Source organism: Sphingomonas sp. Leaf208 (assembly GCF_001421415.1).
Classification (GTDB): domain Bacteria; phylum Pseudomonadota; class Alphaproteobacteria; order Sphingomonadales; family Sphingomonadaceae; genus Sphingomonas.
This window is the reverse complement of the sequence record NZ_LMKH01000012.1, coordinates 401526-458187: the sequence shown is the minus strand read 5'-3', so window position 1 is coordinate 458187 and position 56662 is coordinate 401526. Positions and strand designations below refer to the sequence as shown.

Genomic DNA, 56662 nt, shown 5'->3' with positions numbered 1-56662 from the left:
AGCGGTACGCGTGATGACGTCACGATGGACGTCGCGCTGCAGTGGAACGACTCCTATTACGAGAACGTCCTCGCCTTCACGAACAACATTCCGCAGCGCGACGGCGGCACGCACATGGCCGCATTCCGCGCCGCGCTGACCCGCACGCTCAACAACTACGCCGAGAAGAGCGGCATGTTGAAGAAGGAAAAGGTCCAGCTCACCGGCGAGGACATGCGTGAAGGCCTGACCGCGATCGTCTCGGTCAAGCTGCCCGATCCCAAGTTCAGCAGCCAGACCAAGGACAAGCTCGTCTCGTCCGAAGTCCGCCAGCCCTTGGAAAGCCTGATGGCCGACAAGATGGCCGAATGGCTCGAAGAGAATCCCGCGCACGGCAAGGCGATCGTCGCCAAAATCATCGACGCCGCCGCCGCCCGCGAAGCTGCCAAGCGTGCCCGCGAACTCACGCGGCGCAAGGGCGTGATGGACATCGCCTCGCTGCCCGGCAAGCTAGCCGACTGCCAGGAGCGCGATCCCGCCAAGTCCGAACTGTTCCTGGTCGAGGGTGACTCGGCAGGCGGCTCGGCAAAGCAGGGCCGGGACCGTCATTTCCAGGCGATCCTGCCGTTGCGCGGCAAGATCCTCAACACCGAGCGCGCGCGCGAGGACCGAATGCTGTCGAGCCGCGAGATCGGTACGCTCATCACCGCGATGGGCACCGGCATCCGCGACGACTTCAACGCGGACAAGCTGCGCTACCACAAGATCGTCATCATGACCGACGCAGACGTCGACGGCGCGCACATCCGCACGCTGTTGTTGACGCTGTTCTATCGCCACATGCCCAAGATCATCGAGGGCGGCTATCTCTACATCGCCCAGCCGCCGCTCTACAAAGCGACCAAGGGCCGGTCCGAGGTCTACCTCAAGGACGATGCGGCGCTCGACGAATATCTGGTCGATGCAGGCGTCAATACAATGGTGCTCGACGGTCCAGGCGGCGGTCGTTCGGGTCGCGACCTGAAGGATCTGGTCGATCACGCGCGCCGGATGCGGACGCTGATGCGCTACGTCCCCAAGCGCTACGATGCCGGGATGATCGAAGCTCTCGCGCTCGGTGGCGTGTTCGATCCCGAGGCGTCGGTGGAGGACCGGACGTCGCGTCTGGAGATCGTCACGCGGCGTCTCGAACTCGACGATGGCGATGCCCGCTGGACTGCGGTGCTGACCGAAGACGGCGGCATTCATTTCCAGCGCGCATGGCGCGGCGTGACCGACCACCACATCATCGAGGCCAGCTTCCTGGTGTCGGCCGAAGCGCGCAAACTGCACGCGCTGTCGGGCGAGCATGCCGAAAGCTATGCCCACACCTCGAACCTCGTTCCCGCCAGCAAGGCAGCGGCGACCGAAGAGCCCGAGGCTGAAGAGGGTGCGGAACCTGGCGCCGGTGTGATCGGCTCGGTCACCGCCGTCGCCGCACGCGGTTCGACGCAGGTCTCGCGTCCGAGCCACCTGCTCGATGCGATCCTGACCGCTGGGCGCAAGGGGCTCGCGATCCAGCGCTACAAGGGGCTTGGTGAGATGAACGCCGAACAGCTCTGGGAAACCACGCTCGACCCCTCGGTCCGCTCGATGCTCCGCGTCACCGCGGTCAACGCCGAGAGCGCGAACGAGATCTTCACGCAGCTGATGGGCGAAGTCGTCGAACCCCGCCGCGAGTTCATCCAGGACAACGCGCTCAACGTCGCCAACCTCGACGTCTGAGCCGCACTTCATTACAACGTATCCTGCAGTTTTCGCAGGATGCGTTGCAATAAAGGTCCATCGTTTTTCAGTTCGAATCGTGTGCTCGCAGTCCTAGTCCACCGCCGGATGTCGCTGACGAGGTCCGAGCACTCGACGCGCGTGTCGTGAGCTAGTTCGATACGAGCCGGTCAGACCGCCATGTCATTCGCTTCGACATGGGCGGCGATATCGCCGGCGGTCGTCCACCAGATACGTGGGTCGTCCGCTTCCCGAAGCTCCGTCAGGACGCGGGCGAGTGCTGGAACGCGGTGTGCCTGCCCCATGATGAAGGGGTGAAGCGCGATACCAAGGACGAGCGGCCGTCGGTCGCATTCGGACAACAGCTGTTCCACGCCTGCGCGTATCATGGCCGCGAACGTTTCTGCCTCCTGGTGGCGCTCGATGATCGCGGGGAGGTCGTTGATCTCCTGGGAGTAAGGAACGGAGAGAAGCCCGCCATATTTGGTCGACAGTCGGGTGGGCTGATCATCGTGCGCCCAATCGAGCACGTAGCGATAGCCGTTCTTGGCCAGCAAATCCGGCGTGTTTTGGCTTTCCGAAATCCAAGGCCCCAACCAGCCGGACGGTCGTATGCCGAGTGTCGCCAGTCTCTCGGTAACGTCTGCGATCAAGCTATCCTCGCGCAGGCCGACCATGTTCCCCTGCGCCTTCGCATTGCTGCTGCCGTGAGCCGCAATCTCGTCACCACGATCACGGCATGCTTCTGCCAGGCCGGGGCAACGCTCGAGCACGTCAGCATTCAGGAGTGCAGTGGTCCGCAGCTGCAATCGATCAAAGAGATCAAAAAGCCGCCATGCCCCAACGCGATTGCCATAGTCGCGCCATGCATAGTTCATCACGTCAGGTTCGGTCTGGGACGGCGCTAACTTTGGCCCCAAACCGCCACCGAAGTCGAAGACCTCATAATTTACGCCGAGATAGATTGCGAGGCGACGTCCGTCCGGCCAGTGGTAGTCCGGTCGCTCGGTGATGGGGCGGTAGTCATAGCGGTCATGGTTCGAGTTGCTCATGGCGATGCAACGCACAAACTAGCGAATGGCATCGCTGCTATCTCACGCTGGCGTTGATTTCCGGCAAATGCTCTGTCACTGGCACGCTATGTCGATTGGTCGGTGACGACGCCGATATTGTTGGCGGGGTTGGTGCTGCTGGTATTTCATGAGCACGGGAAGGCGGGTGAAGTTGGCGGGTATCTGACATCGGTCATCGTCCTCGATGTCCTGATGATCGTCACCGGCCTGATATTGTCGCTTGCCGCCCAGCCGATGGCGAAGTGGATCTGGTACGGATGGTCCTGCGTCGAGTTTCTGGGCGTCCTGTATCTGCTCTGGAGTCCATTGCAGTCACAGGCTCTCAGCCGCGGTGCGGCGTTGGGCACGGTTTATGGCAAGAACCTTATTTTCTCGGTCGGGCCGGAAGGTCTGAAGTTGATCACCGATCCGGCATCGGTCTGGGCGTTCCATCGGCACGGCGCGTCATGATCGACGTCTCCTGATCGGCACGACAGGACTTCTTATCCTGCCCCCGCTCGTGGGGTTTTCAGTCGGGTTCCTGATGCTGCACGCGGTGCCACAGACAAAAGAGCGTCGTGATCGCCTGCAGTGCGTCACTACCACGCGTACCTCCGTGCCACCGCGCCAGTCCTCGTCGCGGCCGTGATGATGGTGGGGATCGTGGGCGGACTGCTGCTGCGGTGGGACCCCTCAGGCGTTCGCTCGGTATTTGCCGGTATCGCGGCACTGGCAATGCCGCATCTGCTTGTGACGCCGTATTTCGAACAGGTTGCCCGGCAATCGGGGATTATGCCCCAGCCTCAAGCACGCCAGAGCTTTCTATAGGCCGTGTCGAATGCCGTCAGGTCATCAGGATCCGCCATCGTCGTCGCCACCCGCTTTGCGTGGCGGTGCGCCCAGCTTTCGATCGTGGCATGTGAGTCGGGCAGGTTCGCGTGCAGCGCCGCTAGCGTCGCTGTCAGCCGCAGCGATACCTCGACCTCTTGAACACCTTCGCGCAGGATCGGCCCGAACGCGTCGGTCATCATATCGTCCATCGTCGGTTTGCCGATGTGAACCGGATGGGTTTTGACCGTGTCCTCGACATTCGCTGCGCCCGGCCGGAGAGTCAGGAATACACGAAGCAAGGCGTTGAGGACCTCGATACCCGTACCCGGATCGTTGGTCGCCGGGGCCAGCGCACGGCTCGCGATCTCCGACAACGCGATCAACCCCAACCGCGGGTCCTGATCGAACGAGCGATGTCGCTCGATCGTGAAGGTCTTCACCAGCGCGGTACGAACAGCGTCGTTCGCCTCCCCCTTGACCTGCAGGAGCGTACGCGCAGGGTGCATCATCGTGCCGGGCAGGACGTCGACATACACTGTCAGATCGTGGCGGTCGGCGATGGTGCCGAGCGCGGCGACGTCGATATGCGTGATGTAGCCGGTCTGCGACGCACTCAGCGCCACGGCGTCGGCGGGGATGGCGACAGGAGCCCGCCCACCGAGATAAGGATGCGCGGCGAAATCCAGCATGGCCTCGGTCGCAGCCTCCTCGACGCGGTCGATCACGTCGGCCATCCGTCCGAAGGCCGTGATATGCCCGATCCAGCGCAACAACGTGCCGACCACCAGCAGGATGATCACCACCGTCGCCGCGAACAGGATGATCCGGCCGTCATGGCCGTAGGCGCTGGTGTTCAGCCCGACGATACCCACCATCGAGAAGACGAAGGCGCCAAGGAACGTCGATAGCGCGTTCTGCGAAGTCGGATCGCTCACCATCAGCTGGGTTGCGCGCGGTGTCGCGAGTTGCGTCGCCGAGGAATAGGCGCTGACCATCGCGGTCAGGGAAAAGGTCGTGACCGCCAGCATGCTGGAGGCCATGATCTGGAGGATCGTACCGACCGATCGCTGCCCGATATCCGCGTCGAACGTGTAGGGCAGATACGGCGTGACGAGCCCGGCGACGATCGCCAGCGCGACGCTGAGCAGGCTGATGATCGCCGCGCGGAACCAGATTTGCCGGATGATCCGCTTCAGGATCCACGACCATTGCCTCATGCTGCGTCCCTCAAACGGTCGTTATCCACGATCATTATGACGACAACGGCTTGGCAATCCAGCGGCTACGATCGAACTGGCCGCAGATCATCACGATTGCCGTGGCCAGCGGCACCGCGATCAGTGCTCCGGCGATACCCCAGACCCAGCTCGAGCCTCATCATCCACGACCATAGTGACGATGCGACGCGGGTGAGGATGCCGGTCGCGAGCATGGGGCGGAGATTGCGGCGGAGCTGGCCGGAAATCTCCTCGCCGACCTTGAGCATGTCGCGTCTCGCGCTCTCGGTCCTCGTGCCGCAGGCGACAAAGGAGCATGGGGCGGAGCATAGAGCGCGGACCTAGCGACTGACTTCGAAGAGGAACCATGCACGGCGTTCCGCCTCGTCGGTCCAAGTATCGATCAGGCCGGACGTCGCATTGTCTCTGGCGACGTCCGCGACGTCCTTGGCACGGCGAAGCGACTCGACCAGAAGAAGATTGTCGGCACGGAGTTCGCTCAGCATGTCCTGCGGCGTCACGAACTCGGCATCATTGTCCATTATGGTCTGATGCCGCGCGATATCGCCGATCGACCGGATGGTCGTGTTGCCGGTCTTTCGGGCGCGCTCGGCAATCGCGTCGGTGACAGCGAGAATCTGTGAGGCCTGCTCATCGAGAAGCAGGTGATAGTCTCTGAAATAAGGTCCGGAGACGTGCCAGTGGAAGTTCTTCGTCTTCAGGTAAATTGCATAGCTGTCAGCCAATATGATCTTCAGGGCGTCGGCGACAGTCATGGTCGCACATTCGTCGAGATCGGACTGTGTCGGACTGGCGGCAACATCGGCGTTCGTCATCGGTCGGTTTCCTCAATCGTGACTCGCGCGGTAGCCGGCATCGGTTTCCCACGAGTGGCGCTGAAGGAGGATGAGTTGATCGCCGGACGATGTCCAATGACCACAGGCTATAGTTCTGATGACTACGAGCAAAGCGGATTCAGCGGCCGACAAACCAAGTCTGGGCTGCACGTCCGCAATCACTAGCCGCCGTAGCGCTCGGTCTTGATAATGGAGGGGGACAGGCCGGCCAGCAGCGCGCCCCCGGTCGCGATGTTGACGAAACCGTTGGATCCGCAGACGAAGACTTGGCTGGGCTTTCGGTGAAGTCGCGCCACGACCTCCTGGACCATCGCGCCGTCGATCCGTCGTCCGAAGTCCGATGGGCGGACCGGGGCTTCTCGGGTGATCGCCAGCGCCAGGACGAATGCCGCATCGCCCATTTCGGTCGCATGCAGCTCTTCCGAGAAGAGAACGTCCGCCTCGGTGCGTGCGGACAACAGGAGCGCCGTCGGCACGGCCGGAGACAGCGTTCGTCGGTGCCGGATCATCGCCATCAACGGCACGAGGCCGGAGCCCGCTCCGATCAACAACACCGCATCCACGGCGGGATCCGGCCACAGGAAATGACCCCCGAGCGGACCACGAAGCTCGATATCGTCGCCAACCGCCGCGACTTCGTGAAAGTACGACGAGACTTCGCCATCCGGCAGGTGCTCGATCGCGAGTTCGATAACCGGGGACGAAATTGCCGCCGATGCGATCGAGTAGCTGCGCATCGCGCTGTAGCCATCAGGCGCGGTCAGCCGGACATCGACATGCTGCCCTGCAATGTGCGCGAACGGTTTGCTCAATCGCAGGAAGAAGCTCTTGATGCTCGGTGTCTGCTGGACGATGTCCTCAATCACGCATGACTGCCACGGCACGGCTTTCGCGCCACCCTCAGTCATTGGTGTATCGCTGTTCGCGCCAGGGATCGCCGTAGATATGGTAGCCGTGACCTTCCCAGAATCCGGGTTCGTCGCGCGTCGTGAACTGCAGTGCGTTCACCCATTTGGCGGACTTCCAGAAGTAGAGGTGCGGGACCAGGAGGCGCGCGGGCCCGCCGTGATCGCGCGGAAGCGGCTTGCCCGCATAGGTGAGGGCGACCATCGCCTTGCCCGACAGAAGGTCCGCCAACGGCACGTTCGTCGAATATTTATCGTAGCAATGTGCAAGGACGAAATCGGTGGGCGGGTCGAGCCCGGCATCGGCAAGTATGTCTTCGACGAGTACCCCCTCCCAGGCGGTATCCAACTTGGACCAGGAGGTGACGCAGTGAATGTCCTTGGTCACCTTCGTCTTCGGCAGGGCGTTGAACTCGCTCCAGTTCCAGACTTTGACGGGCTTTGGACCGATCTTGACCGTGAATTTCCAATCGGAAGGCTCGACGTGCGGCGTAGGTCCAGCGGAAAGGACGGGAAAATCTTCCACGAGATGCTGACCTGGCGGAACTCGACCGGAGTCATCGCCGCTTGAACCGCGGCCGGAGAATCCTCTGGTGACCATGATGAATCCCTTGGGTTGGCTGATGGAACGGATCGGGCTCGAGTTCTGAAGCTGATGCTACATCCTTGTGGCTGCAACTGTCGAACGAGTTGTTTGACTCGATAATAAGCAGGGCGGCCTGATGGAATGGCCATGATCTTGACCTTCTATGACTCCCGATGATTGCAAATGGGTTTAGCGCCTACCCAGTCTGACTATCCAATACCCTGTCACTATAGTTTTCATACGTTTCGGTAGTTCTGTAATATGCGTGGCTAGGGGCGGGTCTTACGATCGATCGGTCGGTTCTGAATTATTCGGCCGATACGCATCGAAGTTGATCTGGTACGTGCCAAGTCGTTCCCTATGGAAACTATACGCAGCAGCTATTTGAATTGCGCTGGCCACGCAGCCATAGTCGTAGACTAACGATCGTTGCCGAGAAACTCATTTCCAACCTCACAAATGCCGACGGATCGCGCCTCGGCGAAGGAAATCCCATGACCAAATCCATCGCCACCGCTTCGATCAACCGCGAAACCGCGGTCGCCCTCATCGACGCGGCGATCGCTGCGGCCCGTGCAATCGGCATCCCGGCTGCCGTCGCCGTCGTCGACGCCACCGGCTATCTACGCGCGTTCGAGCGGACCGACGACGCTCCGTTTCTCACGGTCGACGTTGCCATCGACAAGGCCTGGAGCTCCGCCTCGTTCGGGTTCCCGACGCATGTCTGGAACGAGTATGTGACCAACGATCCAAAGGTGGCACCGCTGGCCTATCGACCGCGGATGGTTGCGGTCGGCGGCGGCTATCCGATCCTGGAGGACGGCAAGTTGATCGGCGGGATCGGCATCTCCGGGGGTAATTATCAGCAGGATCAGGATGCCTGCGTCGCGGCACTCGAGAAAATCGGATTCGAGCTACCGGCCTGACGACCGCCAAGCCGACGATCCGCATCGTAATTGGAGCAGCAAATGAGCATCGACCAACGCCAAGCCCCCGAGCTGCGGGTGCAGAAATGGATCGACCACGACGGAGGAGCGATCGCGCCGCTTACGCTGTCGGACCTCGGGCCCGGCCCGAAGGTCCTGTTCGCCTTCCAGCATTGGTGCCCCGGCTGCCATCTTCACGGGTTTCCGACGCTACAAAAATTACATCGCGCATTGAGCCCCAAGGGCGTGGGGTTCGCGGTGATCCAGACCGTCTTCGAAGGCGCGGACGAGAACACATTCCAGACGTTGCGCGTGAACCAGCGCAAATATGACCTTCCCCTCGCTTTCGGTCACGATGAGCCACCGACCGGGCAGACGCTTCCGACGTTCATGGAAGACTACCGCACGCGAGGAACACCCTGGTTCACCGTCATCGATGCAAACGGCCGCATCATCTTCTCGGATTCCATCTCGATGCGGACACGCTCATCGCGGACCTGGGGCAGGCATAGCTTATGCAGCGAGGGCTCATCCTGACTGCTAGATTTGGGCGGTTCAATCGTCCCGCATGCGATCAGGAAATCTCATGCCAGACGCAGCGCACGCCGGTATCGTGTTCAGCCACGCGATCCACATGCTTGGCCACGGCCTCCTTTGCGGCGTCGAAGCGTCCATGGTCCGTACCCACAAGCCGGAGCGACAAGCTATCGCCATCGGCTGTCATGATAAGCTGGCCGCCGGGAAGCTCGATCTCCGCGGTCAGCGCATCGTAGCGAACCGGATAGGTGTGCACCCAGGCCTTGGCGATCTCGGTCAGATAGCGGCTGCCATCGATTGTGGCGATGCGTGCTTCGGCTTCGAACATGAAGTGCTCCCGTAGACTGTGTGCTTCGATGAAAATTGTGAAATTTTTCGAGATACGCGTCGCGCCACAGATCAAAGGCGGATCACGCTATGATCGCCGTCACGCGAATTTCGATACGCATGGTGGGAAGTCCCAGCGCCTCTACCCCCAATTGCGTCCAGATTGGCGCACGGTCGGGCATGTAGTGGCGGTATAGCCTGGCCATCGTCTCGTTGATGATGGGAGGGAAGCCGCCGACGTGATAGGAATTGACGTGGACGACGTGGCGCCAGTTCGCCCCGGCCGTCGCGAGCGTCCGTTCGACGTTCTCGAACGCCTGCGCGATCTCGTCCTCGATCGACTCCGGAATGACGAGATCGTCGTTCCAGCCGCCTTGTCCAGAAATCTCCACGCGGTCGCCGATGCGCATCGCCTGGGAGTAATGCAGCGCGTCGTGCAGGCGCGTCCCGTAACCGGGGGTTATGAAGAACGACGGTGTCGTCATGAGCTTGCCTTCGATGAGATAAACAATGTTCGGGACTGGCGCGTCGGTCGGTGGCTGGCCCCTATCCCACGTCTTCCACGATGAGGTCGCGGCCGTTGAACTGCACGGTCTCGCCTGCTCGGGCACCTTCGATCGCTTCGAAGATCGGCGCCATCGTCGAAATGCCCATCACCTCACGCCCCTGACAGGTGAACCGGCTGGTCGACACGGCGATCGCGAAGTAGCGGCCGGACAGCTTGACGACGGCACCTTCCTCGACGGTCGACTTGGGGCCGAAATCGATCATCCTGAGCTTGTCGATCTTGTCGGCGTAATCGTGCAGCGTATCGTCGAGCGCTTCGGCGAGGTCGCTGGCGATCTCGGCCTGGGCCAGTTCGTCGTTCTCGACCGGTTCGCTTTGATCGACCTTGGCGGTGAAGACATAGTCGAGGTAATTTTCCCGAGCGCTCTGCAGCGCTGCGGTTTCCAGCGAGAGCATCGTCTCTCGGATGTGCGCCTTGTTCCAGTCCATGATGACGTCCTTGCGTTACGGTGCTTCGATAGTTCGGCGGACTCGTACTCCTGCGACGTCGCTATTCGTCGCTGTTGACGTCTTCGCCCTGGTAGGGGACGCGGATCAGCCGGGGATCCCGGATGATGCTCGTGACGAGCCAGACATAGTCCTGCTCGGCGGTGTCGAAACCGAGGATGCTGAAACCTCCGCCGAACGGGCATGACGGAAAGTCGGGAAAGCCTTCCCGCAGAACGTAGCGCTCGGGATCGCGGTGGAACTCGTCCTTGAACACCTTGCGCAGTCCGTGCTTGGTCGGTGCATCGCGGTCGCTTGCCGCCACGGTTTCCCGATCCGCAACGAGCCGCTCGGACAGGTCGCGGGGACAGATTTCGTGGAACACGTCGAACGCGTCGATCAACAGGCCGCGGTGCCCGGTCGCCGGGTCGGTGATCGCGTAGATGTTGGAGGCATCCTCGCCATCATCGCCGCTTTCGAGGCGCAATGCCGCGTCGACGCGAATGGTGCAGGCTTCGATGGTCGATCCGAGTTCGAGATCGACGAGGTTGCTGTCCTTGACGCGGTACTCGTGGTCATAGCCCTTGGCGACGAACGCCTGCACCGCTTCGAGGACGTCGGTCAGTTGGGATGTCATAGCCACTTGGCCTTCTTGAAGCGCACGAACAGCAGCAGGCAGAACACTGCGATCACGCCGAGCACGATGAAGTATCCGTAGGTCGCGTCCAGCTCCGGCATGTTCTTGAAGTTCATGCCGTATATGCCGGCGATCGCCGTCGGGACCGCCAGTATCGCCGCCCACGCTGCCAGCTGGCGGGTGATCACGCCCATGCGTTGCGCCTCCAGCAGGCTGCTCGCCTCGAAAACCGTGGACAGGACATGGAGGAGGCCGTCGACCATCGACTGGACGCGGTGGAGATGGTCCGCGACGTCGCTGAAATAGGGTGTCACGTCGGCACTGATGCAGGGGAAATGGCCGCGAACCAGCTTTCCCACCAACTCCCCCATGGCGCCGAGCGTACGCTGGAACCGCGTGAGTTCGGATCTCAGTTCGAAGATTCGGACGACATCCTCTCGCTCGAGGAAGTCGTCGAGCGACCGTCTCTCCATCGCCAGGACGTCGTCCTCGATCATCTCGAAGATCGGCAGATACTGGTCGACGATGCGGTGCAGGATGGCGTGCAGGACGTAGTCGACACCCTTTCGGGACAAGGTCGTCGATCCCTCGAGTTGCGCGCGAAGATTGCCCAGCGCGCCCGCGGTTCCGTGCCGTACGGTGATGAGATGATTGTGACCGGTGAAGATCGCCATCTTGCCGTAGATGATCCGGTCGCCCACCAGCGCCGCGGTCTGCGCGACGATGTAGAGCTCATCATTATAGACTTCGAGCTTGGGCGGGCACAGTGGGTGCATCGCGTTGTCGATCGCCAACGGATGAAGATTGTACGTTGCCTGGAGCTTGCTGAGTTCGTCGTCGGTAGGCTCGCCGAGCGCGATCCAGCAGAAGCCCGTGCGATCCTCGCCCAGTTCGATGCTTTCATCGAGCGCGATCGCCCGGACCCGCTTGCCTTCGTGGTAATAATAGGCGGCGATTACGCTCATGCCGGCTTCGCGGGGATCTGCAGGCCGCGCTGCACCGCGGGTCGCGCGAGCGCGCGTGCAAGCCACGCCTGGACGTTCGCATAGTCGTCGAGACCAAGTATGTCGCCAGCAGCGTAGAACGCGTCCAGCGCATTCACCCAGCCGATCGTCGCGATATCCGCGATCGAATAGTCGTCGACGATCCAGTCGCGACCTTCCAACTGGCGATCCAGGACCTCGAGCAGACGCTTGGTCTCGTCGACGAAGCGCTGCCGAGGCCGCTTGTCCTCGATATCCTTACCGCCAAATCGCAGGAAGAAGCCGAGCTGACCGAACATCGGGCCGATCGCCGACATCTGGAAGAACACCCAGGCAAGCGTCTCGTACCGTCGGGCAGGGTCGACGGGCATGAACTGGCCCGTCTTCTCGGCGAGGTAGAGAAGGATCGCCCCGGATTCCCATAGCGCCAGGGGCTTCCCGTCGGGCCCCGCCGGATCGATGATCGCCGGGATGCGGCCGTTCGGATTGAGCGCCACGAACGCCGGGTCCTTCGACTCGTTGTTCGAGATGTCGATGAAATGCGGCTCGTACGCCAGGCCGGTTTCCTCCAGCATGATCGAGACCTTGACGCCGTTGGGGGTGGGCGTGGCGTAGAGCTGGATGCGATCGGGATGCGATGCCGGCCAGCGTTGCGTGATCGGGAAGGACGAAAGGTCGGTCATAATCTGCGATCCTGGTGCTGCGGTCATGGAGGATTGCGGACCAGACCGCGCTGCGCGGTCGTTGCGTCTATTCCGCTGCGATCCCAGCCACAGGCTGCGCATCGGCAGCCGACTGGCGCTTCGGAAGCACCCAGCCCGGACGCACGAAGTGGCAGGTGTAGCCGTTCGGCCGCGTCTCCAGATAATCCTGGTGATCCGGCTCGGCTTCCCAAAACTCTCCGACCGGCACGACCTCGGTGACCACCTTGCCGTTCCACAGCCCGGAGGCATCCACATCGGCGATCGTGTCCTCGGCAACGCGCTTCTGCGCGTCGTCGACGTAATAGATGCCCGACCGGTAGGAGAGCCCCATGTCGTTGCCCTGGCGGTTCTTGGTGGTCGGATCGTGGATCTGGAAGAAGAATTCGAGGATGGCCCGGTAGCTCGTTATCGCCGGATCGAAGACGATCTCGATCCCCTCGGCGTGCGTGCCGTGGTTGCGATAGGTGGCGTTCGGAATGTCGCCGCCGGTGTAACCGACGCGAGTCGAGACGATGCCGGGCCGCTTGCGAATCAGATCCTGCATGCCCCAGAAGCACCCGCCCGCGAGAATGGCGCGCTCGTGCATGTTAAGCCTCCTCTGCCTGATCGAGATATTCGCCGTAGCCTCCGCTCTCCATCTCATCGCGCGGGATGAAGCGAAGCGACGCCGAGTTGATGCAGTAGCGCAGGCCACCGCGGTCGGCGGGACCGTCCGGGAACACGTGGCCGAGATGGCTGTCGGCGTGCACCGACCTGACTTCGGTCCGGACCGTCCCGTGCGTGGTGTCACGGACCTCGTTCACGTTTGCGGGCACGATCGGCTTGGTGAAGCTGGGCCAGCCGGAGCCCGACTCGTATTTGTCGGTCGAGGCGAACAACGGCTCGCCCGATACGACGTCGACGTAAATTCCGGGCTCCTTGTTGCCGTCATACTCTCCGGTGAACGGCCGTTCGGTACCCGAGTGCTGCGTAACCCGGCGTTGCTCCGGGGTCAGTCGATCGACTGCGTCCTGCGATCTTTCAAACTTCATGATATCACTCAATACTTTTCAAGAGGAACGAAGGATCTACGTTCAGAAAATAGTATTCGTCATCATGCAGTGTATCGCAGTACCTCCTGGAATTATCCAATACGCCGGACGTATAGTTTCCATACCACCGATACTGTTCGTGCCGTGACTCAATTCCACGCGTACCGGGCTGCCATTTGAGCGATCTTGCGTATTTCGACTGGTGCGGTGGAACCGGAGACCGTCGCGATCACGACTTCACGCTCCAGGACGAACCCGTCGATCGGGCGCGTGACGAGGCCGTGCGCCGTGGCCGATCGCTCCGGAAGAATGCATATCGCGTCGCTGTCGGCGACGACCCGCTGCACCCAGTCTTCGCGGTCGGATCGAAAGCGGGGCTGCACGAGCACGTCCCGTCGCGCGAAGTGATCGCGGATCTCGTCGCGAAACTCGCATTTGAGGCGGTCGACGAACGGAAACCTGACCAGGTCTTCGCCGCGCACGATATCGCCGGCTGCCAGGGGATGGGTCGCGGAACAGCCGAGGACGAAGCGTTCGCGAAATAACGGGTGCACGCTCAACTTGAGGTCGGGCCGCGTTTCACGCGGCAGGATGCAGGCGTGGTATTTTCCCGACAGCACCTCCGATGCGTCCTCGTTCGACTGCAGCGAATGCAGCTTGATCTCGACCGACGGAACTTCCGCCAGCGCGCTCTCGAAAAACGCCGAGAACTCCTTTGGTCCGACGGTTGGCGCGACGCCGACGTCCAATACGCGGTGCCGTCCCATCGCCCAGTTCTCGGAATGATCGCGGACGCTCCTGACCGCCGCCGCCATGCGCCTGAATTCCGCCTCGACGTCCTGACCGAGGCCGGTAAGGCGGCTGTTCTTCCCGTCGCGGTGGATCAGTTTCCCACCGAGTTCCTCCTCCAGGCGATGGATCGCGCGGGTCAGACTGGGTTGTGACACGCTGCTCAGCCGTGCTGCCGCCGTGAAATTGAGCGTCTCGGCCAGGTTGATGAAGTAGCGGACCTGATTGAGTTCCATTGCCTCGACCCCTCAGCTGACTGCTTCTTCGTCCTCGGAGCGCGCCGTCGGTAAGAAGCCGGTATAAGTATGCTTGAGGCATATAGTTACGGTTCACTGTCATTGCTATATGCATGGCGCATATATTCATTTGGCGCAGCGACATGCGCTGGTTCCTCGCTGTTTTTCGATAGCTGGCATCAAGCGGGTACGACCGCGAACTTCCTGCGCTTCGTCCTACGCCTCGCGGTCTACGCCTCGCTCGAGCAATTCGGCATCGATAGGGCAGTTCGTGCACCCTTCGTGGCAACACAGGCGACAGATGCGGTAGGAGTGATTGAGGTTTTCGAGGCGGTCGCGCAGGACGCGTTCGGCGATGTCGGACAGGTTCTTCAGATCGTCCGGCGTGAGGATCGTCAGCCCTTCGGCAATGACCTGATCGCGGGAGGCCAAGACCTTGTCGCTGGAGATCTTGCCAGCGGGCGTAAGGTAGAGCGAACGCGTACGGCCGTCCGTCGAATGCTCCCGACGCTCGATCAAAGCTTCGCTCGCCAGCCGATCGACCAGGCGAACGGCCCCTGCATGTGAAAGGCCGACTCCGATTGCCAGCATGCGGATCGAGAGCCCGGGCTGGTGCGCGAGCAACGCGAGCGCCGATGCCGCAGGGCCAGCTTCCGGCGCTTGCGATGACGTCGCACGCATGATGTCGTCGCTGATCATGAGCGCGAATGCGCCGAAGACATTGCGATCTCGAGGACTATCCATCGCGAGATCCATATGTGCGCGAAGCATATAGGGCAAGCGATACCCCGATCGGACGGTGTTCGATAAAACGGAGCGATGCCGCCAGCCTCGTACGCCGTGAACTTCACCGCGCCGAACCGCAGAAACGTCAGCGCCGGTCTTGCCGTGCGGGGTCGGTAAAGCTGCGGAAGGTGATCGACCAGCGCGTCACCTCCATCTCGGCGATGCTGTGCTCCCAGTCGTAGCGCGCCTCGCCGCTGAGATGATACACCGACCGCGGCGCTAGCGGTACGGCGGCGCGGTCCAAGCCGCCGGCCTTGCGCCGCCGGAACCGCATCGTCGCTGGCACACCGAGCGAAATTCCGACGACATGCTCGAACACCGGCCGGTCGCGGTGCCAGCCGATCCCCGCCCCCGGATCGTACCGGATCAACAACGCCTGGACGAGCGCCTCCTCCGGCAGTTCCGCGAACGCGGCGGCGCGCTGGCGGATCGGCAGCAGCCAGTCGGGCAACGGATCGGTCGCACCGAACTGGCTCGTGTCGAAATCATAATGCCAGCCGAACGACTTGGTCCGCCGCTTGCCTAGCCAACCCTGGAACTGGAACGGCGCCAGGTCCTGTTCGTCGATCCGGGCGATCAGTGCCACCTCCTCGTCACGGCTGAGCAGCGCGTCGCGATACTCGAGCCCAGGCAGGACGGGCGTGCCGAAAAGGTCTGCGGTCGGATTTGCCATCGAGCGGATGTAGGGATGTGGGTGGCCATCGCCAGCCGAAAGCCCCGCGGTTGCTCATCCGACCGCCGCCATCTACCGCGGAGCGCGCTTGCCGGAGACTGACATGACCGCCCATCTCAAGATCGACTTCGTATCGGACATTGCCTGTCCGTGGTGCATCATCGGCCTGCGCGCGCTGGAAGAGGCGTTGGCCCGCGCGGCGGATGCGCTCGACGCGGAGATCGTCTTCCAGCCGTTCGAACTCAATCCGGCGATGCCCGCTGGCGGTCAGAATATCGGCGAGCATATCGCGGAGAAATACGGGTCCACGCCCGAACAGTCGGCGGCGAACCGCGCAATGATCGTCGATCGCGCGCGCGACCTCGGTTTCACGATGGCGATGACCGAGACGAGCCGGATCTACAACACGTTCGACGCGCACCGGCTGTTGCACTGGGCGCAGATCGAAGGGGGCCAAGCGGCGCTGAAGCACGCGCTCTTCACCGCGAATTTGACTGATAATGTCGATCCAGGCGATCACCGCGTCCTGGTCGATGCCGCCGCAAAGGCCGGACTTGATCCCGTTGCCGCCGAAGAGGTGCTTCGGTCGTGACGCTATGCGGACGAAGTTCGCGCGGCGGAGGAACTGTGGCGCGCTCGCGGGATCAATGCGGTGCCGGCGATCGTGATCAACGACCGGCATCTGATCTCGGGCGGCCAACCGGTCGAAGTCTTCGAACAGGCACTACGGCAGATCGCCGCAGCGGGCTGATCTGGATCGGGTGGTCAGGCAGCGGGGTTGAGTTGCCTGACGCGTAATTGTCTCGGGCACACTGCACTGCGCCCGATCGACCGGAACAACGGAGGGCGCCCCGTCATCGCCCGGTCGAAGATCTTGCCGGGGCGGTACCCGCCCCGGCGCGCCTCAGTTCAGCGTCGTCATCTCGACGGGCTTGCCCTTGGTGGTCGGGTTGGACGCGTTCGCCTTGGGTGCCTTTTCGGCCTTGGGCTTGCGGACTTCCTTGCTCGATTTCTTCTGGCTCTTCGCCATCACGGCACCTCATGGGGCGGAAGGCCCCGCTGGGATGCTACACCTTTCGCAGGCGATACACCCGTCTTATCGCGGACCCGACGCAAGCAGGTCCAATGTTGCCTGGTCGTCTTCGTCACCGAAGAACCGGTCGAGCGCCGCGCGGAACGGCGAAGGATCGTCGGCAACCACGGCGAACAGCGTCATCGATGACCGCAACTTCACCGCGTCGATCCCGCCCAGGATCGCTTCGGCGGATCCAGACGCAGCCGCTACCGTCTGCGTGACCTCGATCAGTCGCGGTCCGAGTACCGGATGCGCGAGATACGCCCTAGCCTCGTCCGCCCCGGCAATTGCGTAGGTTCGCGCCATCGCGCTCTGCCCCAGTCCGGCGATCTGCGGGAAGATGAACCACATCCAGTGGCTGCGCTTGGCCCCGCGCTGCAACTCCGCCAGCGCCTGCGGATAGACGCCGTCCTGTGCCGTGACGAAACGATCGAGATCATGCTCCATGCACCCGAGATGGTCGCATTAGCCCCCCTCCGCAACCACGATGCCGGTCGATGCGTTGCAGGGAGGGTTCAGGAGATCAGGTGATGACGACGGTGCGATCATGAGGACGGCAATTGCAGTCGCGCTGCTCGCGGCGCCGCTTCTCGTCGGTGGATGCGGACGCAACGACGATCCCACCAAGACTGCAGCGCCCAGCGGCTTCACCCCGCCCGAGACCCGCGCGCCCGCGCCGATCGCAGGCCAAGCGCAGACCACGCCGATCACCGCCTATGTCGGCAAATACCCGCATGATGCGGTCGACGGCGTCGATTTCTACGATCGCACCGACGTTGCGACCGGCCTCGTCAATGCGGTCGGCGATGCGAAGCTGCGCGAGATGATCCGCGGTCGATCGGGGCCGGCAACGCCCGTGTTCAAGATGGGCGACCGCGTCGCCTCCTGGGGCTGCGAGGAGCATAATTGCGGCGACCACAACTGGACGGTGATCGTCGACCCGAAGCGCGGCAAGACCCAGGTCTGCTACCACGACGCAGCCAAGATGGGCCCGCAGAGCGACTGGTATGATGGCGCGGCCCCCGCCCGTCGTGCCGAAACCTGCCCGTCGGAAGGATAAGCCATGCTCGAACACATCCCCGCCTGGCTTGGCCACGCGATGAGCGGCTTGCGTGCCGGTATCGACAAGCTTGCGATCGTCCAGCTCGGCGAGAACTTCGAGACGTTGACCCTGACTAGCCCGGCGTTCGCGCACGAAGCACGGATGCCGCCGCGCTTCACCGCGGACGGGGAAGGCGTGTCGCCACCGCTTGTGTGGAGCGAACCGCCGGCAGGGACCGAGCGCATGGTATTGATCGTCGAGGATGCCGATGCTCCGGCGCCGCAACCCCTGGTGCACGCAATCATCTGGGGACTCGAGGCGGATGCGGGACAACTAGCCGAAGGCGCGATTGCTGCAGACGGTGAGGGCGACGCGAAAGGTCGCGACGTCGGTCGCAATTCCTATATGCGCGAGGGCTGGTTGCCGCCCGATCCGCCCAGCGGTCACGGCGAGCATCGCTATGCGTTCCAGGTCTTCGCGATTGGCGCAGGCGCAGGGGATGTCGGCGCGACACCCGGGCGCTCGGCGGTAGTCGAGGCCATCAACGGGCATGTGCTGGCGGCAGGGCTGTTGATCGGAACCTATTCGCGTGAAGAAGAGGCCCCCGTAGGGCCGGTGGGATTGGCCTCGCCCGCCTGACTGTGACGCTCGGCAGGCGCCTCGTCGTTCAGGCGAGCGCGCCGCCGGTCTGTGTCGCGATCAGCAGGATGGTGGTGGAAAAGGCGATGAGCCCGATGAGGATGCTGCGATTCATGATGATGGGTGTCCTGCTCAGGCGATGGGGATGATCGGGACAGCAGTGCCGACTGCAATGGCTGCGAAGAACAGTGCGCCGACGAGCGAGAAGGCGATGCGCTGAGCGGTTTCGAAACGGATCGGCATGAGATTTTCCTTCGATGGTCGGGCGCCGGACCATCCGGCTGCCGATATCGAATGATTTGCATGGCGCGTGCCAGTTTCTTACCTCGTTGATTTACCAAGATTTCTTGTTTTTGCGAGAGCCGGGTTGGTGAAAATTACCACTTGCTGGTCGCACATTGCGCCAACTCCCGGGATTAACCCGCGCAGACCCGATCTCGGCCATTCTTCTTTGCCGTGTAGAGCAGCTGGTCGGCACGCTGGAACGCGGTTTCGGCGGCTTCGTCGGCATGGATCGCGGTCACGCCCGCCGATACGGTGATGACGCCGAGCGCGGTGTCTGTCTCGCGGTTGCGGAAGCGTTTGCCAGCGACCGTCGAGCGTACGGCATTGAGCATGTCGGCAGCTTCGGCCAAGGCGATCCCGCCGATCAAAACCGCGAACTCCTCGCCTCCATGGCGGACGACGAGGTGCGGGGCGCATTCGGCCGTCATCGCCTGGCCGATCGCGGTGAGCACGCGGTCGCCGACCCCGTGGCCGTGCAGGTCGTTGATCCGCTTGAACCGGTCGATGTCGCACAAGGCCAGGCAATAGGGCCCCGCGTTCCGGTCGCGCGTCGCGAATGCTTCCTCGAACGCGCGTCGATTGGGCAGGCCGGTCAGTACGTCGCGACGTGCCGTATCGCGCGCTTCGATCAGCTTCGACCGCAGCGAATCCGTCTCTGCGGTCGCCGCCGCCAGCCGCACTTCGCTGTCGTGAATACGGGCGATCATCGCACTGGTGATTTCGGCGATCTCGTCGATCTCCGCCAATTGCGCGATCGATGCCGCGCTCCTGGCCAATTCGCGGCCAAAGCCATGCGTCTCGGCCTGCATCGTCCGCACGATCTGCACGAAGCCATCGACCTGCTGCTGCGTCTCGATCACGAGCGCGATCGCGGTATCGGGTGTCTGATCGGGGTTGGTGTCTGCAGCGCCGTTGGTCCGCCGCGATCGGCCCGACGGGGGCTCGTCGATGACCGTTCCCCCGAGTCGCTCGATATCCGATCGGGTGAGACGAACGCCGTCCTGCGTCAGCGCAGCAACTTGCGCGGCCAAATCGCTCCCGGGTGCCGACATCACGGCATAGGCAAACGCGTAATGCGCGGGATCGGGGCTCAGCTTCTGCTCGTCGAGAAACGCGCCGATCCGCTCGAACAGCGTCGTGTCAGGTCTTGCGCCCCGTATCGATCCGGCCACTCGTACGTCGCGCATGTCATCCCCCGCGTCCCCGCCAAAGCGATAGACCCGAAAGCGTTATCATAATGTCACCGGACCGGCAGGTATTTGCCGGTCCGGTATCGATCATTACTTGCCCGTCAGCTTCTGGACCGCAGCCAGCGTCGTCGAGACATGCGCCTCGGGGTTCATCTCGTCATGCACGAACGCGATGCGGCCGTCCTTGGCGATGACGTAGCTGGTGCGCTTGGTGATGTCGCGCCCGGCCATCTGCTTGCCGAGCGCGACGTCGTAGCCCTTGACCACGTTCGGCCCGGCGCTGGCGACCGCGAACTTGCCCGCGCACTTCTCAGCGGAGAACTTGCTGAGCGTCTCGACATTGTCGGCCGACATGCCGATCACGGTCGCGCCTGCCTTGGTGAACGCCGGGATCGCTTCCGCAAAAGCATGCGCCTCGGCGTTGCAGCCGCCGGTGTAGGCCGCCGGGAAGAAGTAGAGCACGACCGGGCCCTTCTTCAGCTGTTCGGCGAGGTGGACGGTAAAAACCTTGCCGGCGATCGCGCCGCGCGTGGTGAAATCCGGAGCCTTGGCGCCGGGTGCGAGTGCCGCCAGCGCAGGCGCCGCGACGAGGAGGGCAGCGGCAGTGGCAAGTGTCGAGACGAGGCGCATGGATGATACTCCGGTTGGATTGCAATGACCTACGCTGGCACGAACGATCCGTCCATTGCCCGTGGCGCTTGCGCTCGATAGGCTGGAAATATGCCAGTAACCCAAGCCGATATCGATCTCGCGCACCGCCTCGCGGATGCTGCGGGCCACGTCATCCGACCCTATTTCCGCCATGAGCACGGCGTCGAGATCAAGGACGACCAATCTCCCGTCACCCGCGCCGACCGCGAGGCCGAATCGGTGATGCGCCGGTTGCTCGACGCCGAGCGCTCGGGCGACGGCATCATCGGCGAGGAGTTTGGCGAGAAGACGGGCGTCACCAACCGCAAATGGGTGCTCGACCCGATCGACGGCACGCGCAGCTTCACCGTCGGGCGCGCGATCTTCGGGACGTTGATCGCGCTTGTCGAGGATGGCTGGCCGGTACTCGGGATCATCGACCAGCCGATCCAGCGCGAGCGTTGGGTCGGTGTCGCGGGGCGTCCGACCACTTTGAACGGCGTACCGGTCCGTACCCGCACCTGCCGCGAACTGGCAGGATCGACGATCGCCACCACCAGCCCGCATCTGTTCGACGAGGTCGACGTGCCGCATTACTTGGCGCTGGTCGCGGCGATCTCGGGCGGCAACCCGCGGCAAGGTCCCGTATATGGCGGCGACTGCTACAATTACGGCCTGCTCGCTAGCGGCCATCTCGACGTGGTTTGCGAGTCAGGCCTGAAGCTCTACGACTTCGCCGCCCTTGTGCCGGTAGTTGAAGGCGCCGGCGGCCGCATGTGCGACTGGAACGGCGACCCGCTGACCGCAGACAGCGAAGGTCATGTGCTCGCGATCGGCGACCCCGCGCGAATGGACGACGTGCTCGAGGCGATGCACCGGTTGCAGGATGACGGGCACGATCACGATGCCCATGACGGCCACGACCACGGCTAAAGCTTCCCCTCCCGCCCGCGGGAGGGGTCAGGGGAGGGCACGACGTACGTACTGGCGTCCGGCACGCGATCAGCCCTCCCCACTTCCGCAAGCGGGAGGGGCAAAAGACGTCACCGCAAACCGCAACGCCCCCACATCATCACCCCTCGCCGTCATCCCGGCGGACGCCGGGACCCATGGACACGGAGCGCTATCCGTCTGGGCGGACCCAACCATGGGCCCCGGCGTCCGCCGGGGTGACGGGGTTGGTGTGGTGAGGAGTAAGTGCTTAGCGACGGCAGCGTCGTAGCCAAGCCGCTATCCAGCTCGAACGCCGCGATCCGGCTTGAACAGCGCATGTACTTCATATCTACGTGGGACACCGGACACCGGACACCGGACACCGGACACCGGCAGCAACCGGCCCGTATGTTCACCACCAAGCCCCGCTCTCACACACTCATCCGTCATCCCGGCGGACGCCGGGACCCATGGACACGCAACGCTAACCGCCTGCGCAAGCCCAACCATCAGAACCGACGCCCGCCTGACGCCAGGATAAGTGAGCTAGGGAAGGGGGGGGCGTACCATCCTCCCCATCCCCTCAGAAGATCCCCAGAAACTTCTTCCGCTGCCCCTTCCGCTCCGCGTCAGACGTCTTCCCGTCCTCGGCCTTGGCGGTCGTCCCATGCCCCACGTCGTCACGCGGCTGGCCCTTGGTAGTCCGCTGCGCCGCCGCCGTAGCCCCGGAGAGCACCGGCCCGCACGCGGTAGACTTCGCATCGCCGACATCGACGAACGCCAGGATCCCCGCGACCGGCGTCGCCACCAACGCCAGCCCCAGTCCGCTCCCGACCCGCGCAAGCAGATCCTTCGAGATCACGCTGAGCTTAGGCGCCGCAAACAAACCGCCGACCCCGACCGGCGACTGCCCCGCGAACAGGCTGAACTTCTTCGAATCCGCCCGAAACGCCAGATCCACCGCCTCGTTGCGGAAGCTGAAACCGCCACGGCCAACGATCACGTTCTTGCGCGTGTCGATCAGGATCGGGTCCGCCGCCGCGACACCGCCGCGCACGGTAAAGCCGATCAGTCCGCAATTGATGTGTACCGGCTCGTCGAGCTTCCCCTGGAACATCCGCTGCGCGAACGTGCCGATGTCGAGTTCAGCCAACTGAACGTTGCGCACCGAAAGCGCCCCTGACGGCAACACGAACGCGATCCGCCCGCGCGACGACGCCAGCGAATCGTGGATCGAGTCGCCCCGGCCATCAAGTTTGATGCGACCCTTGACCGTACCCGTCGTCCCGGCCTCGGTCAGCCCATAGCCCTTGAGCAACCGCCCCAGCGGCGTCGGCGCAAGGCGGATATCGTACGAGACCGCGCTCGGCCGGGCGCGCGTATCGAAGATGACGTCCGAGGCCACGTTCCCGCGCGCCATCGAGAAGGTCAGCGGCGACAGCGCCAACCGCCCCCGCTCCAGGTCGAGCGTCAAGTCGATGTTCGAGATCGGCAGGTTGCGCGATCTCACCACGCCGATCGTCCATTTCAGGTCGGCATCGAAGATCTGCATCGTCGCGACTGGCAGATTCCCGTCGGGCAACAGGCGCTGTGGCGCGGCGCCCGTCGCGGCAGCGGCAGCCACTGCGCCGCGCGACTCGACGATGTCGGGATTGAAGCCGATGAACGGGGCCGCATCGATGATGTCGAGGCTTTTGGTCGTGAGCACCGAATCGAGATGGATGCGCGCGCCGTTGGTAATCGTCAGCTTGCCCGCAAGATCGGTCCGGCCCGCAAAGCCACGCAGGTGCGTGAAGGCGTATTCGTCGCCCTGCTTGATGAGTTGCGCGCGCAGTTTGTAGGTCCGCGTGTTCGGGATCGCGACGTCGATCACGCCCAGCAGCGTCGACAGGTTTGCGCCACGTGCGGTGACGGCGAGCGGCACGTTCTCGACATCGGCGATGCTCGGCAGCGTGCCCGCGACGTCGATGATGTTCCCCGCCGCCCGCGCCCGCGCGACCAGCTTGTTCTGCCCGCGATTGGCGGTCGCATCCGGCGACAGGAGTTGCGCCGTCACGGTGAACGGCGTCTCGCGCAACCGCCCCTTGCCCGTCAGTCCGACCGCGCGGCCGATCGTTGCATCGACCGAGCGGATGTCGGCGACCTTCAGGTCCGCCAGCACGCGCATCCGCGGATCGAGATAGCGGACCGTCGTGCCGGTCACCGTCGCCACGTCGATCCGCGGGAATTCGAGTGGCTTGCCACCCTTCTTGTTCGAGAACGTCCAGGTGTTCGCCGAATGCGCCGCGTTCCACTCCAGGTCGACCGCGCCGTTGACGAGATCGAGCCAGTAGAGCCGCCGCTTGCCGAAGAGCAGCGACAGCGGCGCGATCCGCGTGTCGAGCTTGTCCGCCTGGAACAAATTGGGCTTGCTCGCCCAGTCGGGATTCGAGAGCGTGAAATTCTCCGCGTACAGCTTGATGCGGAACGGCGCGAAATAGAGCTGGAAATCGCCGCGCACGGTCAGCGTCCGGTGCGTCAGCGACCCGACGACGCGCTCGAACGGATGCTTCAGGAAGCGCCCCTTGGTGATGTACAGCACCAGCCAGATCGCGACGACGACCGCGATGATCCCGAGCAGGATGTTGCGCAGTATCCGCCGCTTGCGACGTTTTTGCGCGGAGGCTGCTTCCGGGGCCGTGGAAGGGGTCTCGATCGGCTGCGTCGGGTTGTCGTCCATGCTTGGCCTATCGCACGACAGCCGCGTCAGTTCCACAACGGTTGATATGGCGGATCATTGCGTCTATGCGGCCCGCTTCCTCGAAGGGAACGCGTTCTACGAATCGCCCGGCCAGTGTGGGCTGCCGCGGCGATTTCAGCGTCCTCCTTCGTAACCGAAAGGATAAAAATGCCCAAGCTGAAGACCAAGAGCGGCGTCAAGAAACGCTTCAAGCTCACCGCCACCGGCCTGCTCAAGCACGGCGTCGCCGGCAAGCGTCACCGTCTGGCGCATCACAACGGCAAGTACATCCGTCAGAACCGCGGCACCAAGCTGCTGTCGAAGGCCGATACCGCAGCAGTGAAGGCCTGGGCGCCTTACGGCCTGCGTTGAGCTGAGAAGGAATTAGACAATGGCACGCGTAAAACGGGGTGTTACCACCCGCGCCAAGCACAAGCGTATTTTGGTTCAGGCGAAGGGCTATTACGGCCGTCGCAAGAACACCATCCGCATCGCCCGTCAGGCCGTCGAGAAGGCCGGACAGTACGCTTACCGCGACCGCAAGGTTAAGAAGCGCACGTTCCGTGGCCTCTGGATCCAGCGCATCAACGCTGGCGTCCGCGCCGAAGGTCTGACGTATTCGCAGTTCATGCACGGCGTGAAGCTCGCAGGGATCGAACTCGACCGGAAGGTCCTGGCCGACATCGCCATGCACGAGGGCGCTGCGTTCAGCGCGATCGTCGCCCAGGTGAAGGCGGCTCTCCCCCAGGCCGCGTAATTTCGCGACTAAGGTTAGGTTTGGGAGGGCGTCGGTGGGAGACCACCGGCGCCCTTTCTGCGTTCTGGCGGGGTGTTTGAGCGCTGGTGGAAGGCGATGTTTCACCATGCAAACCGCAACCGCAAACTCAATCCTCGATCCCTAGCCTCCGTTCCGCCTAAACCCCCATCCGTCATCCCGGCGAACGCCGGGACCCACGGTTAACGCGGACCCGGCGATAACGTGCTACCACCACCCGGCCCGCTACCGTGGGTCCCGGCGTCCGCCGGGATGACGGGGTTATAATCACGGATTTAAAAGATCCGGGACGCGGTGATCAGGGGAGCACGAAAATGCGCGAAACCTTTCAGCCGTGCGTCTACATCCTCCACTCCCGCCGCCATGGCACGCTCTACATCGGCGTCACCTCAAATCTCCTCGCACGCCTCGTTCAGCACCGAGAGGGGTTGATCCCCGGCTTCACTCGCCGGTACGGCATCAAGCGTCTCGCCTATTACGAGATGTTCGACACGATGGAGGCCGCGATCGTTCGCGAGAAGCGGCTGAAGGAATGGCGAAGAGCGTGGAAGATCGAGCTGATCGAAGCGCACAACGAAAATTGGGACGATCTGGGTATCGGCCTCGGGCTGCCCCGCCTGACCGAACCCGCCCTGGGAGTATGACGTGACGCAAGACCTGAACCAGATGCGCGACCACATGTTGACGGCGATCGCCGCCGCATCCGGCCTCGACGCGCTCGATGCGTGCCGGGTCGAGGCGCTCGGCAAGCAGGGCACGATCACCGCGCTGCTAAAGACGCTCGGCAAGATGACGTCGGACGAACGCCTCGTGCAGGGCCCGCTGATCCAGGGGCTCCGCGAAGCCGTCGCCAACGGCATCGCCGAGCGCAAAGCCACGCTCGAACGCGCCGCGCTCGACGCGCGCCTCGCCAGCGAAACGCTCGACATGACGCTCCCCGCCGACGCGACGCCCGCCGGCACGATCCACCCGGTCAGCCAGGTCATGGACGAACTCGCCGAGATCTTCGCCGACCTCGGCTTCGCGGTCGCGACCGGTCCCGAGATCGAGGACGACTGGCACAACTTCACTGCGCTAAATATTCCTGAGTCCCACCCGGCGCGTGCGATGCACGATACGTTCTATATGGCGTCGTCAGATGGTAAGTTAGACGACGCTGATGCGGGCGACGGTGAGCCCGCGAGGCGGATGCTCCTCCGCACGCATACCTCGCCGGTACAGATCCGCACGATGTTGAACCAGAAACCCCCGATCCGCATCATCGCGCCGGGCCGCACCTACCGCTCGGACTCGGACGCGACGCATACGCCGATGTTCCACCAGGTCGAGGGCCTCGTGATCGACAAGGGCATCACGCTTGGCCACCTGAAGTGGACGCTCGAGACGTTCGTGAAGGCGTTCTTCGAGCGCGACGACATCGTCCTCCGCCTGCGCCCGAGCTACTTCCCCTTCACCGAGCCGTCGGTCGAGATCGACGTCGGCTACACGCTGGTGAAGGGCAAGCGCGTCGTCGGCGGCGCCGAACCCGATGGCTGGCTCGAGATTCTCGGCTCGGGCATGGTCCACCGCAAGGTGATCGAAGCCTGCGGGCTCGACCCCGACGAATGGCAGGGCTTCGCGTTCGGCTGCGGGATCGACCGGCTCGCGATGCTCAAATACGGCATGGACGACCTCCGCCCGTTCTTCGACGGCGATATCCGCTGGCTCAAGCATTACGGCTTTTCGAGCCTCGACGTCCCCACCTTGTCCGGCGGAGTCGGCGCATGAAGTTCACCCTCAGCTGGCTCAAGCAGCACCTCGAAACCACCGCCACCCTCGACCAGATCGTCGAGGCGCTGACCCGCATCGGCCTCGAAGTCGAAGGCGTCGAGAACCCCGGCGAGAAGCTCGCCGCGTTCAAGATTGCCAAGGTCCTCAGCGCCGAACGCCACCCGCAGGCCGACAAGCTGCAGATCCTGTCGGTCGACGCCGGTAACGGTCCGCTCCAAGTCGTCTGCGGTGCCCCCAACGCACGCGCCGGCCTGGTCGGCGTGTTCGGCGCGCCCGGCACGTACGTCCCCGGCCTCGACGTGACGCTCAAGCTCGCCAGCATCCGCGGCGTCGAATCGAACGGCATGATGTGCTCGACGCGTGAGCTGGAACTCGGCGAGGATCACGACGGCATCATCGAACTGCCCGAAGACGCCCCGATCGGCACCGCGTACCCGGACTATGCCGGCCTCACCGACCCGGTCATCGACGTCGCGATCACGCCCAACCGCCAGGACTGCATGGGCGTCCGCGGCATCGCCCGAGACCTTGCCGCCGCCGGCCTCGGCACGCTCACACCCCTGACCATTCCCACCCCCTCCGTCATCCCGGCGGACGCCGGGACCCAAGGCGCGGCAGTGGCAGACGGCGAACTCGATCCCAGCCGTCGCGGCAATGACGGAGCAAGGACCGGATCCGGACCCGATGTCGCGACGCTAGACCCAGAAGGCTGCCCCGCCTTCTTCGCGCAGACCGTCACCGGCGTGACCAACGGCGAATCCCCCGAGTGGATGCGTCGCAGCCTCATCGCGATCGGCCAGAAGCCCATCTCCGCGCTCGTCGACATTACCAACTATCTGATGATCGACCTCGGCCGCCCGTTGCACGTCTACGACCGCGCCAAACTCTCCGGCGGCCTCGTCGCGCGCAAGGCAAAGGACGGCGAGCAGGTCGTCGCGCTCGACGGCAAGACCTACACGCTCGACGCGACCATGACCGTCATCGCCGACGACGCGGCCGTGCACGACATCGGCGGCGTCATGGGCGGCGAGCATTCGGGCGTCTCGGCGGACACCACCGACGTGCTGATCGAATGCGCGTATTTCGATCCCGACCACATCGCCCGCACCGGCCAGAAGCTGACGCTCACCTCCGACGCGCGCAGCCGTTTCGAACGCGGCGTCGATCCGGCGTTCCTCGAAGACGGCCTGGCGATCGCCACCGCGCTCGTCCTCCACATCTGCGGCGGCACGGCCAGCGACGTCACCCGCTCGGGCGAACCCCCGCTCGAACCCCGCGTGATCCACTACGATCCGCGCTTGAGCGCGGACCTCGGTGGCCTCCACGTCGCCCCCGAACGCCAGGCGCGGACCTTGTTGTCGCTCGGCTTCACGATCGGCGCGATCAAGAGCGCCGACGCGTTCAGCGACGCGCTGTTCTCGACGATCGAGGGCAAATGGCCGGTCACGATCCCGACCTGGCGCCGCGACGTCGACGGTCCCGCCGACCTCGTCGAAGAGGTCGTCCGCATCGAGGGCATCGACAATATCCCCTCGACGCCGCTCCCGCGGATGCCCGGCGTCGCCAAGCCGACCGCCACGCCCGAGCAGAAGCTCGAACGTCGCGCACGCAGGGCGGCCGCTGCCCGCGGCCTCGACGAGGCGGTAACGTGGAGCTTCCTTTCGGAGGCCGAAGCTGCGCCGTTCGGTGGGGGCGCATGGACGCTCGCCAACCCGATCAGCGAAGACCTGAAAGTCATGCGCCCGTCGCTGCTCCCCGGCCTGCTTGCAGCGACCGGCCGCAACCTCAAGCGCGGCCAGCAGAGCGTCCGCCTGTTCGAGATCGGCCGCCGCTACCTGGCCGAAGCCGAGCGCGCGACGCTAGGCGTAGTCCTCGCCGGCGACCGCCGCCCCCGCGGCTGGCGCGATGGGAAAGCAGCGACCTTCGACGCGTATGACGCGAAGGCCGAAGCGCTGGCGCTTCTCGCCGCGTCGGGCGCGCCGGTCGATAACCTGCAAGTCATGCCTGTCCTGAGCGCAGCCGAAGGGGGTGAGGCCGGCGATGCATGGCACCCCGGCCAGTCCGGCACGCTACGCCTCGGGCCGAAGACGGTTCTGGCAAGCTTCGGCATGCTCCATCCGTCGGTGCTGAAGGCATTCGACCTCGACGGCGCGGTCGCTGCGGTAGAAGTCTACCTCGACGCGATCCCGCCCAAGCGTGCGTCTGGCTTCGCGCGTCCGGCCTACACGCCGCCCGCGCTGCAAGCCGTCCGCCGAGACTTCGCGTTCCTCGTGCCGGCGGCGCTCGCCACCGACACGCTGGTCCGCGCGGTCAAGGGGGCGGACAAGGTCGCGATCGTCTCGGCCCGCGTGTTCGACGTGTTCACCGGGCAGGGCGTCGAAGAGGGCCATAAGTCGGTCGCGGTCGAGGTCGTCCTGCAACCGACCGCCAAAAGCTTCACCGACGACGAGATCAAGGCGATCGCCGATAAGGTGGTCGCAGCGGCGGCAAAACAGGGCGCGAGCCTGAGAGGATAACGCTCCCCCAAACACAACCCCGGCGAAGGCCGGGGCCCAAATGGCAAGGCCGGTGTAACGGAGCGATGCGCGCAGTTGGCGACGTTTCCCAATTGGGCCCCGGCCTTCGCCGGGGTGGAGTGAGGTGAGGTGGAGTGGGGTGAGCGTTTTAGAGCCTCGCGCGTTTGAGGCTCACGGAAGGAACCCCATGACCGACCTGATCACGATCGCCAACGACCACCTCACCGCGCAGATCAACCCGCACGGTGCAGAGCTCACCCACCTCCACGACGCCGACGGCCGCGAACTGATGACCAACGCCGACCCGGCCTTCTGGACCGGTCACGCCCCGATCCTCTTCCCCGTCGTTGGCGTCGTCAACGAAGGCGTCATCCGCCTCAATGGCACCGCCTACCCGATGCAGAAGCACGGTTTCGCGCGCCATTCGACGTTCGACGTTGTCGCGCAGTCGGAAACCTCCGCCACCTTCCGCCTTACCGACAGCGACGAAACCCGGAAGGCCTACCCCTTCGCGTTCGCCCTCGACCTCGTCTTCACGTTAGACGGCGCGACGCTGACGCTCGAGGCGCACATCCACAACCGCACCGACGCGCCGATGCCGGCTAGCTTCGGCTTCCACCCCGCCTTCGCCTGGCCGCTCCCCTACGGCGAAGCCCGCGCCGACCACCGCATCACGTTCGACGCCGACGAGCCCGGCAAGCTGAAGGCGATTAGCCCCGACGGCCAGATCGCCGTCGACGAGCGCCCCTCGCCGGTCGAGGACCGCGTCATCGCCCTGCGCGACGAGCTCTTCGCCAAGGATGCGCTGGTCTGGGACCCGATCCATTCCGACGCGGTCACCTATGGCGCAGAGACCGGCCCGCAGTTGCGGATCGCCTTCCCCGACACGCGCAAGCTCGGCATCTGGACCAAGCCCGGCGCGGCCTATGTCTGCGTCGAGCCCTGGCACGGGATCGCCGACCCCGAAGGCTATACCGGCGATTATCGCGACAAACCCGGCGTGTTCGAGATCCCCGCCGGCGGTACGAAGCGCATCGAAATGAGCGTGACGCTGGTCCAGGAGCACTGACGAACTCCCCTTCCCTGAAAGGGAGGGGCAGGGGGTGGGTGGGTTTCCGTATCGCGGCACGGTTGCGGCCAAAGCTGACCGACCCACCCCCAACCCCTCCCTTCCAGGGAGGGGAGAGCGTTCCGGTTCGGGCAAACGTAGCGTTTCCTTTAGGACACCGAGGGGCGCTCGCGCCGCACGGCAACACCAGCCTCGCTCACACCCCTCTGTCCTACACGCCCCACATCTGCCAAGAGCGGCGCTAAGCCCGCCGCGTTCTCCAACTGCATCCCGCCGCACCGCGCGCGGACTGCAGCTAGGCCTAACCCGGCCTAACCTTCTTTTCCCAGCCAAGTCCGACGACTCGGCTCACCGGACCCACGCCATGACCCAATTTCCTCGCCGCACCTTCGCGATCATCTCGCATCCCGATGCCGGCAAGACCACGCTGACCGAGAAGCTCCTGTATTTCGGCGGCGCAATCCATCTCGCCGGCGAGGTAAAGGCGCGCGGCCAGACCCGCCGCGCGCGCTCCGACTGGATGAAGATCGAGCAGCAGCGCGGGATCTCGGTCACCTCGTCGGTGATGACGTTCGAGCGGCAGGGCATCACCTTCAACCTGCTCGACACGCCGGGCCACGAGGATTTCTCCGAAGACACGTATCGCACGCTGACCGCAGTCGACTCGGCGGTGATGGTGATCGACGCCGCCAAGGGCATCGAGCCGCAGACGCGAAAACTGTTCGAGGTGTGTCGCCTGCGCAACGTGCCGATCATCACCTTCGTCAACAAGGTCGACCGCGAGGGCCGCGATCCGTTCTCGCTGCTCGACGAGGTGGCCGAGATGCTCCAGCTCGACGTGTGTCCAATGAGCTGGCCGGTCGGGATGGGCGGCGAGTTCGAGGGCGTCTACGATCTCTACGCCAACACGCTGAGCCGCCCCGAAGGCGACAGCCGCGAGTTCATGGGCAAGGCGATCCCGTTTACCGGCATCGACGATCCCGAACTCGCCAAGATCCTCAGCCCGGAAGCGATGATCCGCCTGAACGACGAAGCCGAACTCGCGCAGGGCGGCTATTCGAGCTTCGACCCCGAGGCCTATCGCGCGGGCAACCTGACCCCGGTCTATTTCGGCTCGGCGCTGAAGGACTTCGGTGTCGCCGAACTGATCGCCGCGCTCGCCGACTACGCCCCGCCGCCACGCGCGCAGCCCGCCGAGCCCGCCCCCGTTTCGCCGGACGAGCCCGAAGTCACCGGCTTCGTGTTCAAGGTGCAGGCGAACATGGACCCCAACCACCGCGACCGGATCGCGTTCATGCGGCTATGCTCGGGCGTGTTCAAGCGCGGCATGAAGCTTACGCCCACCGGCCACGGCAAGCCGATCGCAGTGCATTCCCCCATCCTGTTCTTCGCGCAGAACCGCGAACTGGCGGACGAGGCATTCCCCGGCGACATCATCGGCATCCCCAACCACGGCACGCTCCGAGTCGGCGACACGCTTAGCGAAAAGGCCGCGATCCGCTTCACCGGCCTGCCGAACTTCGCGCCGGAAATCCTGCGCCGCGTCGTGCTCAAGGACTTCACCAAGACCAAGCAGTTGCGCAAAGCCCTCGACGACATGGCCGAGGAGGGGGTGACGCAGGTGTTCTACCCCGACATCGGCTCGAACTGGATCATAGGCGTGGTCGGCCAACTCCAGCTCGAGGTGCTGCTGTCGCGCCTCGATGCGGAATACAAGGTCGCGGCGGGGCTGGAGCCTGCGCCGTACGAGACTGCACGCTGGATCTCGGCGGAAGACCCGCTCGAACTCAAGACCTTCGCCGAGATCAATCGCGGCGCCATGGCCAAGGACCGCGACGGCAACCCCGTCTTCCTCGCCAAAAGCGCATGGGAAGTGAACTACATCGCCGAGCGCTACGCTAAGATCCGCTTCGCCGCGACACGCGAGCGGTAGGATACCGGATCGGCCGGCAAGGTCTTCTAAGGCTGCTAAAAGTCTTCGACCCTTGTCGGCCGCGGTTGCAAGATTACAATGTCTGGTCCGTCTTGCCCGGCGACCGATAATGGCGCCGCTCCATCAGGCGCCTCGCGGGATTTTCCCGCAGAAATTTCATTACCCAGTTGTCGCGTTTGATCGGCTTGCGATGCCGATGGCGCCGCGCGCCGTAACGTCTGGTACGCGCAAGCTTTTGTTGCCACCGCACCACGCCTGCAATGGCGGCAACGAGTATAACGCCCGCAACCATGACTTGAACGTTCATCTATCGGCCCCGCTTCCAATAGACTGAGTATCAAATATCAGACTGATTTGTAATTAAATTGTGCGTCATGCTCAAGTTAAGACGTAACTCTCTGAGTAGGCTGCCCTAATATTGTCGGAATAGCGATAGCTGAGAAATATCAACTAACCGCGTTATGTAGATAAAACTATCCTACATCAACGGGCTTGTTGAGCCGAAAGGCGTTGATAACGGGTACTTATCAATAGTCGTGGGGCTAACTTGCGGAGTTCGCAACTGGCCAACCGGCTTGATCGGAGCAGCAACAGAAGGGCCGAGGTGGTTCGCACCACCCCGGCGCATCTCAATTAGTGCTTAGGCTTGGCGGCGAATGCTGCCTTGAGCCGCGCGATCGCCAGCGTGTTTGCATCCTGCGCACCACGCACGACCATGCCCATGCCGAAGAACTCGTGAGTCACGCCCGGAAAGGTGCGCTGCTCGACCTTGTCGCCCGCCGCGCGCATCGCCGCTGCGAGTGTCTCGCCGTCGGAGCGCAGCGGATCGATCTGCGCGTTGATGATCGTCGTCGGCGGCAGGCCGCGCAGGTTTGCCTTCACGAGGTTCAGCCGCGGGTCCTGCGCATCGGCAGGATTGGTCTGGTAATAATAACCGAACCACTTCAGCATAGCGCCGTTCAGCGGCTTCGCATTCGCCGAATCCATCCGCGACGGCAGCGTCATGCTGCTGTTCGCGATCGGGTAGACCGATACGATGTGCAGCGGCGTGGTAAGCCGGTTGTCGCGCGCATAGATTGCCGTCGCGACCGCTAGATTGCCGCCGGCGCTCTCGCCTGCGACCGCGATCTTGCGCGGATCGCCACCCCAGCTTGCCGCATTCTGCAGCGTCCAACGATAGGCCGCGGCTGCGTCGTCATGCTGTGCCGGGAACTTGAACTCCGGTGCATGGCGATACTCGACCGACACGACGATCGCGCCCAGCTGTTTGGCGAGCAAACGTGGTGCAGCGTCGTAGGTGTCGACCGTCGCGATCACCCAGCCGCCGCCGTGATAATAGACGACGACCGGCAGGTTCTTGGCGTTGGCGAGCGATGCCGGCTTGTAGATCCGGGCGAACTGGTTCGCGTCGCTGCCATAGGGCACGTCGCGCGTCGTCACCGTCGCGTCGGGCGTCGCCGACAGGCCGTGCTTGATCATGACCTGCTTGGCGCCATCGGCTGCCGACGGCTGCATCCGCGCGACGGCTGGCGTGAGTGTCTCGATCGGCTTGCCACCGAGCGCGGCGAGCTGGTCGAGCACGGCCTGCATGTCGGGTGCTGCCTTTGCCGGCTGGGTCGCGGTCGGTGCGGGTGGCGGCGGTGGTGGCGCATCGACCGACCGTGCGGACTGCGCAATCGCGCCGCTCGTCAGGGCGATACCCGATGTCGTGATCAAGGTCGCGGTAGCGAGCGCCATCAGCGTGCGCGATGATCGGTTGGTCATGCGGTATGGTATCCTGTTTCGAGTGCCCCCACTCGCCGCTTAGAACCGCGTGATCGGGTTTCCGTTCCCGCAGGGCGGCGTAACCAGCGATATTCACACGTTCTTTTGGCCGCCGAAGCGACTCTTCGACGTATCAGAACGGCGCAGCGCGTCCTTCTACCCAAGTCTCGACGACTCTATCGACGTCGGCGATCGAGCGGGATGGGTCGCCATCGACTACCAGCAAATCGGCGCGCGTTCCGGCCACAATCATGCCGCGATCGCGCAATCCGAGCAGGTCCGCGCCCGCAGCCGTGGCAACCCGCACGGCCTGCGCCGGAGTTAGTCCCGCCTCGACCATCAGCGCGAGTTCGCGGTGTTCGGCGATGCCCGGCACGCGCACCGCGCTCGCACCACTGTCCGTGCCGAACCCGATCTTCACGCCGGCGTCGTACAGCGTCTTCAGGTTGCGCAGGTTCATCGCCAGCGATTTCCGCGCATCGGCCGTCTTCGGATCGGCCAGGATCTTCGCACGCCACGCCGGATCGTCGACCTGTTGCGCGAGCGCCGGCGACAACGCGGCGCGGGCGAACGGCGTCTGCGTCCACGGTGCGCGATCGGCCCAGGCGAACGTCGCCTCGTCGAGTTGTAGCGTCGGGATGTACCAGATGCCCTTCGCCTTCAGCGTCGCGACGAACGCAGGGGGCACCGGCGTGTCGCGGATACCGTGCGCGATGATGTCCGCGCCCGCCGCGACGATCGCCTCCGCATCCGCGAGATCGTGGATATGCGCCGCCACGCGCAGCCCGCGCGCGTGCGCCTCGGCGATCACCGCTCGGTAGACGGCAGGGCTCATCTTGACCGGTACGCTGCCGCCGAAATCGTCGAGCCACAGCTTCACGAGATCGGTCTTCTCAGCTGCCATCATCGCGACCGCCTTGCGGGCTTCCTCGGGGGTCGAGGGCCGGAACAGCTGGTCCGGCCCGACCTTCAGCATCGCCTGCGGTGGCGCGCCATTGGGAACGCCGATCCCCTGCATCACGCCGAACAGGTCCGCGCCGTCGATCCGTCCGGCATGCGCGTCGGCGCGTATCCCGACGAACGCCGGACCGTTGTTGCCGAGCGCCGTAACCGTCGTCACGCCGTAGCGGCGATACTGGGCGAGCTGTGCGACGATGTTGGCGCGCGTGTAGTTCTTCGCGCCCGTCTCGGTGCCGCTCACCTGTCCGACATGGCTGTGGTCCGAGACGAGGCCGGGCATAACGGTCCGTCCCCGATAGTCGCGTCGTTCCGCGCCCGCCGGCACCGCGACCTTGCCCGCCGCAACGATCCGTCCGTTTGCGATCACGATGGTCGCATCGTCCACTGGTGCGCCGCCGCGCCCGTCGATCAACCGGACACCGGTCAGCGCGATCGTCTGCGCGGTAGCGGATCCGGCGGTGAGGGCCGATGCCGCGAGAGCGATCGTGCAGAGGCGAGCGGAGATTTTGGTTCGGCGCACGATGATGTCCTTCTCGGGAGGATGCGCCGATGGGACGCTATATCCCTGAAACGTCAGCGGATGACGCCCGTTCCGATCCGTGTCCGTCAACGCCGAACGCGCGCGACCTTCAGCGCAATCCGGACCGGCTGCATCGTCTCGACTGGCTTGAACGACAGCAGCATCACCAGCGCGACGCCAGCGATCGACGCCGCGCCGAGGAACCGCACGAACCGCTCGCCGGTCAGTGGCGCGCCACAGTGGAACAGCGCCACCGCGAGCACGAGCGCGGCGACAATTCGCAGCACGCGGATCGCGGACGGCGCAACGATCCCGAGGTCCCGCCGGTACTTGAACGCGGTCGCCGCCAGCAGCAGCCAGCCGAAGAAGCACAATATCGTAGCTTCAAGCATGAACGGTCTCCGAGAGTGTTTTGCGGATCTTTGCGACGGGTTTGCTTCGGGCCGAGCGCCATGCACCGAGCGCCAGCAGCGCGGCGACCGCGAGCATGGCGAAGTCGAACGCCGCGAACAGCGTGTCGCCGGACAGCATCGATCCGGGCAGCCCGCGCGATGTGGTGAGCGTATCGGCCACCGGGATCGCCGCGAACGCGAGCGCGCCGATCGCGAACCCCTCGGTCCACGCGCGGCGCGCCGGTCGCAGCAATTGCAGGAGCGCAACGCCGCCCCATACCCAGAACATCGTCGCGACTTCGGCATCGGCGCGGTTCGCGGCGTCGGCCGGGATCAGGCGGTTGGCGAGCAGATAGGCGGCCATTCCGATCGGCAGGCCGGCGATAACGCCGATGTTCAGCCGCTCGACCAGCTTCAGTCCGAAGAACGGCGCCGCACCCGGCTTGCGACGCTTGGCGGTCCACAGCAGCAGCCCGGTTCCGACCATCGCCGCGCCGGTCAGCCCGAGCACGAAATACGCCCAGCGCAACGCCGGGCCCGCGAATTGCGCGACGTGCAGCCCGAGCATCACGCCCGCAGTGGCGAGCGCGGGCCCGACATCGGCGGCGCCCTCCAGGAACCGTCCGTCGCTGCCCGCATAGGTGACCGACGGCCCGCGTCCGTTGAGCGACGCGCTCGAATGACGGTACAGCGTGACGGTGCTCGCGGCATCGTTAGGATTGCGCACCACGACCGTCGCCACGGACGCACCGAAGCGTCGCTCAGCATCGGCGACCAGCGGGCCGATCGGCACCAGCCGAGCCAGCGTACCCGCCGCCTCGCGCTCGGTCGGCGTGCCGAACGCGGCTTGCGCGAAATCGGCAGGCTTTGCGTAGTTCGCGACGACCGGCCACGGCATGTACATCGCAACCAGCGTGATCAGCCCGGTATAGGTGATCATCGCGTGATATGGCAGCGCCAGCACCGCGGACACATTGTGCGCGTCGAGCCAGCTACGCTGCCCCTTGTTCCAGCGCAGCGTGAAGAAGTCCGCAAAGATGCGCTTGTGCGTGATGACGCCCGATACGATCGCGCCGAGCATGAACATCGCGCACAGCCCGGCCAGCCAGCGTCCCCAGGGATGCGGCAATTGCAGCTGGAAATGGAAGCGATAAAAATGCTCCCCGCCGCGCGTCTCGCGAGCGTGCACGTCGTCACCGGTCGCGGGATCGAGCACGATCTCCGGCGCGCGACGCTTGACGGCCTTGGGGTCCGGCTTGCGCTGTTCGAAGATCCGCGTGACCGCAGTCCGCGCATCGGGAAGGTAGATGTACCACTGGATATCGTCCGCGCCGACGCGCTGCAGGTGCGTCACCGCAGTCTGCGCGGCGTGCGCGGTCGACACAGGCGTCGCGCGGAACTCGGGCTGCATCCACTGCGTGATCTCGGGCCGGAAATAGCTCGCCGTTCCGGTCAGGAACATCGCAAACAGGATCCATCCCGCCAGCAGCCCCAGCCAGCCGTGGATCCACGCCATGCTCTGGCGCAGCGTAGTTCCGACCGCCGACGTCATGGACGAACGCCGAGCAACCAGAGCAATCCGCCGCCAAAGGTCGCGATCCCCCACACTGCGGCCGCTACTCGCAAAAGCCGGTGTTCGTGAAAGCACCACAAGGCGATGCCGGCATAGATCGGGAACGACAGGATCATGCCCCAGCTCGTCGCTTCGACGCGCGCGATGGGCAGCAGACGGGCAATCAACGTCGCCAGCACCGCCGCCGCGGCATAGCCACCGACCAGTGCCGTAAGGCTTCGGAACGCCATGCTCCAGACGAGCGGGCGCACTCTTCGGCCCGAGGGAAAAGGGCCGGCTTTCAGGATCCGGCCGTGCATGAACATTTTGTCATTTTTCCTTGCCGTGCTTCCAAACCGCCTTTAGCGGGCTTTGCGAGTCATTATCAATATCAAAGTGGGTAGCGCTTATGCGGGGACGTTTCATGGTCGGGATGCTGTTGGGGACGGCGTTGGGCAGCATCGCAGTGCCGGCATTCGCGGCAGAGCATGTGCCTGCCCCGGCAGTCGTTGCCTCGGACGACCCCCCGCCGACGGACGATGCCATCCAGACCCGCAAGGACGAGATCGTCGTCAACGGCGAGCGGATCCGCAAGACCGGCAGCACGGGTACCAAGACCGAGACGCCGCTGATCCGCACGCCGCAGGTTATCACCAGTATCGACGAGAAGGAACTGACGCTCCGCAACGCGCTGTCGATCAACCAGGCGCTCGGCTATGTCGCGGGCGTCTCGCCCAACCAGCGCGGCAACGTCGCCACGCGCTACGACCAGCTCTACGTCCGCGGCTTCGCGCCCGGCCAGTATATGGACGGAATGCGGCTGCTCGGCGGCGTCTATTCCACGCCGCAGATCGACTTCCACCTCGTCGAGCGCGTTGACGTGATCAAGGGCCCGGCCTCGGTCCTCTATGGCAACTCGACCCCGGGCGGGTTGGTGAATCTCACCAGCAAGGTCCCCTACGCGGAGTCCGGCGGGCGGATCGAGCTGGCGGGCGGCAATTTCGACCTGTTGCGATCGGTGATCGACGTGAACCAGCCGCTCGACAAGGATCACAAATGGCTGTTCCGCGTCATCGCCGGCGCGGAACGGTCCGACGGGTTCGTCGCGATGACCGGCAACCGGCGCTATTATGCGCGGCCGATGCTGACCTTTGCGCCCGACGGGGCGACGAGCGTGACGCTGATCCTCAACTACCAGCGCGATCCGGAGTCTGCGTCGTACAGCGGCGTGCCGGTCTACGGCTCCGCGCTCGCCAATCCGTTTGGCCAGTTCGCGACCGACTTCAACGTGAGCGAGCCGGCGTACGAGGCGTTCGATCGCAAGCAGAAATCGGCGACGCTGCTGTTCCGCCACGATTTCAACGACCGGCTGAGCTGGGCGACCAGCGCGCGCTATCTCGACGTCGATCTCCATTATCGGCAGATCTACCTCTCCGCGTTCGCCACGACCGGCACGGGCGCCAATCGCAATACCGATTTCTCGACGATCGTACGTGGCGGCGGTGGGTCGGACGAGTCGTTCCGGACGATCACGATCGACAACCACGCGACCGCCAAGTTCGTGACCGGGCCGTTGCAGCACACGCTGCTCGCGGGCGTCGACTGGCAGAACAACCAGGGTAACAACGACCAGCAGTTCAACACCGGCGTCACGGGTAATCCGGCGACCAGCATCCCGAACCTGAACCTGTTCGCGCCCGTCTATGGCGGCGTGCAGCCGAACTTCCCGCTCACCCAGACGCGCAGTTTCCGCAAGATCGACCAGGTCGGCGCCTATGTGCAGGACCAGATCGCGATCGGCGCGCTGCAACTGATCGCGAGCGGCCGCTACGACTGGTACGACCAGACGACGGTGAACCGCAACGCCGCGGCAGGGGCGGCGAGCGGCGTGACGCGGCTCCACCAGACCGCGTTCACCGGCCGCCTCGGCGCGTTGTACGAGACGAAGGTCGGCCTCGCGCCGTTCGTCAGCTATTCGGAAAGCTTCGAGCCGCAGACCGGCACCGGCTTCGACGGAGCATCGTTCGTGCCCGTCACCGGCCGCCAGTACGAGGCGGGGCTGAAATACCAGCCACGCGGCACCAATGCGCTGTTCACGCTCTCCGCCTTCGACCTGCGCCGCCAGAACGTGCCGACGACCGATCCCGACGACCCGAACTTCTCTATCCAGATCGGCGAGGTCGCGGTGCGCGGCATCGAACTCGACGGACGGGGCGAGATCACGCCGGGCCTGACCGTCACGGTCGCCGGCACCTATACCGTCCCCGAAGTCACGCGAGGCACGCCGGTCGTCGGCACCGGCGACCAGCTGAGCGGCGTCACCGGCACCAAGCCGCTCGGCATATCCAAGTGGAGCGCGTCGAGCTTCGTCAACTACGACCTGTCACGTACCGGCGGCGGCGCGCTGTCCGGCTTCAATATCGGCGGCGGCGTGCGATATGTCGGCAAGTCCGACGGCACCGCGACTCGCGTGGAGGCAAACCAGACGCTCACCACCCGGTTCCAGTCACCGGGCTATGTGCTGGTCGACGCGGTGCTCGGTTACGATCTGGGCAAGTTCGACGAGTCGCTCAAGGGCATGAGCCTGACCGCGAACGTCGCCAACCTGTTCGACAAGCGCCACATCGCGAGCTGCTTCTTCGTCAACAGCTGTTACTTCGGCGCCTCGCGCACCGTCGTCGGATCGCTCCGCTTCAACTGGTGATCAGCGGACGTCGTCGACCGGCGCCGTCAGGATCACGCGCAGGCCGGGCATGTTGTCGTCCTGCTCGATCGTGCCCGACAGCCCGGCGACGATGGCGTTCATCATCCGGCTGCCAAAGCCGATCCGCGTCCCCGACTTGCCGACGCCCTGGTCCGCGACGATCAGGCGCAGTCGGTTGCGATGCTGTTCGAGGATGATGTGGATCGGGCCGGCATCGCCGCGATAGGCGTATTTGCTCGCGTTGATGACGAGTTCGGTCAGCACCAGCCCGATGTTCACCGCGCGATCGGTGGCGACGAGCACGGGGGCGAGATCGAGCGTCATCTGCGCCGCCCAGTCCTCGCCGAGCGAGGTCTGCATGTCGCCCGCGAGTTCCTCGATATAGCGCGACAGGTCGACCGACTCGACCTGGTCGTCGCGGTACAGCCGGCGATGCACCAGCGCGACCGCGGCGAGCCTTGCCTGCGCCTCGGCGAGATGCTCCTTCACCTTCGCGTCGTCGGACGATTTCGCCTGCAACGACAGGAACGCCGCGACCAGTTGCAGGCTGTTCTGCACGCGGTGATTGACCTCCTTCATCAGGACGTCCTTCTGCGCGATCAACGCATCCTTGTCGGCGAGCGTCCGTTGCAGGTCGGCGTTGAGCAGGCGCAATCGCTGGTTGATATGCGCGTCGTGGAACGCGCGGCGCAGGCGGTGCGCGGCCTCGATCTCCTCCCGCGTCCAGCGCCGCGATCGACCGCTGACCGCCTGTGTCCAGGATTCGAACGACGTGCGCGGGGTCAACACCGCGTTGGGATCGACCGACACCGCCTTGTGCGGATTGCCCGCCCATTCGACCTCTTCGATCTGCTCGGCCCGGAACCACAACAGCACCGCCCCCTCGTCGACCAAAGGCAGCGCGAGCAAGCCGCTCGCCTGGGCACGGTAAGCTTCGGCGCGGGGCAATAGTGCCGACAGTTCGTGCGTCGTGAACGGCTCGATCACGCCCCTCGTGCGAGCCCATGCGGCGAGATCGAGAATGTCGTCCTTGCCGGGACACGGCCCATCGGTATCGACGATCGTGCCCTCGACATAGGCGAAGCCGTCGCCGTCGAGCATCCGCCGGAGATCGTCGCGCAAGGTCGCGACGATGCTGCGTGGGGCCGGCTCGGTCGCGAGCTTGGGGATGACCGCATCCTCCGCCGCGCGCAGCCGTAGCCGTTCGCGGTACGTCTCCGCCTCTTCCTTTGCGCGGATCTGGCGCGCGAGCCCGCTGGCCAGGGTCGCCGACGCCGCACGGATGTCGGGGGTGAGGCCCTTCGGCGAGCCGTGATGGCACGCGATCAGGCCCCAGAGCAGCCCGTCCTTGACGATCGAGATCGACGCCGACGCCGCCACGCCCATGTTGGCGAGATAGCGCAGATGAATCGGCGACACGCTGCGCAGCGCGACGTCGCTCAGATCGAGCGTCTCGAACCCGGACGGGCGCAGCACCGCGGGCGCGTAGGCGATCGTCGGGATCGTCCGCGTCCGGTTGCGCACGTACAGCGCCCGCGCCTGTTTGGGGATGTCCGACGCGGGGAAATGGTGATTGAGGAAGGTGCCGAGCCCAGTCGCCTTGTCCTCCGCCATCACCCGGCCCGCCTCGTCGTCGAGGAAGCGATAGACCATGACGCGGTCGAATCCCGTCAACTGCCGGAACGCGGTCGCGGCGCGCTCGCACAACGCCTGGAGATTGCTCGCGCGCTCGAACGTCATCGCCATCGCGTTGAGCCGGCCGAGCATGCCGGCCGCAGTGACCGGTTCCGCTTCGACGGGTTCGAGTTCGACCAGCACGTGCTCGGCGGTGCGGTGAAGGGTGACGTCGAACCGTTCGGTCAGGCCCGCTACCGGCAGTCCGGCAAGCGCGGCGCCGGCGACCGTGCCATTGGCCGTGAGTGTCGCATCGATGTCCTGCGCCAACAGCGCCGACAGGTCGCGGCCAAGCCAGTCGGGGGTCAGGCGGGTCTCGAGGTCGCCCGCGCCCGCGACGACGGTCAGACTGGCTGCATCGGCGACGAGCAGCAGGCCATGCGGCTGGATCGCACCGGGAATGTGGATCGGCTCGCGGTCGCACGCATTGAGGTCCAGCCCCACGCCATCGGTGGAACCGGCAATATCGCTCGACGCGTTCATCTACCCGAAACTCTCCTATCGAGCCTTGATCATGCAGCCCCCGGCGGAACAAAGCAAATACCCGCAGCGGGTTACGATATTAATCTGAAGCAATATCGTGCGGTGCGGACTCGGCATAGCGGCGCGCGATCACGGCGCAGGCGATCAGCTGCAACTGGTGGAACAGCATGACGGGCAGCAGGATCACGCCGACCTGCGCGGGCGGGAACAACACGCCTGCCATCGGCACGCCCGACGCGAGGCTCTTCTTCGAACCGCAAAATTGCAGCACGATCGCATCCTCGCGGGGGAGCTTCATCAGCCGCGCAACGGCAAACGTCAGCCCGAGCACGAAGGCGAGCAGCGCGGCGCACAACAGCCCGATCAGGATCAGGTCGCCAATCGACAATTTGGTCCAAAGCCCCTCGACCACCGCGGCGCCGAACGCGCTGTAGACGACCAGCAGAATCGAGCCGCGATCGACCACGGTCAGCAGGCTCTTGTTGCGCGTCACCCACGCACCGATCCACGGCCGCAACAGATGGCCTGCGACGAACGGCACCAGCAGTTGCAGGACGATCGCCTCGATACTCTCGATCGAGATCCCGCCGCTGCCCGAAGTGTTCATCAGCAGCGCGACCAGCGCGGGCGTCACGAGGATACCGAGCAGATTCGAGAACGACGCGCTGCACACCGCCGCCGCGACATTGCCGCGCGCGATCGCGGTGAAGGCGATCGACGACTGCACGGTCGAAGGGAGCAAGGTCAGGAACAGCAACCCGGCGGCGAGCGGCCCGGTCACGAACGGCAATGCGGTCAGCCCGAGCCCGAACAGCGGGAACGCGACGAAGGTGATGGCCAGCACCGCCAGATGCAGCTTCCAGTTGCGCAGGCCCGCCCAGATCGCATCGCGCGACAGCTTCGCGCCGTGCAGGAAGAACAGCAGGACGATGCCGATATCGGCGGCGTAGCCGACGATCGTCGCCATCTCGCCGCGTGCCGGCAGCAGGCTGGCCAGCACGACGGTGCCGAGCAACATCAGAATGAACGGCTCGAAGACCGCCAGGAACCGCCCGATCATGGATACGCCTTCACATAGGCGTCGAGCGTCGCGAGATGGCCGCTGAGCGCGTCGTCATCCAGGAAACTGCCAAGGAAGCTGTTGCGTGCCAGCGTCACGACCTGCTCGCGCGACAAGTTCTTAGCACGTGCCGTCTGGCGGAAGTTCTCGCCGATATAGCCGCCGAAATAGGCCGGATCGTCCGAATGGATCGTCGCGCGCAGGCCGAGATCGAGCATCCGGTCGATCGGATGATTCTCCAGCTTGTCGACGTTGCGCAACGCGACGTTCGACAGCGGGCACACGGTCAGCGTCATCGCATCGCGGGCAAGGCGCGCGACCAAGGCCGGATCCTCCAGCGCGCGATTGCCGTGATCGATCCGGTCTACCTGGAGGATGTCGAGCGCCTCGTGGATGTAGGCGGGCGGTCCCTCCTCGCCGGCATGTGCGCAGAGCATCAGCCCGGCATCCGCCGACGCCGCGAACACGCGCGCGAACTTCGACGGGGGATGGCCGACTTCGGACGAATCGAGCCCGACGCCGATGAACTGGTCGAGCCACGGCTCCGCCTGCGCGAACGTCTTGAACGCGTCCTCCTCGTCGAGATGGCGCAGGAAGCTCATGATCAGCCCGACCGACATGCCGTGCTTGGCCTGCGCCTCGTCGATCCCCGCGAACAGCCCGCGTGCGACCACATCGAAGGGTATGCCGCGGTGCGTGTGCGTCTGCGGGTCGAAGAAGATCTCGGCATGCACCACGCCGTCCTGCGCGACCCGGTCGAAATAGGCGACCGCCAGATCGCGGAAATCCTCCTCGGTCTGGAGCACCGCGGCGCCCGCATAATAGATGTCGAGGAAGGTCTGGAGGTTGGTGAAGCTGTACGCCGCGCGGACGTCCTCGACGCTCTTGAACGGGATCGCGACCTTGTTGCGTTCGGCCAGCGCGAACATGAGCTCGGGCTCGAGACTACCTTCGATGTGGAGGTGGAGCTCGGCCTTTGGCAGGTTCGTGATGAAGTCGTCGTTCGGGGAGGGGGTCATGGTCCGTCCTGTCGCTTGGGTCGCGGTGGCTGCAACCATTCCGCCCGCCACGCACTACCGCAAGTGCGAAAGCCGTTGCATGACAATCCTGTCACGTTACCGAGCGCCGATACTTACGCGAAGGACACCATCGATGCCGACAGGATTGGTCGCACTGCTCGACGACATTGCCGGGATCACCAAGCTCGCCGCCGCCAGCCTCGACGATATCGCCGCGACCACCGGGAAGGCGGGCAGCAAGGCGATCGGCGTGGTGGTCGACGATGCCGCGGTGACGCCACGCTACATGGTCGGGTTCGAGCCGAAGCGCGAACTGCCGATGATCGGCAAGATCGCGCTGGGATCGTTCCGCAACAAGCTGGTCTTCATCCTGCCCGCCGCGCTGGCGTTGAGCGCGTTCGCACCGTGGCTGCTGACGCCGCTGCTGATGATCGGCGGCACCTATCTGTGCTTCGAGGGCGCGGAGAAGATCCTCGAAGCGTTCGGCGGTGGTCATGCCGAAGAGGTCGTCGCCGAACCGGTCGATGCAGCTACGCTCGAAGCACAGAAGGTCTCGGGCGCGATCCGCACCGACTTCATCCTGTCCGCAGAGATCATGGTGATCGCATTGTCGGACGTGGCGACCAAGCCGATCTGGGAGCAGGCGATCGTGCTGGCGCTGGTCGGGATCGTCATCACGATCGGCGTCTACGGCGTGGTCGCGCTGATCGTGAAGATGGACGATATCGGGCTGCATCTGGCACAGCGCAGCACCGCGGTCGTGCAGGCGATCGGGCGTGGGCTGGTGAAGGGCATGCCGATCGTGATGTCGGCACTGTCGGTGATCGGCACCGCGGCAATGGTGTGGGTCGGCGGCCAGATCATCGTCCACGGGATCGAGGAGTTCGGGCTCACGACGCTGCCGCATTGGATCCACGATACGGCGGAAGCGGCTTCGCATGCGGTGCCGTTCGCCAAGGGCGCGGTGAACTGGGTGATGAACGCGTTCTTCTCGGGGATCGTCGGCTTGATCCTGGGTGGTGCGATCGCGCTGGGGCTCCATGCGGTGAAGAAGCCGACGGCACACTGACTGGGAGAGCGTTGCCGGCCCTTCCTTGTTCTCCCGCGAAGGCGGGAGCCCAGTCTGGGTCCCCGCCTTCGCGGGGAAACATGTCGCGGTCGGTCATGGGGCGCTACCACCACCAAGCACCACCCCGGCGGAGGCCGGGGCCCAGTTGGGGAACGTGGCTAACTGAGGGTGCGCTCCGTTACTCCGACCTTTCCAACTGGGCCCCGGCCTTCGCCGGGGTGGTACACATTTAGCCGGGGTGGTGGCATCGGGAGGGAAAGAGGCAACCCCTACTTAGCCGTCCACTTATCCATCCACCCCAGCACTTCCCCATACCATTGCCGCGAGTTCTTCGGCTTCAGCACCCAGTGGTTCTCGCCCGGATTGACCAGCAACCGCGACGGGATCCCGCGCCGCTGCAACGCGGTGAACGTTGCCAGCCCCTGCGTGTAGGGAATGCGGAAGTCCTTCTCGCCGGTGATCACTAGCATCGGCGTCTTCCACTTCGCCACGTAGTTGACCGGGTTCCATTTCTCGAACGCCTGCGGGTCCTCGTAATAGGCCTTCCCGCCATGCTCCCATTCGTCGAACCAGAGCTCCTCGGTCTCGTACGCCATCGCGCGCGCATCGAACACGCCGTCATGCTGGACGATGCACTTGAAGCGATCGGGCCACTGCCCCTCGATCCAGTTCATCATGTAGCCGCCGTACGACGCACCGAGCGCGCACGCGTTGTCCGAATCGAGCCATGCGAACTTGTCAGTCGCGGCAGCCAGCCCCTTCTTCAGATCCTCGAGCGGCCAGCCGCCCCAGTTGTTGCTGATCGCGTCGGTGAAGCCCTGTCCGTACCCGGTCGACCCATGGAAATCGACCGCGACCAGACCATAGCCCGCGCCGGCGAACACCGCCGGGTTCCAGCGATACGACCAGCTGTTGTTGCTCGATCCCTGCGGCCCGCCGTGGACCATGTAGGCAACCGGGACCTTCCCCGTGGAACCGTACGGCTTGACCGCATAGCCCCAGACGGTGTCGGCATTCGCGCCCTTGAAGTTGAACCGCGTGACCGTCGGCATGTCGATCCCGGCGAGCTTCGTTGCGTTGACCTGAGTCAGACGCTGCGGTGCGCCCGTGCCCACACGGAAGAAGTCGGCCGGTGCGGTGAGGCTGTCGATCGCCACCACAGGCCCTCGCGGCGTGATCGCGACCGCGCTGACGTGCCCCTCCTGCGTCAGCCGCGTGACCGCACCGCTCGTCACATTGACCCGGAATAGCGGCGTCTCCTGCGTGTCGTCCGCGGTCACGTAGAGCGACTTCGAGTCCGGCGCCCACGCGATCGAGCCAACCGAGCGGTCCCAGCGCTCGGTCAGCGACACCGTCTTCCCGCTGGCGATGTCACGCAATGTCAGTACCTGGCGATCCGCCTCGAACCCCGGCCGACGCATCGCGAAATAGGCGAGCGTGCGGCCATCGGGCGATACCGTCGGGAGGTTGTCGGTAGCCTTGTTCGCCGGAGTCAGATTGACGGGTGCCGCCGAGCCGTCCGCGGGCACCGAGAAGATGTCGAGATTGGTCGACAGCGCTTCGATCCGGCCGGCCTCGCGCAACGCGAAATAGACGGTGCGGCCGTCTGGGCTCCACGAGATTTCCTCACCGCCGCCGTTGGGCTTCGAGGGCGTATCGCCAACCAACGCACCGACCAGTGGAACGCCGTTCCCGGTCGCACCCGCGGCGGTCAGCGGCAACACGAACAGCTGCGAGCGCGTGCTATCGGCCCACGTATCCCAATGCCGCACGAACAGCTGGTCGTACGTCCGCCCGGCGCCCGCGTTAGGATCCTTTTTCACCATTGCCGGCTCGAGGCTCGGCGCACCCGGCTTGCGATCCGCCCAAACGAGCAGCTTGTCGCCCGTCGGCGCGACCTTGAAGCCGCTGAACCCGCCCTTGAAGCTGGTGACGCGCCGCGACGTGCCGCCCGTCACGGGCACCGACCAGACCGCATCTTCGCCGCCTTTGTCCGAGGTGAAATACACCGTGTTGCCGACGATCTGCGGGTCATTCTCGTTGACCTGCGGATCGGCGAGCAGCTTCACAGGCGTCGCACCCGGCGTGGTCAGGTCGAGCCGCCACAGATCATACCGCCCCTTGTCCGCCGCGAGATCGGTCTCGCGTTGCGCCCAGACGAGCCAATGCCCGTCCTGCGACGCGGTCGGCGCACCGACGCGGCTGAGCATCGTCACGTCGTCGATGGTGAGTTGCCGGGCGGCGGCAGGGGCACTCGCAAAGGCGAGCACGGCGAGGCTGGCGGAGAGCATGATCTTCATGGCGTGCTTGATAGGACGCTTGCGAGATCGCGCGCAATCACCTCGATCGCTTGCGTGAAAGCACCGGTTCAGATCATGGCGGTATGACGCCTCACAAGACCCGCGCGCCCAGGATTTCGTCGTTCATGTTCACTATATCTGTTCGGTGGTTTCTGGCGGCGGCGCTGCTTGCACTCGGGGCGGGGCCGGTATCGGCGGCGCAGGTGCAACTGCCGATCGACGCGCTGATGCAGGACGCGAGTGAGTATGCGACTCGGTTCGGCGTGCCGTTCGACGAGGCGCTGCGGCGGATGCGTGCGCAGGGCGCCAGCGTGCCGACGACCGACGCGCTGCGTGAAACCTACAAGGATCGCTGGGCCGGCATCGCAATCGAGCATCAGCCAAATTACCGCATCGTCGTGCTGCTGACCGGCACCGATCCGGTCGCGGAGCAATCGGTGACGGCGGGTGGGATGGTCGTGCCGATCGTCTTCCGCATCGGCGCACCTGCGACGCGCGAGGCGGTGCTGGCCGCGATCACGGCGTATCAGGCCAAGATCCGCGAGTCCCTCCCACACCCGCCCGGGCTTGGTGTGGACCAGCGGACCGGCGAACTGGTCGTGATGATCGCGTCGGGCGATGCCGATCTCGACCGCGATGGCGCGCTGCGCACCCGAATTGCGACGATGACCGGCGTTCCGGTGCGGATCGAAGCCGTTGATAAGCCGCCCGCGGACATGGCGCAGGATCAGGTCGCTCCGGTCCCCACGCTCATACCCGCCCCGGTCGACGGCGGCGCGATCGAGGGCGGCGGGCGCGTGGTCGGGACGGTCGATGGCAAGCGCTATGCCTGCACGACCGGCTTCGTCGTGTCCGACGGCGTGCGCAACGGCGTGGTCACCGCGGCGCATTGCCCGGACACGCTGTCTTATGTCGGCAAGCGCCCCTCGGACGGCAGCCGCGAGGAATGGCCGCTGGCGTTCGTCGGGCAATGGGGCTGGGGGTATCAGGACGTACAGGTCAACGTCGCGACCGCACCTGACGTCGGCTACGCGCCGCTGTTCTATGCGGATACCGCCAAGACGCTCGCCCGGCCCGTCGCCACATGGCGGTATCGCACCAGCACGCGTGCTGGCGACTTCGTGTGCCATCGCGGCGAGCGTACCGGCTATAGCTGTGCGGTGATCGCGATGGTCGATTTCGCGCCGGCGGGCGATCTGTGCGGCGGCGCGTGCCTGCCGACCTGGGTCGCGGTCGAGGGGCCGACGTGCAAGGCCGGCGACAGCGGCGCGCCGGTGTTCGAGGGCAGCACAGCGCTGGGCCTCGTCAAGGGCGGCACCTATCGTCGCGACGGGACGTGCCTGTTCTACTACTACATGTCGACGGACTATCTGCCGCAGGGCTGGACGCTGTTGCATCAGTAACACGGTGCTGGGCGCGCTGATTGTGTCTCCCCGCCAAGCGCTGTACGTCCCGCCGGGAACACGGTGCCGCCGAGCGCCGATCGGCGGCCTATCGACACGGGCATGACATGGACTCCTCGGGCCTTGAGGCCGTTTTCCTAGCAAATCGCGATACGCTGCTGCGGTTCATCCGCTCGCTCGGCGCGGGCGATGCGGAGGATCTGCTGCAAGAACTGTGGGTGCGGATCCAGACCGCCCCGACCGGACCGATCGCGTCGCCGCTGTCGTATCTCTACCGGATGGCGAACAACCTGATGCTCGATCGCCACCGCGCGGTGCAGCAGGCGGAGAAGCGCGATCGCGAATGGACCGAGGCGACGGGGGGACCGTCGCTCGACCGCTCCGAGGAGCCCTCCGCCGAACGCGTCGTGATCGCGCGCGAGCAGGCAGCGCTGGCGGAGTCGGCGTTGCAGTCGGTCGGCGATCGGGCGGCGCGGATTTTCCGACGTCACCGGATCGACGGGGTCGAGCAGCGTGTGGTCGCGGCGGAGTTCGGGGTGAGCCTTAGCACGGTCGAGGGCGACCTGCGCAAGGCGTATCGCGCGATGATCGTTGCAAAGCGACGTTACGATGAGGCTTGATCACAACGTCTCCGTCTTCGGCTATAGGAGGCCATGATGGCGGAGCTTGACGACATCGAAGAACGCACGCTGAACGAGGCCGCGCTGAACTGGGTGGTCCGGACCGGCAGCGATGCGTTCGACGACTGGCCGGCGTTCCACGCCTGGATGGAGGCGGACCCGCGTCACGCGGCGGCGTATCATGCGATGGCGATGGATATCGAGGAGATGGCGGCGAAACTGCCGTCTGTGCCGGTCGCGCCGATCGTCATGCAGTCTCCACGGAGACGCTGGCCGGTCTGGGCCGGTGGAGCGATCGCCGCGTCGCTCGCGGTGCTCGTCGGCTATGAGGCGATCGAAACGCGCGCGCAGCCCTATGCAGTCGAAACCGCGGCGGGGATGATGCGGACGGTTCGGCTTGCCGATGGCAGCAGTATCGCGATGGGCGGCGCTACCCGGCTGATGCTCGATCGCAACGACCCGCGGGTCGCGACGCTCGAGCGCGGCGAGGCGATGTTCGTCGTCCGGCACGACGACAGCGATCCGTTCGAGGTCAGCGTCGGCGGCGCGCGGCTGGTCGATGTCGGCACCGCGTTCGACGTGAAGCGCGCGCGCGGCGAGACGCGGGTCGCCGTGTCGGAAGGCGCGGTCGACTATAATCCGGGACAGGGCGGCATCCGGCTCGTGAAGGGGCAGGGGCTGGTGGTGCGCGACGGCAAGGCAACCGTGACTGCGGTCGATGTGGCCAGCGTTGGATCGTGGCGCGACAGCGTGCTGGCGTATGAGGGCGCAACGCTGGCGGAGGTCGCGGACGACCTGTCGCGCGCGCTCGGCGTCGACCTGCGCGCCGATCCGGGCGTTGCGAATCGCGCGTTCAGCGGCAGCATCGCGACGGCCAAGCTGTCGGGCGATCCCCGGCTTGCCGCGCCGTTGCTGGGTGTCGCGATCCGCAAGCGTGGCGGTCACTGGGTGATGTCCTCGCGCTCGTGAGGATGCGCGGATGTCTGGTCGTCACGGCACTCGCCGTCGCCGCTCCCGCGCAGGCGGGGCAGGGGTCGGTCGACTTGCCGGCGGGGCGTCTTGGGGATGCGGTGCTGGCGCTCGGGCGTCAGTCGGGGACGAGTATCGTCGTCGGCGATCCAGGGCTTTGGGCGCGGCGCGTGCCGGCAGTGCGCGGACGGATGAGCGCACGCGAAGCACTCGACCGGCTGGCGACTGCAGCGAATGCGGATGTCGTCGCAGCGGGCGCGGTCGGGTGGCGGCTGACCGCTCGCACACCGCGCGTCGTTCGGGTGAAGCGGCCGAAGGTCGTGCCGATCGCCGCACCACCCGCGGTCCAGGGCGCGGACATCGTCGTCACCGGCAGCAAGCGCGATGTGCGGCTGCGCGATTTCGCAGGGCAGGTGGCGCTGCTCGACGGCGTTGATCTCGCGCTCGGCGGCGCGGGCGGGACCGAGGCGATCCTCGCGCGGCTGGCCAGCGTATCGTCGACGCATCTCGGCGCCGGCCGCAACAAGCTGTTTATCCGCGGCATCGCCGATTCCAGCTTCACCGGACCGACCCAGACCACCGTCGGCCAGTATTTCGGTGACCTGCGGCTGAGCTACAACGCGCCCGATCCCGACCTGCGGCTCTACGATATCGCCTCTGTCGAGGTGCTCGAAGGACCACAGGGGACGCTGTACGGCGCAGGCTCGCTCGGCGGGATCATCCGCACCGTGCCGAACGCGCCGGAACTGGGCGCGGTGTCGGCGTCTATCGCAGGCGGCCTCTCCGCGACGTGGCACGGTGATCCGGGCGCGGATCTCGGCGCGACGCTGAACGTACCGCTCGGCGAGCGGGTCGGGCTACGCGTCGTCGGCTACGGCGTGAGCGAGGGTGGGTATATCGACAACCCGGTGCTCGACCGCCGCGATGTGAACCGCACGCGGATCGGTGGCGGTCGGGCGGCGCTGCGGCTCGATGCGGGGAATGGCTGGACGGTCGATCTCGGCGGGATCGGGCAATGGACCAAGGGCGACGACAGCCAGTACGCGGACCGCGACGCGCCGCCGCTGACGCGGTCGAGCGCGATCGTGCAGGGCTTCTCGGCGGGCTACACGATGGGGCAGGTCGTCGTGTCGGGCACTATCGGCGGGCTGAAGGTCAAATCCTCGACCGGGATCGTTAGCCAGACGCTGACCGAACGCTACGACGCGACCCTGCCGGCCGTCGATCCGACGCTACCGATCACCAACTGGCCGGCATTCGGCAGCCCCCTGACGACAGCCGCGGGCAGTCCGCGCGTGTTCGCGCAGCGCAACGCGACCGACATGATCGCGAACGAGACGCGGGTGTGGCGGCCGATGCGGAACGGGTTCGGCTGGGTGGTCGGCGGCAGTTTCACGCATAATCGTACAAGATTGTCGCGTTCGCTGGGCCCGGTCGATGCGCCCGCGCCGGTGACGGGCGTGACCAACAGCATCGATGAGGCGACGCTGTACGGCGAGGGCAGCGTGCAACTGGTGCGCGGGTTGACCGCCACCGCCGGCGCGCGGGTCACGCGGGCGTCGCTCGCGGGGACCGGCGAGGACATCGCGCCGGCGCGGCTGGAAACGGTCGCGCTCGCCCGTGCGCGCGTGACGGCGGACCGGATCGAGACGAGCGTGCTGCCGTCCGCCTCGCTGATCGCGGCGGTGCTGCCGAAAGTGTCGCTGTACGGGCGATACCAGCAAGGGTTTCGACCCGGCGGGCTGGCGATCGAGAGCGATTTCGTCCGGCGGTTCGAGAATGATCGCGTGCGGACGCTGGAGACCGGCATACGCTTCGGGCTCGCGGGGGTCGATCGCGCGTACCTGACGGCGAGCGTGTCGCACACGATCTGGCAGGATATCCAGGCGGACTTCATCGACGCGACCGGCCTGCCGAGCACCGCCAACATCGGCGACGGCCGGATCTGGACGTTCAGCGCGGCGGGCGGGTGGAAGCCGGTTGCCGGGCTGACGCTCGACGCTGGCTTCACCTACAACGACAGTCGCGTGACCGAACCGAGCGCAGCGCTGTTCGTGGCACTCGCGCGGATGAGCCAGGTGCCGAACATCGCGCGCTATGCCGGGCGGCTCGGGGCGGATTACCGGCGTGATGTCGGGCGGGATCTGGAGCTGCGGGTGTATGGCTGGGCGCGCTATGTCGGGCGGTCCCGGTTGGGTGTGGGGCCCGTGTTGGGCGAGGAGCAGGGCGATTATCTCGATACCGCGCTCACCGCGCGGGTCGGCCGGCCGTCGTTGGGCGTGACGCTCGGGGTAACGAACCTGACCGACAGCGTAGGCAACCGGTTCGCGTTGGGGACGCCGTTCCAGCTCGGGAGTGGCCAGATCACGCCGCAGCGTCCGCGGACAATCCGCATCGGCTTGGACGCAGCCTTCTAATTTCCCCCCTCCCTGGAAGGGAGGGGTCGGGGTGGGTCGGCTTCCGCGTGTTCGAACAATGGTGGCTCAGGCGGGCCGACCCACCCCCAGCCCCTCCCTTCCAGGGAGGGGAGCGAGTTAGCTACAACTCACCCCTTCGCGTTGACCAGCGCGCGCTGATCGGCCGGCAGCAGCGCCAGCGCCGTCTTGTAGCAATCCTCCACGTGCGAATTACCGACGAGCTTCATCGCCCCGAAGCTGATCGTCGCCGCCACCGCCGAGCCCGCAAACGGCACGAACTTCGCCATCGACCCTACCGCGATACGCGCGCCGACGCGGCGGAGCAGGGCGACGACGATGCGCTTGGTCACCATCCGGCCGATCATCGTGTTGCCGAGACTCGACGCCATCACCAGCGCCTGCTGCGCAAGCTGCGGCTCGAGCTTCTGCACCTGTTCGTGATCGAGCCCGAAGCGCTTGCTGATCTCGGGCAGCAGCTTGGTGAGCAGGCCGATATCCGCGACGATATCCGCGCCGGGGATCGGCACGACCGCCGCGCCCGCCGACATCACCGAGCGCGTCGTGACGAGGCGCTTGCTGTCGTCGCGGATGCGGTCGAGTTCGGCGATGGTGGTGATCATGCTGGCATTTCCCTGAAGATGTCCGCCGCACAACGCGCCGCCTCGGCCATTGTGCCGCACGATAATGGAGCGCGCTTCAAGGTTCGCGAGCCACGTCTCCGTCCTCTTCTCGAAAACACATCGAAAAGGGTTCCGTATGCGTCGTCTCTTGCTGACCACCACCTGCCTGTTCGCGGTAACCACGGGCGCCCAGGCGCAGACCGTGATCGATACCAAGCGGACCGACACGGTGCGGACCTCGACGATCAAGGCCGGCGCGCCCGACAATATCCGCATCGCCGCCGCCGGTTCGGTGACGCCGACCACCGGCACGGCGGTAACCGTCGACAGCGTCAACGCGGTCACGAACGAAGGCACGATCCAGGTGACCAACGCCGACGGATCGACCGGCATCCTCGCCAACGCCGGCACCGGCGGCGGGATCACCAACGCCGCGACCGGCAAGATCATCATCGACGAAAGCTATGTCGCGACCGACACCGACAAGGACGGCGACCTCGATGGCCCGTTCGCGGCCGGCACCGGACGCACCGGCATCCGCACCGCGGGCGCGTACACGGGCGCGATCGTCAACAGCGGCGCGATTACCGTGAAGGGCAACAACTCCGCCGGCATCTGGCTAGGCGGACCGCTGACCGGCGCCTTCACGCATGACGGCCAGACCTCGGTCACCGGCAACGGATCGACCGGCGTGCGGATCGCCGACGTCACCGGCAACGTCCGGCTCGCGGGCACGATCGCGGCGATCGGGCAGGACGCGGTCGCCGCGCGCGTCGATGGCGATATCGCGGGCGCGCTGGTGGTGCAGGGCGCGCTCGGCTCGACCGGCTATCGCTATGCAACGGCGCCTGCCGACGTGTCGAAGCTCGACGCCGACGACCTGTTGCAGGGTGGCTCCGCGCTGGTCGTCGCGGGCAACGTCTCGGGCGGGATCATCTTCGCGATCCCGCCGAAGGACGCGAGCACGACCGATACCGACGAGGACAAGGACGGTCTCCCCGACGCCACCGAAGGCTCGGCAGCGATCACCTCCTTCGGCGCGGCACCGGCTGTCCAGATCGGATCGGCCACGCGCGCCGTCGCGATCGGTGCTGTCGCGGGGACCGGAACCGGGTTCGGCCTGATCGTTGACGGCGGCATCGCGGGCAGCGGTGTCTATGGCGGCGTCGAGGGCAACGGCCTGGCGATCGGTGGCCTTGGCGGCGCGGTGACGATCGCAGGCGGGATCGGCATCAACGGCACCGTGGCCGCAGCCGCGAACGGCGCGAGCGCCACCGCGTTGAAGCTTGGCACGGGTGCGTCCACGCCGGAGATCCGCAATGCCGGCACGATCGCCGCGTCAGGCGGCGGCACAGCCGCATCGCGTTCGACGGCGGTCCTGGTCGACACCGGCGCATCCGTCGCCACGATCCGCAACAGCGGCACGATCAAGGCGACCGCGCAGGCCGCCGACGGCACCGCGATCGCTATCCTCGATCGGTCGGGCACCGTCACGCTGGTCGAGAACAGCGGCGGGATCGGCGCGTCGGGAGCACTGGCAACGTCCGAGCGCAACGTCGCGATCGACCTTTCGGCGAACACGACCGGCACGATCGTTCGCCAGACCGCAGTCGCGACCGGCATCGCGGCGCCAGCGATCGTCGGCGACATCCGCTTCGGCAGCGGCAACGATCTGTTCGACGTCGCGGACGGCACGGTCGCCGGCACCGCGCGCTTCGGCAGCGGCAACAACCGCCTCGCGCTGTCCGGCGATGCCAATTTCTCCGGCGGCGCAGTGTTCGGCGCTGGCAACGATGCGCTCACGCTCGCCGGGACGTCGGTGTTCAGCGGCGCGGCGGACTTCGGTGGCGGTACCGACACGCTGACGCTTGGCGGCACGTCGCGCTTCTCAGGCACGCTCGCCAATTCGGGCGGCCTCGCGGTCGCGGTCAACGGCGGCACGCTCGACATCACCAAGGCTGCGTCGATCGCGTCGCTATCGGTCGGCGGCGGCGGTATCCTCGCCGTGACGCTCGACAAGGCGGGCGGCACCAGCACGATGATCCAGGTCGCAGGCACGGCATCGTTCGACAAGGACTCGAAGCTAGCCCTGAAGCTTACCAGCGTCGTCGATGCGGAAGGCCGCTACACAGTCCTGCGCGCCGGCACGCTGACGGGCGCTGCAAACCTTACCGCGACCACGACGTTGCTCCCGTTCCTCTACAAGGGCAGCATCGCGACCGGGACGGGCAACGACCTCGCGGTGGACGTCGCGCGCAAATCGTCGACCGAACTCGGGCTCAACCGCTCGCAGGCGTCGGCGTATGACGCGATCTACAAGGCGCTCGGCAACGACGCGAAGGTCGGCGGCGCGTTCCTCAACATCACCGAAGCCGACGCGTTCCGCGGCTCGGTCCGCCAGATGCTGCCCGACCATGCCGGCGGCACGTTCGAGACCGTGACGATGGGCTCGCGCGCCACCGCCCGCCTGCTCGCCGACCCGCACGGCCCGTTCAAGGACGAGGGCAAATGGGGCTATTGGGTGACGCAGGTCGCCTGGGGCACGTCGAAAAGCATCGCCGATACGGCGGGCTACGACATCAGCGGCTGGGGCGTCTCGGCGGGTGCGGAATACAAGACGGGCGTGGGCAATTTCGGGACCTCGCTCGCCTATCTGCACGGCCAGGATGCCGACGACGGCACGGACAACGAGGTGAATTCGGACCAGTATGAACTGGCCGGATACTGGCGCGGGCATTGGGGCGGCC

Annotated in this window: 54 protein-coding genes and 1 pseudogene (2 of these 55 only partly in view); 22 read left to right on the top strand and 33 right to left on the bottom strand. The window is 65.2% G+C overall.

The features are described 5' to 3' along the window. On the top strand, positions 1–1743 hold the 3' portion of the coding sequence (gyrB, locus tag ASE69_RS08205) for a DNA topoisomerase (ATP-hydrolyzing) subunit B (RefSeq protein ID WP_056485035.1). It extends 789 nt beyond the left edge of the window; only the last 1743 of its 2532 coding nucleotides appear in the window; the start codon falls outside the window, past its left edge; it ends in the stop codon at positions 1741–1743. Positions 1744–1913: 170 nt separating this feature from the next. Here the strand turns inward: gyrB and ASE69_RS08200 are convergent, their stop codons facing one another. Further along, positions 1914–2795 (bottom strand): polysaccharide deacetylase family protein, encoded by an 882-nt coding sequence (locus ASE69_RS08200; RefSeq protein WP_056485033.1) that lies wholly within the window; start codon positions 2793–2795, stop codon positions 1914–1916. Between the two features lie 72 nt (positions 2796–2867). On the opposite strand from ASE69_RS08200, the gene ASE69_RS08195 reads away from it, so the two are divergent. Further along, complete coding sequence (locus ASE69_RS08195) at positions 2868–3266, top strand: bacteriorhodopsin (RefSeq protein WP_082452972.1); 399 nt, start codon at positions 2868–2870, stop codon at positions 3264–3266. 332 nt (positions 3267–3598) lie between these two features. Here the strand turns inward: ASE69_RS08195 and ASE69_RS08190 are convergent, their stop codons facing one another. The 5 genes from ASE69_RS08190 to ASE69_RS08170 form a co-directional block, all read right to left on the bottom strand. Beyond that, complete coding sequence (locus tag ASE69_RS08190; protein ID WP_056485028.1) at positions 3599–4843, bottom strand: DUF2254 domain-containing protein; 1245 nt, start codon at positions 4841–4843, stop codon at positions 3599–3601. A 65-nt stretch (positions 4844–4908) separates the two neighbouring features. Next, a complete protein-coding gene (locus ASE69_RS08185) occupies positions 4909–5112 on the bottom strand; it encodes a hypothetical protein (protein ID WP_056485026.1) in 204 nt (67 codons plus the stop codon). A gap of 72 nt (positions 5113–5184) precedes the next feature. Beyond that, positions 5185–5679, bottom strand: coding sequence for a Dps family protein (locus ASE69_RS08180; RefSeq protein WP_056485024.1), 495 nt, complete (start codon positions 5677–5679; stop codon positions 5185–5187). Between the two features lie 182 nt (positions 5680–5861). Continuing rightward, the gene (locus ASE69_RS08175) at positions 5862–6608 is read right to left on the bottom strand and encodes a ferredoxin reductase (RefSeq protein WP_056485022.1); all 747 of its coding nucleotides are present in this window, start codon (positions 6606–6608) and stop codon (positions 5862–5864) included. Further along, positions 6601–7206: a sulfite oxidase-like oxidoreductase gene (locus ASE69_RS08170; RefSeq protein ID WP_056485020.1), complete on the bottom strand. Its 606-nt coding sequence runs from the start codon at positions 7204–7206 to the stop codon at positions 6601–6603. The genes ASE69_RS08175 and ASE69_RS08170 overlap by 8 nt, the downstream gene beginning before the upstream one ends. 479 nt (positions 7207–7685) lie before the next feature. Here ASE69_RS08170 and ASE69_RS08165 point away from each other — a divergent pair, with 479 nt between their 5' ends. Beyond that, positions 7686–8117, top strand: coding sequence for a GlcG/HbpS family heme-binding protein (locus ASE69_RS08165; RefSeq protein WP_056485018.1), 432 nt, complete (start codon positions 7686–7688; stop codon positions 8115–8117). A gap of 42 nt (positions 8118–8159) precedes the next feature. Next, positions 8160–8654, top strand: coding sequence for a peroxiredoxin family protein (locus tag ASE69_RS08160; protein ID WP_235518269.1), 495 nt, complete (start codon positions 8160–8162; stop codon positions 8652–8654). Between the two features lie 37 nt (positions 8655–8691). On the opposite strand, the gene ASE69_RS08155 is transcribed toward ASE69_RS08160, so the two are convergent. The 11 genes from ASE69_RS08155 to ASE69_RS08105 all read right to left on the bottom strand — a co-directional run bounded on the left by ASE69_RS08155 (position 8692) and on the right by ASE69_RS08105 (position 15813). Continuing rightward, on the bottom strand, positions 8692–8982 hold the full coding sequence (locus ASE69_RS08155; RefSeq protein WP_056485016.1) for a DUF2218 domain-containing protein: 291 nt from the start codon (positions 8980–8982) through the stop codon (positions 8692–8694). 82 nt (positions 8983–9064) lie between these two features. After that, positions 9065–9466 (bottom strand): RidA family protein, encoded by a 402-nt coding sequence (locus ASE69_RS08150; RefSeq protein ID WP_056485014.1) that lies wholly within the window; start codon positions 9464–9466, stop codon positions 9065–9067. A 61-nt stretch (positions 9467–9527) separates the two neighbouring features. Beyond that, positions 9528–9977 (bottom strand): hypothetical protein, encoded by a 450-nt coding sequence (locus ASE69_RS08145; RefSeq protein ID WP_056485012.1) that lies wholly within the window; start codon positions 9975–9977, stop codon positions 9528–9530. Between the two features lie 61 nt (positions 9978–10038). Then, the gene (locus ASE69_RS08140) at positions 10039–10611 is read right to left on the bottom strand and encodes a hypothetical protein (protein WP_056485010.1); all 573 of its coding nucleotides are present in this window, start codon (positions 10609–10611) and stop codon (positions 10039–10041) included. Continuing rightward, positions 10608–11576 carry a magnesium and cobalt transport protein CorA gene (locus ASE69_RS08135; RefSeq protein ID WP_056485008.1) on the bottom strand — a complete coding sequence of 323 codons (969 nt, stop codon included), beginning with the start codon at positions 11574–11576 and terminating at the stop codon, positions 10608–10610. Before ASE69_RS08135 ends, ASE69_RS08140 begins: the two co-directional genes overlap by 4 nt. After that, on the bottom strand, positions 11573–12277 hold the full coding sequence (locus ASE69_RS08130; RefSeq protein WP_056485006.1) for a glutathione S-transferase N-terminal domain-containing protein: 705 nt from the start codon (positions 12275–12277) through the stop codon (positions 11573–11575). The genes ASE69_RS08135 and ASE69_RS08130 overlap by 4 nt, the downstream gene beginning before the upstream one ends. A gap of 67 nt (positions 12278–12344) precedes the next feature. Next, positions 12345–12884, bottom strand: a complete 540-nt coding sequence (gene msrA, locus ASE69_RS08125) for a peptide-methionine (S)-S-oxide reductase MsrA (RefSeq protein ID WP_056485004.1) — start codon at positions 12882–12884, stop codon at positions 12345–12347. Between the two features lies 1 nt (position 12885). Then, a complete protein-coding gene (gene msrB, locus ASE69_RS08120) occupies positions 12886–13329 on the bottom strand; it encodes a peptide-methionine (R)-S-oxide reductase MsrB (protein WP_056485002.1) in 444 nt (147 codons plus the stop codon). Positions 13330–13478: 149 nt separating this feature from the next. Beyond that, a complete protein-coding gene (locus ASE69_RS08115) occupies positions 13479–14354 on the bottom strand; it encodes a LysR family transcriptional regulator (protein WP_056485000.1) in 876 nt (291 codons plus the stop codon). Between the two features lie 216 nt (positions 14355–14570). Beyond that, complete coding sequence (locus tag ASE69_RS08110; protein WP_235518267.1) at positions 14571–15098, bottom strand: MarR family winged helix-turn-helix transcriptional regulator; 528 nt, start codon at positions 15096–15098, stop codon at positions 14571–14573. 127 nt (positions 15099–15225) lie between these two features. Next, positions 15226–15813: an alpha-ketoglutarate-dependent dioxygenase AlkB gene (locus ASE69_RS08105; RefSeq protein ID WP_056484996.1), complete on the bottom strand. Its 588-nt coding sequence runs from the start codon at positions 15811–15813 to the stop codon at positions 15226–15228. Between the two features lie 103 nt (positions 15814–15916). On the opposite strand from ASE69_RS08105, the pseudogene ASE69_RS08100 reads away from it, so the two are divergent. Next, a pseudogene (locus ASE69_RS08100) lies at positions 15917–16564 on the top strand (DsbA family oxidoreductase). Positions 16565–16717: 153 nt separating this feature from the next. Here ASE69_RS08100 and ASE69_RS23210 read toward each other — a convergent pair. Together ASE69_RS23210 and ASE69_RS08095 are read right to left on the bottom strand one after the other, a co-directional pair. Further along, complete coding sequence (locus tag ASE69_RS23210; protein ID WP_259457500.1) at positions 16718–16843, bottom strand: hypothetical protein; 126 nt, start codon at positions 16841–16843, stop codon at positions 16718–16720. A 66-nt stretch (positions 16844–16909) separates the two neighbouring features. Next, positions 16910–17335, bottom strand: a complete 426-nt coding sequence (locus ASE69_RS08095; RefSeq protein ID WP_056484994.1) for a DUF1810 domain-containing protein — start codon at positions 17333–17335, stop codon at positions 16910–16912. A 100-nt stretch (positions 17336–17435) separates the two neighbouring features. Here ASE69_RS08095 and ASE69_RS08090 point away from each other — a divergent pair, with 100 nt between their 5' ends. Continuing rightward, positions 17436–17948, top strand: coding sequence for a hypothetical protein (locus tag ASE69_RS08090; protein ID WP_156362227.1), 513 nt, complete (start codon positions 17436–17438; stop codon positions 17946–17948). A 3-nt stretch (positions 17949–17951) separates the two neighbouring features. Then, a complete protein-coding gene (locus ASE69_RS08085; protein WP_056484992.1) occupies positions 17952–18569 on the top strand; it encodes a YbhB/YbcL family Raf kinase inhibitor-like protein in 618 nt (205 codons plus the stop codon). 416 nt (positions 18570–18985) lie between these two features. Here ASE69_RS08085 and ASE69_RS08080 read toward each other — a convergent pair whose 3' ends face one another. Both ASE69_RS08080 and ASE69_RS08075 read right to left on the bottom strand, forming a co-directional pair. Next, a complete protein-coding gene (locus tag ASE69_RS08080) occupies positions 18986–20041 on the bottom strand; it encodes a sensor domain-containing diguanylate cyclase (protein WP_056484990.1) in 1056 nt (351 codons plus the stop codon). A 93-nt stretch (positions 20042–20134) separates the two neighbouring features. Beyond that, positions 20135–20674 carry a peroxiredoxin gene (locus ASE69_RS08075; RefSeq protein WP_056061405.1) on the bottom strand — a complete coding sequence of 180 codons (540 nt, stop codon included), beginning with the start codon at positions 20672–20674 and terminating at the stop codon, positions 20135–20137. Positions 20675–20764: 90 nt separating this feature from the next. Here ASE69_RS08075 and ASE69_RS08070 point away from each other — a divergent pair, with 90 nt between their 5' ends. Continuing rightward, positions 20765–21607 carry an inositol monophosphatase family protein gene (locus ASE69_RS08070; protein WP_056484989.1) on the top strand — a complete coding sequence of 281 codons (843 nt, stop codon included), beginning with the start codon at positions 20765–20767 and terminating at the stop codon, positions 21605–21607. A gap of 583 nt (positions 21608–22190) precedes the next feature. On the opposite strand, the gene ASE69_RS08065 is transcribed toward ASE69_RS08070, so the two are convergent. Beyond that, positions 22191–24326 carry an AsmA family protein gene (locus ASE69_RS08065; RefSeq protein ID WP_200924142.1) on the bottom strand — a complete coding sequence of 712 codons (2136 nt, stop codon included), beginning with the start codon at positions 24324–24326 and terminating at the stop codon, positions 22191–22193. Between the two features lie 168 nt (positions 24327–24494). Between ASE69_RS08065 and rpmI the strand changes: the two genes are divergently transcribed. The 7 genes from rpmI (at position 24495) to ASE69_RS08030 (ending at position 32389) form a co-directional block, all read left to right on the top strand. Beyond that, positions 24495–24698, top strand: coding sequence for a 50S ribosomal protein L35 (gene rpmI / locus ASE69_RS08060; RefSeq protein ID WP_031395289.1), 204 nt, complete (start codon positions 24495–24497; stop codon positions 24696–24698). A gap of 19 nt (positions 24699–24717) precedes the next feature. Continuing rightward, positions 24718–25083 (top strand): 50S ribosomal protein L20, encoded by a 366-nt coding sequence (gene rplT / locus ASE69_RS08055; protein ID WP_056054375.1) that lies wholly within the window; start codon positions 24718–24720, stop codon positions 25081–25083. Positions 25084–25415: 332 nt separating this feature from the next. Further along, positions 25416–25745, top strand: a complete 330-nt coding sequence (locus tag ASE69_RS08050) for a GIY-YIG nuclease family protein (protein ID WP_056484988.1) — start codon at positions 25416–25418, stop codon at positions 25743–25745. A 22-nt stretch (positions 25746–25767) separates the two neighbouring features. Further along, complete coding sequence (gene pheS / locus ASE69_RS08045) at positions 25768–26868, top strand: phenylalanine--tRNA ligase subunit alpha (RefSeq protein ID WP_200924151.1); 1101 nt, start codon at positions 25768–25770, stop codon at positions 26866–26868. Then, entirely contained in the window at positions 26865–29387 is a 2523-nt protein-coding gene (gene pheT / locus ASE69_RS08040) for a phenylalanine--tRNA ligase subunit beta (RefSeq protein ID WP_056484985.1), read from the top strand. The genes pheS and pheT overlap by 4 nt, the downstream gene beginning before the upstream one ends. 187 nt (positions 29388–29574) lie before the next feature. Continuing rightward, positions 29575–30456, top strand: a complete 882-nt coding sequence (locus ASE69_RS08035) for an aldose 1-epimerase family protein (protein ID WP_056484983.1) — start codon at positions 29575–29577, stop codon at positions 30454–30456. 364 nt (positions 30457–30820) lie between these two features. After that, entirely contained in the window at positions 30821–32389 is a 1569-nt protein-coding gene (locus ASE69_RS08030; protein ID WP_056484981.1) for a peptide chain release factor 3, read from the top strand. 73 nt (positions 32390–32462) lie between these two features. Here ASE69_RS08030 and ASE69_RS08025 read toward each other — a convergent pair whose 3' ends face one another. The 6 genes from ASE69_RS08025 to ASE69_RS08000 all read right to left on the bottom strand — a co-directional run bounded on the left by ASE69_RS08025 (position 32463) and on the right by ASE69_RS08000 (position 37828). Beyond that, positions 32463–32696 (bottom strand): hypothetical protein, encoded by a 234-nt coding sequence (locus ASE69_RS08025; RefSeq protein ID WP_156362226.1) that lies wholly within the window; start codon positions 32694–32696, stop codon positions 32463–32465. 326 nt (positions 32697–33022) lie between these two features. Beyond that, positions 33023–34153 carry an alpha/beta hydrolase gene (locus ASE69_RS08020; RefSeq protein ID WP_235518263.1) on the bottom strand — a complete coding sequence of 377 codons (1131 nt, stop codon included), beginning with the start codon at positions 34151–34153 and terminating at the stop codon, positions 33023–33025. Between the two features lie 133 nt (positions 34154–34286). Then, a complete protein-coding gene (locus ASE69_RS08015; protein ID WP_056485307.1) occupies positions 34287–35633 on the bottom strand; it encodes an amidohydrolase family protein in 1347 nt (448 codons plus the stop codon). Between the two features lie 86 nt (positions 35634–35719). After that, the gene (locus ASE69_RS08010) at positions 35720–36025 is read right to left on the bottom strand and encodes a DUF3325 family protein (protein ID WP_056484976.1); all 306 of its coding nucleotides are present in this window, start codon (positions 36023–36025) and stop codon (positions 35720–35722) included. Beyond that, positions 36018–37577, bottom strand: a complete 1560-nt coding sequence (locus ASE69_RS08005; protein WP_056484974.1) for a PepSY-associated TM helix domain-containing protein — start codon at positions 37575–37577, stop codon at positions 36018–36020. The genes ASE69_RS08010 and ASE69_RS08005 overlap by 8 nt, the downstream gene beginning before the upstream one ends. Beyond that, the gene (locus ASE69_RS08000) at positions 37574–37828 is read right to left on the bottom strand and encodes a hypothetical protein (protein WP_056484972.1); all 255 of its coding nucleotides are present in this window, start codon (positions 37826–37828) and stop codon (positions 37574–37576) included. The genes ASE69_RS08005 and ASE69_RS08000 overlap by 4 nt, the downstream gene beginning before the upstream one ends. A 158-nt stretch (positions 37829–37986) precedes the next feature. Here ASE69_RS08000 and ASE69_RS07995 point away from each other — a divergent pair, with 158 nt between their 5' ends. After that, the gene (locus ASE69_RS07995) at positions 37987–40281 is read left to right on the top strand and encodes a TonB-dependent siderophore receptor (protein ID WP_082452970.1); all 2295 of its coding nucleotides are present in this window, start codon (positions 37987–37989) and stop codon (positions 40279–40281) included. On the opposite strand, the gene ASE69_RS07990 is transcribed toward ASE69_RS07995, so the two are convergent. The 3 genes from ASE69_RS07990 to ASE69_RS07980 form a co-directional block, all read right to left on the bottom strand. Beyond that, positions 40282–42438: a histidine kinase dimerization/phosphoacceptor domain -containing protein gene (locus ASE69_RS07990; RefSeq protein ID WP_056484968.1), complete on the bottom strand. Its 2157-nt coding sequence runs from the start codon at positions 42436–42438 to the stop codon at positions 40282–40284. It lies immediately after the preceding gene. 79 nt (positions 42439–42517) lie between these two features. Next, positions 42518–43498 (bottom strand): bile acid:sodium symporter family protein, encoded by a 981-nt coding sequence (locus tag ASE69_RS07985; protein WP_056484966.1) that lies wholly within the window; start codon positions 43496–43498, stop codon positions 42518–42520. Further along, a complete protein-coding gene (locus ASE69_RS07980) occupies positions 43495–44517 on the bottom strand; it encodes an adenosine deaminase (RefSeq protein ID WP_056485305.1) in 1023 nt (340 codons plus the stop codon). The genes ASE69_RS07985 and ASE69_RS07980 overlap by 4 nt, the downstream gene beginning before the upstream one ends. A 133-nt stretch (positions 44518–44650) precedes the next feature. Here ASE69_RS07980 and ASE69_RS07975 point away from each other — a divergent pair, with 133 nt between their 5' ends. Further along, positions 44651–45586, top strand: coding sequence for a DUF808 domain-containing protein (locus tag ASE69_RS07975; RefSeq protein WP_056484964.1), 936 nt, complete (start codon positions 44651–44653; stop codon positions 45584–45586). Positions 45587–45855: 269 nt separating this feature from the next. Here the strand turns inward: ASE69_RS07975 and ASE69_RS07970 are convergent, their stop codons facing one another. After that, positions 45856–47886, bottom strand: a complete 2031-nt coding sequence (locus ASE69_RS07970; RefSeq protein WP_056484962.1) for an alpha/beta hydrolase family protein — start codon at positions 47884–47886, stop codon at positions 45856–45858. 125 nt (positions 47887–48011) lie between these two features. On the opposite strand from ASE69_RS07970, the gene ASE69_RS07965 reads away from it, so the two are divergent. The 4 genes from ASE69_RS07965 (at position 48012) to ASE69_RS07950 (ending at position 53295) form a co-directional block, all read left to right on the top strand. Beyond that, the gene (locus ASE69_RS07965; RefSeq protein WP_056485303.1) at positions 48012–49289 is read left to right on the top strand and encodes a hypothetical protein; all 1278 of its coding nucleotides are present in this window, start codon (positions 48012–48014) and stop codon (positions 49287–49289) included. Between the two features lie 107 nt (positions 49290–49396). Further along, positions 49397–49909 (top strand): RNA polymerase sigma factor, encoded by a 513-nt coding sequence (locus ASE69_RS07960; protein ID WP_056484960.1) that lies wholly within the window; start codon positions 49397–49399, stop codon positions 49907–49909. A 36-nt stretch (positions 49910–49945) separates the two neighbouring features. Further along, positions 49946–50878 (top strand): FecR family protein, encoded by a 933-nt coding sequence (locus ASE69_RS07955; protein ID WP_162236860.1) that lies wholly within the window; start codon positions 49946–49948, stop codon positions 50876–50878. Between the two features lie 2 nt (positions 50879–50880). Next, positions 50881–53295 carry a TonB-dependent receptor gene (locus tag ASE69_RS07950; protein WP_056484956.1) on the top strand — a complete coding sequence of 805 codons (2415 nt, stop codon included), beginning with the start codon at positions 50881–50883 and terminating at the stop codon, positions 53293–53295. Between the two features lie 128 nt (positions 53296–53423). Here the strand turns inward: ASE69_RS07950 and ASE69_RS07945 are convergent, their stop codons facing one another. Continuing rightward, positions 53424–53915: a hypothetical protein gene (locus tag ASE69_RS07945; RefSeq protein ID WP_056484954.1), complete on the bottom strand. Its 492-nt coding sequence runs from the start codon at positions 53913–53915 to the stop codon at positions 53424–53426. A 136-nt stretch (positions 53916–54051) separates the two neighbouring features. Between ASE69_RS07945 and ASE69_RS07940 the strand changes: the two genes are divergently transcribed. After that, positions 54052–56662: the 5' portion of an autotransporter domain-containing protein gene (locus ASE69_RS07940; RefSeq protein ID WP_056484952.1), read on the top strand. The gene runs 596 nt beyond the window's last position; the window shows 2611 of its 3207 coding nt (coding positions 1–2611); the start codon lies at positions 54052–54054; the stop codon falls past the right edge of the window.

Coding starts and splice junctions, on each gene's coding strand:
- ASE69_RS08200 (WP_056485033.1), bottom strand. CDS start 2,795: ATGAGCAACTCGAACCATGACCGCTATGACTACCGCCCCATCACCGAG.
- ASE69_RS08190 (WP_056485028.1), bottom strand. CDS start 4,843: ATGAGGCAATGGTCGTGGATCCTGAAGCGGATCATCCGGCAAATCTGG.
- ASE69_RS08185 (WP_056485026.1), bottom strand. CDS start 5,112: ATGCTCAAGGTCGGCGAGGAGATTTCCGGCCAGCTCCGCCGCAATCTC.
- ASE69_RS08180 (WP_056485024.1), bottom strand. CDS start 5,679: ATGACGAACGCCGATGTTGCCGCCAGTCCGACACAGTCCGATCTCGAC.
- ASE69_RS08175 (WP_056485022.1), bottom strand. CDS start 6,608: ATGACTGAGGGTGGCGCGAAAGCCGTGCCGTGGCAGTCATGCGTGATT.
- ASE69_RS08170 (WP_056485020.1), bottom strand. CDS start 7,206: ATGGTCACCAGAGGATTCTCCGGCCGCGGTTCAAGCGGCGATGACTCC.
- ASE69_RS08165 (WP_056485018.1), top strand. CDS start 7,686: ATGACCAAATCCATCGCCACCGCTTCGATCAACCGCGAAACCGCGGTC.
- ASE69_RS08160 (WP_235518269.1), top strand. CDS start 8,160: ATGAGCATCGACCAACGCCAAGCCCCCGAGCTGCGGGTGCAGAAATGG.
- ASE69_RS08155 (WP_056485016.1), bottom strand. CDS start 8,982: ATGTTCGAAGCCGAAGCACGCATCGCCACAATCGATGGCAGCCGCTAT.
- ASE69_RS08150 (WP_056485014.1), bottom strand. CDS start 9,466: ATGACGACACCGTCGTTCTTCATAACCCCCGGTTACGGGACGCGCCTG.
- ASE69_RS08145 (WP_056485012.1), bottom strand. CDS start 9,977: ATGGACTGGAACAAGGCGCACATCCGAGAGACGATGCTCTCGCTGGAA.
- ASE69_RS08140 (WP_056485010.1), bottom strand. CDS start 10,611: ATGACATCCCAACTGACCGACGTCCTCGAAGCGGTGCAGGCGTTCGTC.
- ASE69_RS08135 (WP_056485008.1), bottom strand. CDS start 11,576: ATGAGCGTAATCGCCGCCTATTATTACCACGAAGGCAAGCGGGTCCGG.
- ASE69_RS08130 (WP_056485006.1), bottom strand. CDS start 12,277: ATGACCGACCTTTCGTCCTTCCCGATCACGCAACGCTGGCCGGCATCG.
- msrA (WP_056485004.1), bottom strand. CDS start 12,884: ATGCACGAGCGCGCCATTCTCGCGGGCGGGTGCTTCTGGGGCATGCAG.
- msrB (WP_056485002.1), bottom strand. CDS start 13,329: ATGAAGTTTGAAAGATCGCAGGACGCAGTCGATCGACTGACCCCGGAG.
- ASE69_RS08115 (WP_056485000.1), bottom strand. CDS start 14,354: ATGGAACTCAATCAGGTCCGCTACTTCATCAACCTGGCCGAGACGCTC.
- ASE69_RS08110 (WP_235518267.1), bottom strand. CDS start 15,098: ATGGATAGTCCTCGAGATCGCAATGTCTTCGGCGCATTCGCGCTCATG.
- ASE69_RS08105 (WP_056484996.1), bottom strand. CDS start 15,813: ATGGCAAATCCGACCGCAGACCTTTTCGGCACGCCCGTCCTGCCTGGG.
- ASE69_RS23210 (WP_259457500.1), bottom strand. CDS start 16,843: ATGGCGAAGAGCCAGAAGAAATCGAGCAAGGAAGTCCGCAAGCCCAAG.
- ASE69_RS08095 (WP_056484994.1), bottom strand. CDS start 17,335: ATGGAGCATGATCTCGATCGTTTCGTCACGGCACAGGACGGCGTCTAT.
- ASE69_RS08090 (WP_156362227.1), top strand. CDS start 17,436: ATGAGGACGGCAATTGCAGTCGCGCTGCTCGCGGCGCCGCTTCTCGTC.
- ASE69_RS08085 (WP_056484992.1), top strand. CDS start 17,952: ATGCTCGAACACATCCCCGCCTGGCTTGGCCACGCGATGAGCGGCTTG.
- ASE69_RS08080 (WP_056484990.1), bottom strand. CDS start 20,041: ATGCGCGACGTACGAGTGGCCGGATCGATACGGGGCGCAAGACCTGAC.
- ASE69_RS08075 (WP_056061405.1), bottom strand. CDS start 20,674: ATGCGCCTCGTCTCGACACTTGCCACTGCCGCTGCCCTCCTCGTCGCG.
- ASE69_RS08070 (WP_056484989.1), top strand. CDS start 20,765: ATGCCAGTAACCCAAGCCGATATCGATCTCGCGCACCGCCTCGCGGAT.
- ASE69_RS08065 (WP_200924142.1), bottom strand. CDS start 24,326: ATGGACGACAACCCGACGCAGCCGATCGAGACCCCTTCCACGGCCCCG.
- rpmI (WP_031395289.1), top strand. CDS start 24,495: ATGCCCAAGCTGAAGACCAAGAGCGGCGTCAAGAAACGCTTCAAGCTC.
- rplT (WP_056054375.1), top strand. CDS start 24,718: ATGGCACGCGTAAAACGGGGTGTTACCACCCGCGCCAAGCACAAGCGT.
- ASE69_RS08050 (WP_056484988.1), top strand. CDS start 25,416: ATGCGCGAAACCTTTCAGCCGTGCGTCTACATCCTCCACTCCCGCCGC.
- pheS (WP_200924151.1), top strand. CDS start 25,768: ATGCGCGACCACATGTTGACGGCGATCGCCGCCGCATCCGGCCTCGAC.
- pheT (WP_056484985.1), top strand. CDS start 26,865: ATGAAGTTCACCCTCAGCTGGCTCAAGCAGCACCTCGAAACCACCGCC.
- ASE69_RS08035 (WP_056484983.1), top strand. CDS start 29,575: ATGACCGACCTGATCACGATCGCCAACGACCACCTCACCGCGCAGATC.
- ASE69_RS08030 (WP_056484981.1), top strand. CDS start 30,821: ATGACCCAATTTCCTCGCCGCACCTTCGCGATCATCTCGCATCCCGAT.
- ASE69_RS08025 (WP_156362226.1), bottom strand. CDS start 32,696: ATGAACGTTCAAGTCATGGTTGCGGGCGTTATACTCGTTGCCGCCATT.
- ASE69_RS08020 (WP_235518263.1), bottom strand. CDS start 34,153: ATGACCAACCGATCATCGCGCACGCTGATGGCGCTCGCTACCGCGACC.
- ASE69_RS08010 (WP_056484976.1), bottom strand. CDS start 36,025: ATGCTTGAAGCTACGATATTGTGCTTCTTCGGCTGGCTGCTGCTGGCG.
- ASE69_RS08005 (WP_056484974.1), bottom strand. CDS start 37,577: ATGACGTCGGCGGTCGGAACTACGCTGCGCCAGAGCATGGCGTGGATC.
- ASE69_RS08000 (WP_056484972.1), bottom strand. CDS start 37,828: ATGGCGTTCCGAAGCCTTACGGCACTGGTCGGTGGCTATGCCGCGGCG.
- ASE69_RS07995 (WP_082452970.1), top strand. CDS start 37,987: ATGCGGGGACGTTTCATGGTCGGGATGCTGTTGGGGACGGCGTTGGGC.
- ASE69_RS07990 (WP_056484968.1), bottom strand. CDS start 42,438: ATGAACGCGTCGAGCGATATTGCCGGTTCCACCGATGGCGTGGGGCTG.
- ASE69_RS07985 (WP_056484966.1), bottom strand. CDS start 43,498: ATGATCGGGCGGTTCCTGGCGGTCTTCGAGCCGTTCATTCTGATGTTG.
- ASE69_RS07980 (WP_056485305.1), bottom strand. CDS start 44,517: ATGACCCCCTCCCCGAACGACGACTTCATCACGAACCTGCCAAAGGCC.
- ASE69_RS07975 (WP_056484964.1), top strand. CDS start 44,651: ATGCCGACAGGATTGGTCGCACTGCTCGACGACATTGCCGGGATCACC.
- ASE69_RS07970 (WP_056484962.1), bottom strand. CDS start 47,886: ATGAAGATCATGCTCTCCGCCAGCCTCGCCGTGCTCGCCTTTGCGAGT.
- ASE69_RS07965 (WP_056485303.1), top strand. CDS start 48,012: ATGTTCACTATATCTGTTCGGTGGTTTCTGGCGGCGGCGCTGCTTGCA.
- ASE69_RS07960 (WP_056484960.1), top strand. CDS start 49,397: ATGGACTCCTCGGGCCTTGAGGCCGTTTTCCTAGCAAATCGCGATACG.
- ASE69_RS07955 (WP_162236860.1), top strand. CDS start 49,946: ATGGCGGAGCTTGACGACATCGAAGAACGCACGCTGAACGAGGCCGCG.
- ASE69_RS07950 (WP_056484956.1), top strand. CDS start 50,881: ATGCGCGGATGTCTGGTCGTCACGGCACTCGCCGTCGCCGCTCCCGCG.
- ASE69_RS07945 (WP_056484954.1), bottom strand. CDS start 53,915: ATGATCACCACCATCGCCGAACTCGACCGCATCCGCGACGACAGCAAG.